The sequence below is a fragment of the Arthrobacter cavernae genome, from assembly GCF_017368795.1.
Taxonomy (GTDB): domain Bacteria; phylum Actinomycetota; class Actinomycetes; order Actinomycetales; family Micrococcaceae; genus Arthrobacter; species Arthrobacter cavernae.
In genome coordinates, this window is record NZ_JAFNLL010000034.1 from 1 (window position 1) to 51,687 (window position 51,687).

A 51,687-nucleotide genomic window follows, 5' to 3' on the forward strand; every position below is an offset into this window, starting at 1 on the left:
GCGCCGGTCCCGCGGATCCCGGAGGGGATTGCGGTACCCGGCGTTCTTCCTGCCGTTTTCAGATTCTGGCATGTTTGCTATTGTGCCTTAGCTTTCGAGGGCGCTGGCCTGGCCGGCCAGCGCAGCGACAACATCCTGGAGCTGCGCCACACCGGCCGCACGGTCGGTGAGGTGCAGGCGGAGAACCGGGCGGCCGTGGCCTTCCAGGACCTGGGCGTCACCGGAGGCCTGGGCCGCGATGAGCTCACCGAAGGTGAAGGGGCGCTCGGGGATGGCGAGGTCCGTGGCCGAGGAGGCCGTGACCTGGAGGAAGGCGCCGATGGCGGGGCCGCCCTTGTGGAACTGGCCGGTGGAGTGCAGGAACCGCGGGCCCCAGCCGAACGTTACCGGGCGGCCGCTGACAGCAGCCAGCTGGTCCCGGACTCCTTCGAGCGAGGCATGCGTGATGCGGTCCAGGTACGCCTGGACACTCAGGTAACCCGTGGCACCCAGTTCGCCCAGCAGAGCCTGCACTGCTTCGCCAACCGTGGCGGCTTCACCCAGCCAGGCGCCGCCGCGGACCTCGACCGCACCGTCAACGAAGGCGGCCGGAGTCGGCTCCGGGCGGGCGTCCAGCAGGCCGCGGGCAGCAACCTTGGCTGCCTCGACGTCGGGCTGGTCGAAGGGGTTGATGCCGAGCAGGCGCCCGGCCACCGCCGTCGCGAATTCCCACACCAGCATCTGGGTGGCCAGGCCACCGGCGATCGCGACTTCGTTTTCACCGAGTTCGACGTCGGAGTCCTCGCCCACCAGCCGCACCACCAGGACGTCGTCGGCGCCGCCGCTGACCTCCGGGGCGTTGGGGCCGGCGACGACGGGCAGCACGCCCGTGCCCAGCTTGCCGGTTGATTCCGCGATGAGCTGCTCGGCCCAGTCGGCGAAGCCGACGATCCCGGAGCCGTCCTCGGCGATGACGATCTTGTCGCGCAGGGGAGTGGTTCCGCCCAGGGCAATGCCCAGGGCAAGTCCGATGTTGTCCGCGGCGTCCTCGTTGAGGATTTCGGTAGCTTCCTCGGCCTCATCCAGGAACGCCTGGATGTCCACGCCGGCCAGGCCGCAGGGCACCAGGCCGAATGCGGTCAGCGCGGAGTAGCGTCCGCCGACGTTGGGGTCGGCGTTGAACACGGCGCGGTAGCCGGCCTCGCGGGAGGCCTTGTCCAGCGGGGAGCCGGGGTCCGTGACGATGATGATGCGGCTCTTCGCGTCGATGCCGGCCTCAGTGAAGGCCTGCTCGAAGATACGGCGCTGGGAGTCCGTCTCAAGGGTGGAACCGGACTTGGACGAGACCACGATGGCGGTCTCGTCCAAACGGTCCGCTACGGCAGCACCTACCTGTTCGGGATCGGTGCTGTCCAGCACAGTCAGCTCGACGCCAGCGGTGCCGGCAATGACCTCGGGAGCCAGGGAAGAACCACCCATGCCGCAAAGGACAATACGGGTGATGCCCTCGGCGCGCAGGGCGTCGCCGAGTTCCAGAATGTCGGCAACCAGCGGCTGGGAGACGGCCGCGGCCTCAACCCATCCGAGGCGGACAGCGGATTCGGACTCCGCATCCGGACCCCACAGGGTGTGGTCCTTGGCGAAGATCCTCGTGGCGATCCGGTCTTCAACGAGACCGTCGATGTGCTTCTCGATGGCCTGCCGTGCGGCACCGGTGGCGTCGTAGCTGAGTGTGCTCATGGTGGGTTAGGAAGCCTTCCGTGCAGCGGCGAGGGCGCCTTCGACGTCGCCCAGGAGTTCCTTCCAGCTGGCCACGAACTTCTCGAGGCCTTCGGACTCGAGGAGGGCCACGACGTCGTTGTAGGAAACGCCGAGGCCCTCGAGGGCGTTGAGGGTCTGGTTGGCTTCTGCGTAGGTGCCGGAGATGGTGTCGCCGGTGACCACGCCGTGGTCGAAGGTGGCCTCAAGGGTCTTCTCCGGCATGGTGTTGACGACGCCGGCAGCTGCGAGCTCGGTGACGTACAGGGTGTCCGGGTAGGCCGGGTCCTTGACTCCGGTGCTGGCCCAGAGCGGACGCTGCGGACGGGCGCCGGCTTCGGCCAGCACTGCCCAGCGTTCGGTGGAGAACAGCTCTTCGTAGACCTGGAAGGCGAGGCGGGCGTTGGCAACGCCGGCCTTGCCCTTGAGGGCCTTGGCTTCCTCGGTGCCCAGGGCATCGAGGCGCTTGTCGATCTCGGTGTCCACGCGGGAAACGAAGAACGATGCCACGGAGTGGATCGTGGAGAGGTCGTGGCCGTTCTCCTTGGCCTGCTCGAGGCCGTTCTGGAAGGCGTTGATGACGGCGCGGTAACGCTCCAGCGAGAAGATCAGGGTCACGTTGACGCTGATGCCCTCGGCGAGGGTCGCCGTGATGGCCGCGAGGCCCTCAAGGGTTGCCGGGATCTTGATGTGGACGTTGTCCCTGTTGACCCTGGAGTGGAGGTGCTTGGCCTCGGCGATCGTGCCGGCGGTGTCCCAGGCCAGGCGGGGATCCACCTCGATCGAGACGCGGCCGTCCACGCCGTTGCTGGCGGCGGCAACCGGGGCAAACAGATCGCAGGCATCGGCGACGTCGGTGGTGGTGATCTCGAAGATCGTCTCGTCGAGGCTGGCGCCCTGGGCTGCGAGTTCGGCGATCTTGGCGTCGTAGTAGTGGCCGGACGTGATGGCCGCGTGGAAGATGGACGGGTTGGTGGTCACGCCAACCACGTTCTTTTCTTCGATCAGCTTCTGCAGGCTGCCGCTGGACAGGCGTTCCCGGGAGAGGTCGTCAAGCCAGATGGAAACGCCGGCGTCGGACAGCAACTGGGTGGGTGTCGTGGTCATTTCGTTTTGCTCCTAGAAAGTCGGGTTCAGTCAGAGTCGCGTCAGACAGCGAGTTCTGTGAGGGAGTCCTTGGCAGCGGCGGTGACTGCTTCCGCGGTGATGCCGAACTCCTTGAAGAGGCGCTTGTAGTCCGCGGAGGCGCCGAAGTGCTCGAGGCTGATGCTGCGGCCGGCGTCGCCGACGAATTCGCGCCAGCCCAGGGCCAGGCCGGCCTCGACGGAGACGCGGGCCTTGACGGCGGCGGGAAGCACGGACTCGCGGTAGGCGGGGTCCTGCTTGGTGAACCACTCGACGCAGGGCATGGAGACGACGCGGGTGGCGATGCCTTCGGCCTGGAGGGTTTCGCGGGCCGCCACGGCCAGCTGGACCTCGGAGCCGGTGCCGATCAGGATGACCTGTGCCGGGACGGTCTTGCCGTCGCGGGAGGCTTCGGCCAGGACGTAGCCGCCCTGTGCGACGCCGGCGGTGGAGCCGAAGGTGTCGCCCTCGGCCGCGCCGTCGCCGCGGGCCCAGGTGGGGATGTTCTGGCGGGTCAGCACGATGCCGGCCGGGTTCTCGTGGTTCTCGAGCATGGTCTTCCAGGCTGCGGCGACCTCGTTGGCGTCGCCGGGGCGGACCACGTCCAGGCCCGGGATGGCGCGCAGGCTGGCGAGCTGCTCCACGGGCTGGTGGGTGGGGCCGTCCTCGCCGAGGCCGATCGAGTCGTGCGTCCACACGTACAGCGAGGGAACGCCCATGAGGGCGCCGAGGCGGATGGCGGGGCGCTGATAATCGCTGAAGATCAGGAAGGTGCCGGAGAACGCCCGGGTGCGGCCGTGCAGGGCGATGCCGTTCACGATCGATGCGGCGGCGTGTTCGCGGATGCCGAAGTGCAGGACCCGGCCGTAGGGGTTGCCCTTCCACGCACCGGTGGAGCGCGATGCCGGAATGAAGGACGGCGAGCCCTCGATGGTGGTGTTGTTGGACTCGGCAAGGTCGGCGGAGCCGCCCCAGAGTTCGGGCATGACCGGGCCGATGGCGTTCAGGACCTTGCCCGAGGCGGCGCGGGTGGAGACGTCCTTGCCGGCTTCGAAGACCGGCAGGGCGGCGTCAAGCTCGACGGGGAGCTTCCTGGCCTCGATGCGCTCCAGGAGGGCGGCGTTTTCCGGGTTGGCGGACTGCCAGGCCTCGAAGCCGGCCTGCCATTGGGTGCGGGCGGCCGCGCCGCGTTCCACGGTGCCGCGGGCGTGGGCCAGGACCTCGTCGTCGACCTGGAAGGTCCTGGCGGGGTCGAAGCCCAGGACTTCCTTCAGTGCCGCGACTTCCTCGGTGCCCAGGGCCGAACCGTGGATCTTGCCGGTGTTCTGCTTCCTGGGGGCCGGGTAGCCGATGATGGTGCGCAGCGAGATGATGGACGGCTTGGTCGTCTCGGCCTTCGCCGCACGCAGCGCGCTGTAGAGTTCCTGGACGTCTTCGACGTACTCGCCGGTCGGGTTGTTGTCGCTGGGGCGGGTCCAGTCAACGCGCTGGGTGTGCCAGCCGTAGGACTCGTAGCGCTTCAGGACGTCCTCGGTGAACGCGATGTCGGTGTCGTCCTCGATCGAGATGTGGTTCTCGTCGTAGATCACCACGAGGTTGCCTAGTTCCTGGTGGCCGGCCAGCGAGGAGGCCTCGGAGGTCACGCCTTCCTGGAGGTCCCCGTCGGAGGCGATGACCCAGACGGTGTGGTCGAACGGGCTGGTGCCCTCCGCCGCCCCGGGGTCGAACAGGCCGCGCATCCGGCGCTGGGAGTAGGCGAAGCCGACCGCGGAGGCCAGGCCCTGGCCCAGCGGGCCGGTGGTGATCTCCACGCCCGCGGTGTGCTTGTACTCAGGGTGGCCCGGGGTCAGGGAACCCCAGGTGCGCAGCGCCTGAAGGTCCCCCAGCTCCAGGCCGTAACCGGAGAGGAAGAGCTGGATGTACAGGGTCAGGGAGGTGTGGCCCGGGGACAGCACGAACCGGTCACGCCCGATCCAGTCCGGATTCTTCGGGTCGTGGCGCATCAGCTTCTGGAACAGCAGGTACGCGGCGGGCGCCAGGGACATGGCCGTGCCCGGGTGGCCGTTGCCGACCTTCTCCACGGCATCCGCGGCCAGGACACGCACCGTGTCGACAGCGCGCTGGTCCAAGCTGGTCCATGACAGTTCTTGCTCTTCCAAATGTGGCACGAAAACCGAGCCCCTCTCTGTGCTGACGGCAGGCGTTGCGGACGTGCCGGAGCAGGAGCACAGATGGCGCCCGCTGCGGGTTGTCTACCAGCCGTTCACCATTGAAACGTTGATCTATCACCCAGTCACCCGACCCTGAGAATACGTTTTCCCGGAAAGTCGTCGAGTGCTGATCTGCAGACAGCTTAGCCTCATTCGGGGGCCCGGGCCGTGGGATTTCCCAAAATTGGGCGGAAATTCCGTTTTATGAATCACTGTGTGGTTTAGATGGCGTGAAGGTTCGGAAACATTGGTGAATTTTCGGTGCCACGGCCAACTTCGGGTCACGGTATGATATCTGGAGGCCACCAGCGGCACGTGCACCCCCGATTTGGATAGCCGCCGCTGCGAGAACACCAGAGCATAGAACAGAGTGACTGCCACCGTGAGCACAACAGATACGCACCTCAACGCTGCCCCCGCCCGGGGAAGCAACGGAATCTCCCGTAAGTTCAAGGCGTATCTTGCCCTCACCAAGCCGCGCGTCATCGAGCTTCTTCTGGTCAGCACCCTGCCGACCATGATCTTCGCCCAGCGCGGCTTCCCCTCGCTGGGGCTTATCCTTGCCACCCTGGTCGGTGGAGCCTTCGCCGCCGGCAGCGCGGGGGTCTTCAACTGCTATATCGACCGCGACATCGACAAGCTCATGCACCGCACCGAGAAGCGGCCTCTCGTTACCGGCGAAGTGACGCCCCGGGAAGCTCTCATCTTCGGCTGGATCTTGGGCGCGGCGTCCATCGCCATCCTGTGGTTCGGCGCCAACCCGCTGGCAGCCTGGCTGGGACTCGGTGCCATCTTGTTCTACGTGGTCATCTACACGATGATCCTCAAGCGCCGCACGGCACAGAACATTGTGTGGGGCGGAGCCGCCGGCTGCTTCCCGGTGCTCATCGCCTGGGCTGCTGTCACCAACACCGTTGAGTGGCCCGCCGTCGTGCTCTTCATGGTGATCTTCCTCTGGACGCCGCCGCACTACTGGCCGCTGTCCATGCGTTACGGCGAGGACTACCGCAATGCCAACGTCCCCATGCTCGGCGCCATTGCGGGTGCCAAGGTGGTTTCCGTGCAGGTGGTCCTCTACGCCTGGGCCATGGTCGCCTGTTCCCTGCTCATGGTTCCCGTCGGCCGGGCCGGCTGGGTCTACACCATCGCTGCCATCGCGGCAGGCGTCTGGTTCCTCTACGAATCCCACGCCCTCTACAACCGCGCCCAGGGCGGCGACGTTTCGAACAAGGGCGCCATGAAGGTGTTCCACGGTTCCATCAGCTACCTGACGCTGCTCTTCATCGCCCTCGCCGTGGATCCGTTCGTCGGTTCCCCGCTGGTCGGCTAAGGCCCGCACCGCCTCTTCCGGGCACGACCCAACGCTCTCTACCTTTGGCGCGATTTTCCCAACGCTCTCTCACTTTTGACCTTAAATGCCGGAACCCTCCTGCACATCATGTGCAAGAGGGTTCCGGCGTTTAGCCTCAGAGGTAACTAGACGATATGTGTGAGGGGGCTGCGGCCCGGGGTGGGTTCTGGTCCTTCTGATCGTCCATTGTCGCCGGGACGGCTCCGGACCGCGGGCTGTGGGGTGTGACTGGGTCCGGGGCCGCGCGGTCCGGGGCCTGGTCTCGGCGGTGATGGCCTTTATCAGAAGGGCCAGGAAAGGGGTGGGCTGGAACCTTCTCTTCAAGTTCCCGTGGGTTGTCCCCAGACTTAATCCGTTGGGGCAGAGCCACATTTGAAGGTTGGAGGTTCCAGCTATGTTTGAGCGTACTCACGTGGGCCTGGATGTCCACGCCCTGTCGGTTGTTGCCTGCGCGATCGACGGGCAAACCGGCGAGATGCTCCGGGCCCGGCTGACGCCGGACCATGGAGAGATCCTGGCCTGGATCCGCGGCTTGCCTGGCCCGTGCCGGGTGGTTTACGAGGCCGGCCCGACCGGCTTTGTCCTGGCACGGTTCCTGCGCGCGGCCGGTGTTGATTGTGTGGTCGCGTCCCCGTCCAAGCTTCAACGCCCGCCCGGGGACCGGGTGAAAACGGACCGTAACGATGCCCTGCATCTGGCCCGGCTCTTGAAGCTGGAGCAGATCACGGAGGTCATCGTCCCGGGCCCCGGGCAGGAAGCGGCCAGGGACCTGGTCCGGGCCCGGGAAGATACCCGCGGGGACCTGATGCGGGCCCGGCACCGGGTCTCGAAACTGCTGCTGCGCCAGGGCATCCATTACACCGGCGGAGACACCTGGACCCAGGCCCACATGGGCTGGCTCTACCGGCAACGCTTCGACTCCGCACCCTTGCAGCTGGCCTACGATCTTGCCCTTGAGGCTGTCACGGAGACCCTGGCCCGGCGGGACCGCCTGGATGCGGCCATCACGAAAATCGCCTATGACAGCGAATACACCCCGGTGGTGCGGGCGCTGGAATGCCTGCGCGGGGTCTCGACGCTGACGGCGTTCGGTCTGGCCGTGGAGATCGGGGACTGGAACCGGTTCACCGGATCCACCATCGGCGCCTACCTGGGCCTGGTGCCTTCGGAGAACTCCTCCGGCCAGCACCGCTCCCAGGGCAGCATCACCAAGACCGGCAACACCCACGCCCGCCGGCTGCTGATCGAGGCCGCCTGGCATCATCGCCGGCCCTACAGCCACCCCTCAGCGCTTATGCGTTCGCGGTGGGAAGCAGCCACCCCTGTGGCACGGGCCCGCGGGCAGGCCGGCAACCGGCGCCTCCATGAGCGCTGGCTCGTTTACCTTGAGCACCGGAAACGGCCCGTGGTCGCGAACGTCGCGGTCGCCCGGGAACTGGCCGGCTGGTGCTGGTCCCTGGCCAGCGAAGCACAAACCGCCGCCACACAGCAGCGGCCCTGAAAAGCCCGGGGCGTCTGCGTCGGTGTCTCGCAGCGCGTGGAGTGAACTCGCGTTAACCCTATGGGCAGCTACGAAACGGCCACGCCCGAAACTAGAGAAGCGATACCCTCCAGCCGAACACCTTCGCCCTGCGGTAACCAACCCGCGCATATTAGTCTGACCACGCCGTCGACAACGACACGCTGAACACCAAACAGACGCCCCGGCCACCATCAAAGAAGCGGCCCCAGGCTCACACACCCGGGACCGCTTCGTCCTGCCCTCTTGACAGAAACGACTACATATTAGGGTTGCCCGAAAATGGCTCAAAGGTGAGCGAGCGTTTGCCGAAATGGGCTCAAAGGTGAGAGAGGATCCTGCCGGAGGGCCCGGAAATGACGGGGCCCTCCGCACACGTGGGCGGACGCCGCAGAGCGGGCTGTGCCTACTTGACCGGGCTGAAGCGGGCCACGTCCGCGGCGTTCGTCGCGGCGCTCATGAGCAGCGCGGCACCGAGCATGTGGGCGCCCACCAGGAGCGCCGGGATGCCGTTGTAGTACTGGGTGAAACCGATGACGGCCTGCAGCAGAGTGACGGCAAGGAGCATGAACACGGCGCTCCGGAAGATGCCAGGGATGCCCTTGCGGAGTACCAGATAGAGCGCGAAGAGCGTTCCGGCGGTGATGAGGTAGGCCGGGACGGCGTGGATGTGGGAGAACAGGTCCCAGTCGAGATCGTTGCGGGGCGCATCGGCGTCGCCGGCGTGCGGGCCTGCTCCGGTCACCACCACGCCGAGCATCACGGCGAGGGCAGAGAACACGGCGACGGCGGTCATCACCGGCGCAGTTGCGCCCGGCAGCGCGGGCAGGGAGCGGTTCATGAAGCGTCCCGTGCGGCCGTAGGCCCGGTTCACCAGCAAGGTGGCGAGGACCACGAGTGCCATGGACACCAGGAAGTGCAGGCCAACCACCCACGGGTTAAGGTTCGAGAGCACCGTGATGCCGCCGATCACGGCCTGTGCCGGGATGCTCGCAAGCAGTCCCAGGGCCAGCAGGAAGAGATCGCGACGTTCCTTGCGGAGGTTCCACAGGTAGACGAGCATGGCGACGGCGACTGCCGCCAGGGCGAAGGTCAGGAGCCGGTTGCCGAACTCGATGAAGCCGTGGATGCCCATTTCGGGCGTGTTCACCAGGGAATCGTTGGTGCACCGCGGCCAGGTGGGGCAGCCCAGGCCCGAAGCCGTCAGCCGGACGGCACCGCCGGTAACCACCAGCACGGTCTGCCCGATCAGTGAAAGCACTGCCAGGCGCCGGATGGTGCTGTTGAGTTGCGTGGGCAGCTTGGCAGCGAGGCGCTGGATGGTATTCGGGAGGCGGGAGGCCGTACTCAAAGTTTCTCTCAATTCCAATTGACGGTTCGGGTCCACAAGAGGGCGCTCAGTTCCACTTGAACCAGCGGATGGCTGCGGCACCGGCCAGGACCGTCCACAGCGCCAGGACAATGACGGCGGGCAGCGGCACCACGCCATGCAGGAAGGCATCCCGCAGCGCCTGGCCGAGTGCCCCCGAGGGCAGGAAGTGCACGATGCTCTGGGCCAGTGCAGGAAGGCGCTCGGTGGGCACCACAATGCCGCCCAGCGCACCCAGCAGGATCCACAGCAGATTCGTGATGGCCAGCGTGGCCTCGGGCCGCACGGTACCGGCCACCAGCAGGCCCAAGGCAGTGAACGCTGCGGCGCCCAGGACCAGCAGGGCGAGGCCGGGCAGCCAGCCTTCGGGCCGCGGCTGCCAGCCGAGCATGGCTGCGACGCCGCCGACCACCAGTACTTGCAGCGCCAGGACCACCAGTACTGCCAGGACCTTGCCTGCGATGAGTCCGGTCCGCCCGAGCGGTGTGGTGGAAAGGAAGCGCAGCACGCCGTAGCGGCGGTCAAAGCCGGTGGCGATGCCCTGTCCGGTGAAGGCCGTGGACATGGCGCACAACGCCAGGATGCCGGGCACGGCGATGTCGATGCGGCTCCCACCCAGGCCGTCCAGCAGCGGGGTGACGGCAAGGCCCACCAGGGCGAGGAGGGGGAGGATGACCGCCAGGATCAACTGTTCGCCGTTGCGGATCATCGCCAGGGTTTCGTAGCGGCCCTGGAGCAGAACCCGGCGCAGGAGGGGTGCCGGACCGGCGTGCCCTTCCATGCCTGCCTGCTGGCCGGCCAGTGCGTTGCTCATCGGATGTCCCTTCCGGAGATGTCCAGGAATACGTCTTCGAGGCTGCGGGCCTCGAGCCGCAGGGAGGCCGGCATGATGTCCCGCGCTGCCCACCAGGCGGTCAGCGCGGCAAGGTCTGCCGGGGTGAGGGCGCCCGTGACGGCGTAGCTGCCGGCGCGGCTTTCGCTGACAGCGAGGCCGGCGCCGAGGACGGTGGAGAAATCAAGCCCGGCGGGGGCGTCGAAGAAGAGCGTCCGCTCGGTGACTTCCTCGCCGGCGGAGTGGTCGCTGCTCAGCAGTTCGGCGACGGTCCCCTCGGCGACGTTGTGCCCGCCGTCGATGATGTAGACATAATCGGCAAGCCTCTGGGCATCGTCCATGAGGTGCGTTGTCAGCACAATGCCCATGCCGGAATCCCGGAGCTCGGCAATCAGTTCGAACACGATCTGGCGCGACTGGGGATCAAGGCCGGCGCTGGGCTCGTCCAGGAACAGGATCTCGGGGTTGCCCACCAGCGCGGCGGCCAGGGCCAGGCGCTGCTTCTGCCCGCCGGACAGGCGCCGGATGTTGGTCCGCCTGAACTGGGCGATGCCCAGCCGCTCCACCAGGAGGTCGACGGACATCGGGTTCCGGTACATTCCGGCGATGTGGCGCAGCAGGGGGATAGGACGGGCAGACGGCGGCAGCCCGCCGTCCTGGAGCATGACGCCGACGCGCGCCCGCAGGGACGCCCCGGCCGTGTCGGGGTCTTCGCCGAGGAGGGAGATGCTTCCGCCCGTGCGCCGCTGCAGGCCCTGCGCGCATTCGAGCGTGGTGGTCTTGCCGGCGCCGTTGGCGCCCAGGAGCGCGGTAATCTGGCCGCGTTCGGCCACGAGGGAGAGCCCTCCGACCACCCGGAGCATCTTGCCGTCAAGGGAGGCCAGCGGGCCAACATCCTTAATGAGTCCGTCAATGATGAGAACAGGGGAATCGGGGGATCGCACCAGAGTATTCTACGTGAAGCACTACGTCCGCCGCCGTGGGCGCCTCAGGCCAGCCTTGCCTTACTGGCTGCGGGGATGAAATTACGACATGATTGTGTTGTGTATTCCATGAGCCCTGTTTCCGTGCCGTCCAAGCGGCATGGCGCACTGACGGCCGAGCCCCTTGCGGGCACGCCGGCGCTGCCTGACGCGGAAGACCGCACGCGCGACCGCGTTCTTGGTGCGGTGCTGGAGCATGGACCGGTCAGTGCCGCCGAGCTGGGGGAGCTCCTCGGCTTCACCCCGGCCGCCGTCCGCCGTCACCTGGACCACCTGGAACGCGGCGGCGTCATCGAGGTCAAGCGCGTGGCCAAGGCCGGCGCGGGTGCCGGGCGTCCCGCCCGCCGCTATGTCCTGAGTTCGCAGGGCCAGTCGAAGCTGGGCGACGACTACCTTAACATTGCCAGCTCTGCCCTCCGGCGGCTGCAGGAGTTGGCGGGCGAAGAAGCTGTCCGCGACTACGCCGTTGAGCGCTTTGCCGACATGGAACGCCGCTATGCGCCGGAAGTCAACGACGCCGGAGCGGACATCACCGACCGCGCTCTGGCGCTCTCGAAGGCGCTCAGCCGCGACGGCTACGTCGCCTCCGCCCACACCATCGAGGCCAAGGCTCCGCTTCCCGCAGCACTCGCCAGCGTCCAGCTGTGCCAGGGGCACTGCCCCATCCAGCACCTGGCCGCGGAATTCCCCGTTTTCTGCGACGCCGAGACCGAAGTGTTTTCGCGCCTGGTCGGCGTCGACGTCCGCAGGTTGTCGACGCTCGCCGGCGGCGGCCACGTCTGCACCACCCACATACCTACCGGGCGCCCGGTTGTCAGGGAGCCTCACGGCTCCTCAGAGCAGCCAAACAGCCCGTACGAGGAATCAAACAACCAGCAAGAAAGGCCGTGATGACGGACCAACTAGCAGAGAAAGCGGTAGCTGACGGCACTGTGATCTCGGAGATTCTGGAAAAGAATCCCGAACTGCACGGTATCGGAAACTACGAGTACGGCTGGGCCGACAAGAATGACGTCGGCGCCAACGCACGTCGTGGCATCAACGACGAAGTAGTCCGCGATATTTCGGCCAAGAAGAATGAGCCGGAATGGATGCTGGACCTGCGCCTGAAGGGCCTGAAGTACTTCGACCGCAAGCCCATGCCCACCTGGGGTGCAGACCTCTCCGGCATCGACTTCGACAACATCAAGTACTTCGTGCGCTCCACGGAAAAGCAGGCCGCCACGTGGGAAGACCTGCCCGAGGACATCCGGAACACCTACGAGAAGCTGGGCATCCCGGAAGCCGAGCGCAGCCGCCTCGTTTCCGGTGTGGCCGCACAGTATGAGTCCGAGGTGGTGTACCACCAGATCCGCGAGGACTTGGAAGCCCAGGGCGTCATCTTCCTGGACACCGACACCGCGCTGCGCGAGCACCCGGAGATCTTCCAGGAGTACTTCGGCACCATCATCCCCGTGGGCGACAACAAGTTCGCGTCGCTGAACACGGCTGTCTGGTCCGGCGGTTCCTTCGTCTACGTCCCCAAGGGCGTCCACGTCGACATCCCGCTGCAGGCCTACTTCCGCATCAACACGGAAAACATGGGCCAGTTCGAGCGCACGCTGATCATCGCGGACGAGGACTCCTACGTCCACTACATCGAAGGCTGCACCGCGCCGATCTACACCTCGGACTCGCTGCACTCCGCCGTCGTGGAGATCATCGTGAAGAAGGGCGCCCGCGTCCGGTACACGACCATCCAGAACTGGTCCACCAACGTGTACAACCTGGTCACCAAGCGCGCCATCTGCGAAGAGGGCGCCACCATGGAATGGATCGATGGCAACATCGGCTCCAAGGTGACCATGAAGTACCCGGCCGTCTACCTCGTTGGCGAGCACGCCAAGGGCGAGACCCTGTCCATCGCCTTCGCGGGCGAAGGCCAGCATCAGGACACCGGCTCCAAGATGGTGCACATCGCGCCGAACACCAAGAGCTCCATCATCTCCAAGTCCGTGGCACGCGGCGGCGGCCGTGCGGCCTACCGCGGCCTGGTCCAGGTCCGCGAAGGCGCCAAGCACTCCGCAAACACCGTGCGCTGTGACGCCCTGCTGGTGGACACCATTTCCCGTTCGGACACGTACCCATACATCGACATCCGCGAGGATGACGTCGTGATGGGCCACGAGGCCACCGTTTCCCGCGTCAGCGAAGAGCAGCTCTTCTATCTGATGTCCCGCGGCATGCGTGAGGACGAGGCCATGGCCATGATCGTGCGCGGCTTCATTGAGCCGATCGCCCGCGAACTGCCCATGGAATACGCCCTTGAGCTGAACCGCCTGATTGAACTGCAGATGGAAGGATCGGTCGGTTAATGACTGACATCACTACTGAAAAGGCGCGCATCGGCGCGCCCTCGGCCCAGCCGTTCATCGACGGCTTCACCGAGGAAGGCGAGAGCCTCTCGCCGATCAACGCCGGTACCGCGGGCTCGACGGCGGCAGCGCCGTCCGCTGGTCCGCTCGCCGGTGACTCCGCCAAGAGCCACTCGCACGGCGGTGGCGTCGGCATCCCGGACAGCTCGCGCGCCGGCCGCCTGACCTCGTACCAGTTGGCGGACTTCAAGCCCCTGACGGGCCTGGAGGAAGACTGGCGCTTCACCCCGCTCAAGCGTCTGCGCGGCCTGCACAGCGAAGTCCTCAGCGGTGCGGCCCCTGCCGTCGCCGTCACGGCCCCGGCAGGCGTCGTCGTCGAGACCGTCGGCCGCGATGACAAGCGCATCGGCCAGGCCGGCATCCCGGAAGACCGCGTGTCCGCCAATGCCTGGGAAAACTTCGCCGAAGCAACGGTTGTCACCGTGCCCGCAGAGTTCGAGGCCGAGGGTGAAATCTCCGTGGTCGTCACCGGGGCCGGGGAAGAGGCTTCCGCGCAGCACATCGTGATCGTTGCCGAGCGCTTCTCCAAGTCCGTCGTCGTCCTGGAGCACCAGGGCACCGCGATCGTGTCGGAGAACGTCGAGATCATCGTCGAAGACGGCGCGCAGCTCACTGTCATCTCACTCCAGGAATGGAACGACAACGCCGTGCACGCATCCTCGCAGCAGGCCAAGCTTGGCCGCGACGCGAAGTTCAAGCACATCGTGGTCAGCCTGGGCGGCGACCTCGTCCGCGTGACACCGTCCGCCCGCTTCACGGCCCCCGGCGGCGAGGCCGAAATGTTCGGCCTGTACTTCGCAGACGCCGGCCAGCACCTTGAGCAGCGTTTGTTCGTTGACCACGCCGTGGCCAACTGCAAGTCCAACGTCCTGTACAAGGGCGCACTGCAGGGCCGCAACGCCCACGCAGTCTGGGTTGGCGATGTCCTGATCCGCAAGGAAGCCGAAGGCACGGACAGCTACGAGGCCAACCGCAACCTGTTGCTGACCGACGGTGCACGCGCTGACTCTGTTCCCAACCTCGAGATCGAAACCGGCCTGATCGAAGGTGCCGGCCACGCCAGCGCCACCGGCCGCCTCGACGACGAACACCTGTTCTACCTCATGGCACGCGGTATCCCGGAAGATGTTGCCCGCCGTCTGGTGGTGCGCGGCTTCCTCAACGAGATCATCCAGCAGATCAAGGTCCCGGCTCTCGAAGAGCGCCTGACCGCGGCTGTTGAGCGTGAACTCGCTGTGAGCGACAACTAACAACGGCCGGGCAGGAAGATATCCACATGAGCGAACAGCCAAAAGGCGAACTGGTGTGCAACGCCAACGACATTCAGGTCAAGCAGGCGCTGCGCGTCCTGATCGATGACTACCCCGTAGCCATCGTGAGGGACTCGATGGGAGAGATCCACGCCATCGGGGACACCTGCTCGCATGCGGACATCTCCCTGTCCGAGGGCGAGATTGAAGGCTGCGCCATCGAGTGCTGGGGCCACGGCTCCCAGTTCGATCTGCGCAGCGGCCAGCCGCTCCAGCTTCCTGCCTACGACCCCGTTCCCGTGTTCGCCGTAACCCTCGATGGTGACGACGTCTACGTGGACGTGAGCAACGTTGTGAACGGCGCCTCGGTAGAGAACTACTGAGATCCATTGCTTGAGAAGTACTGAGACTTACGAACGAAAGAAAGAAGAGCATGTCTACTCTTGAGATCAAGGACCTGCACGTCAGCATTGAGACGGAGCAGGGCACCAAGGAGATCCTGAAGGGCGTCAGCCTGACCATCAAGACCGGTGAGACCCACGCGATCATGGGCCCCAACGGTTCGGGCAAGTCCACCCTGGCCTCCACCATTGCCGGCCACCCGCGCTACACCGTCACCAGCGGCAGCATCACGCTGGACGGCGAAGACGTGCTGGCCATGAGCGTTGACGAGCGCGCCCGCGCCGGCGTCTTCCTGGCCATGCAATACCCCGTGGAGGTTCCGGGCGTCACCATGACGAACTTCCTGCGCACCGCCAAGACCGCCATCGACGGCGAAGCACCGGCATTGCGCACCTGGACCAAGGACGTCAAGGCTGCCATGGCTCAGCTGCGCATCGACGCCGACTTCGCCCAGCGCAACGTCAACGAAGGCTTCTCCGGCGGTGAGAAGAAGCGCGTGGAAATCCTGCAGCTGGAACTCTTCAAGCCGAAGTTCGCCGTTCTGGACGAGACCGACTCCGGCCTGGACGTCGACGCCCTCAAGGTTGTCTCCGAGGGCGTCAACCGCGCCCACGAAGGCGGCAACATGGGCACCCTGCTCATCACGCACTACACCCGCATCCTGCGCTACATCAAGCCGGACTTCGTCCACGTCTTCGTTGACGGCCAGGTTGTCGAGGAGGGCGGCCCGGAACTGGCCGACCGTCTCGAAGAAGAGGGCTACGACCGCTACGCCACCGGCGCAGCCACCATCGCCGCGGCTGCACAGGCCTAGTTAGGACCCGCCATGACCGATACCAACACGGCGCGCACCAGCCTTGAGGACGTCGAGGAGGCTCTCAAGGACGTCATTGACCCCGAGCTCGGCGTCAATGTGGTTGACCTTGGCCTGCTGTACGGACTGAAGTACTCGGACGACGACGGTGCCCTCCTGATCGACATGACGCTGACGACGGCGGCCTGCCCGCTGACGGACGTGCTTGAGGAGCAGGTGGGCAAGTCCCTCGACGGAGTCGTGGACGACTGGCGCCTCAACTGGGTATGGATGCCGCCATGGGGTCCCGAGCGGATCACCGACGACGGCAAGGACCAGATGCGGGCCCTCGGCTTCAACATCTAGGTCCCCACCGCCTCCCTAGCCTCGCTTCGCTTCGGCCAGGGAACCCTCGGCGGCGGAGGCCCCTGACGTGGAACGACGGCGGGTGCCCGGCTCACATGAGCCAGGCACCCGCCGTCGGCGTATCCGGGTCGTATCCGGCTAGGGTGCCGTCACCCCGAAGGTGTCGCACTTGTTGATATCGCCGATGCTGTAGCCGGTGTAGAACCACTTCTGCCGCTGGGCGCTGGAACCGTGCGTCCAGGATTCCGGGGACACCCGGCCCGTGGCGGCCGCCTGGATGCGGTCATCGCCCACGGCCTCGGCGGCGGACAGGGCGTCCTGCAGGTCCTTCTCGGTCAGCGGGTCCAGGAACGGCTGGCCGCTCTGCGGATCCTTCTGGGTGCTGGCGTAGCGGACCCAGAGCCCCGCATAGCAGTCAGCCTGAAGCTCAACACGCACGGCGCCCGACTGCGGCCCCTGGGGATCCTGCTGGGCGAGGTCGAGGTTGCCCAGGATGGCCTGGACGTGGTGTCCGAACTCATGGGCCACCACGTATTCCTGCGCGAGCGGCCCGCCGGAGGAGCCGAAACGGGTGACGAGTTCCTCGAAGAACCCGGGGTCGAAGTAGGCCGTGGTGTCCGCCGGGCAGTAGAACGGTCCCACCGCGGTGGAGGCTGGCCCGCATCCCGTGTTCGTGGCCTGGCTGAACAGCACTGTCTTGGGGCGTGGGTAGTCCACGTTGTAGCCGGCCAGGTACGCCGGCCAGAAATTGTTGAGGCTGTTGACTGTGCCGGTGATGCGGCAGTCCAGGCGCTGGTCGGCGTCGGCGCCCGTCTTGCATTCCTGGGTGCCGCCGCTGGAAACGCTGCTCCCGACGGCGGGCGGCTGGCTTCTGCCACCGGTCATGTCCCCCAGGATGTTCGGATTGATCCCGAAGAGCGCGAGCAGCAGCACCACGATGCCGCCGCCAATGCCTCCGCCGATCTTGGTTCCGCGCCGCATGCCACCGCCCCGGCGGTCCTCCACCTGGGATGGGTCCAGCTGGACCCCGTCATTGAAACTCATATCGCCACAATAGACGCCACGGAGCAGTCAGGACGGGAATGCGGCCGGTAAAATCAATCCAATGCCATTCCTGGACAAACTTCAGCTCTGGGCCGATGAGCGCCCCCACCACACCGCCGTCGTAGTGGGCAGCAGCCGGCTCAACTGGGGCGGTCTCCGCGACGCCGCAACGCAGCGGCTGAGCGCCACCACCGCCACCACCATCCTTGCCGAGCCCAATTCCCTGTCCTTCGTGGAGTCCTACACCGCGGCGGTTGCCGGCGAACGGCGCTGTGCCGTGCTGGACCCGCTGTGGCCGCAGGCCATGATCGACGACGTCCGGGACCGCATCGGCGGGCCTGCCGGCGAGGCGGGCGGGGAGTTGACGGACGGCGATCCGGCGTCGACGTTCCTGATCGGCCTCACCTCGGGAACCACCTCCGTTCCGAAGGCCTTCACCCGTTCCCGCCGCTCCTGGCAGGCGTCCTTCGAAGCTTCCATCGAGTTCTTCGGCCTGACGCCGCAGGACCGGACCCTCGCCCCGGGGCCGCTCTCGGCAAGCCTCAACCTGTACGCCCTGTCCGAGTGCCTCTACGCCGGGGCCGCGTTCCACACGCTGGAAACGTTCGACGTCGGCGAGGCCCATGCGGCCATCAGCCACGACGGCATCACCCGGCTCGTGCTGGCACCCACCATGCTGCGCCTGCTCAGCGAACGCGGCCTGGCTGGCGGCGTGGACGCCTCGGGCATCCACAGCATCATCTGCGCCGGCTCCAAGCTGGATGCCCGCACCCTCGAGGCAGCACGACGCTGGGCGCCGCACGCCGCTATTTTCGAGTACTATGGCGCCTCGGAACTCAGCTTCGTCTCGGGCACCCGGCTTGCCGCAGGGGAACCGCTCGACGCCGGCGGCACCGGCATCGGGAAGCCGTTCCCCGGCGTCGAGCTGAAGATCCTGGACGACTCCGGCGCGGAACTGGCCGACGGCGAACACGGCAACATCAGCGTCCGCAGCGGAATGATCAGCAACGGCTACCTGTGGGGCGACGACGGCCAGGCGCTGCGCTGCTTCGACGGCTGGTACACTGTGGGGGACCAGGGATACCTGGACAGCGGCGTCCTCCACATCCTGGGCCGCCGCTCGGACATGATCATCACCTCCGGCAAGAACGTCTACCCGCACGAGGTGGAGCTCGCGCTGGCCTCGGTCCCGGGGGTCGCGGCGGCCGTCGCCGCCGGTGCGGTGGACGACATCCGCGGACAGAAGGTGGTGGCAGGGGTGCTGCCCGCCTACGGGGCGGTCAGCGCTACGCAGCTCCGGACCGGGCTGGATGGGCTGCTGGCCCGCGACAAGCGGCCCCTGCAGTACTTTGTCCTGGCCGAACTGCCCATGACGGACCATGGCAAGGTCAGCCGGAAGGTCTTCCTCGACTGGATCAAGAACCATGACCCCCGGGTCAAGCCACTTGTCTAGCGCGAGCCCGGCGGCCAGCGCACGCCCGGGTTCTGACGCCGCATCGCGCCAGCCGGTCATCATCGCGGCGCTGCGCACCCCCATCTGCCGCGCCAACGGGCAGCTCAAGTCGCTGCGCGCCCACGATCTGCTGGCTCCCGTGCTGGCCGCGCTCCTGGACTCCGCCGGTATCGACGCGGCCGGGGTCAGCGACGTCGTCATCGGCAATGCCGTGGGCGGCGGCGGCAACGTGGCCAGGTTCGCGGCGCTCCAGGCCGGAATGCCCGCCAGCGTCCCGGGTCTCACCGTGGACCGGCAGTGCGGATCGGGCCTGGACGCGATTTCCCTGGCCGCGCGCCTAGTGGCTGCCGGCGGGGATCCGGTGTTCCTGGCCGGCGGGGTGGAAAGCATCAGCACCGCCCCGGCCCGGGCCAACCGCAGCGACGACGGCGGGTTGGAGTTTTACACGCGAGCCCGTTTCGTGCCGCCTTCCTTCGGGGACCCGGACATGGGAGTTGCCGCGGAAAATGTGGCCAGCGAATTTGGGGTGACCCGCCAGCGGCAGGACGAGTACGCCCTGCGCAGCCACGGCCGCGCCGTGGCTGCTGCTGCGGCCGGAGTGTTCGCCGGCGAAACCGTGCCGCTGGAGACGTCCGGCAAAACAGTCGCCTCCGACGACGGCCCCCGGGCCTCGCTGACACCGGCGCTCATGGCTCGCTTCCCGGCCGCCTTCGTGGCCGGCGGGACCGTCACCGCGGGGAACTCCTGCTTTGACGCCGACGCAGCCTCCGCCGTCGTCATCACGTCCCTCAAACGCGCCCGGGAGCTGGGTGCGGCAGACGGGCTGCTGGTTTTGGGCTGCGACACGGCAGGGGTGGACCCCACGCTGCTGGGTATCGGTGCCGCCGTGGCGGCGAATCGGCTCCTGGCGGCGCACGGCGTGGATGCGGCACAGCTCGACCTGGTGGAGTTCAATGAGGCCTTCGCCTCGCAGACGATCGCCTGCATGGATGCGCTGGGTATTGATCCCGCGCGGGCGAACGCCGACGGCGGAGCCCTCGCCTTTGGGCACGGTTACGGCGCGTCCGGGGCCGTGTTGGTGACCCGGTTGCTCGCGCAGGCCCGCGCGGCGCACAGTGCCACGGGGGCGGAGGGCCTCGCCCTGGCGATGATCAGCATCGCCGGCGGCATGGGCACCGCGGCCCTGCTGCGGTATTCGCGCCTCTGAGGCTGCCCTCAACAGATGCGTTGGGCGGGACCTACTTCAGCTGGCTCAGTCGCCGGCTTCGCCGAGGCCGCGGGCGGCCAGAGCGTCACCGGTCTGCCGGGCGTAGGCCACCGTGGTGATGAAGACCGGCAGGACCAATGCGCGTGGATTGCGTTCCAGGCCCCGGGCCCGCGCCGAATCCCTGACATCGGAGAAGGCACCGGCGATGAACGGGATGCTGCGCAGCATCACCGCGATGGTGAGGGCAAAGCGTTCGGGGTCGGCGCCGAAGCGTTTGAAGGGTCTGGCCAGGGACACCACACCATCCAGCAAGTCCTGCACCGGGGTGGTGGCCGTCAGCACGGAGGCCGCAACGACGCACACGAGAACGTTGAGCACGATCCGTGCCGCCGTGGGGCCGCCCAGCTGCCACCACTGGAACAGGCCGATGACAATAAGGATCGGCGCCACCATCCAGACCGCCCGCCACAAACGGCCTGCCCCGGCTCCGGTGAGCAGGAACAGACCGCACATCACGGCCAGCACCGCCGCGGACACGAGCCAGTCGACGATCAGGAACGAGGCCGTCCCGCAGCCGGCCACCAGGAGGAACTTCAGCCAGAGGGGCGTCCGGTGGATGACCGAGTTTCCGCGGACATAGTTGGCGATCAGGAAACCGTGGCCCCTCATGGCCTGTGCACGCCTTCAGAATCTGCTTCGAGCTCGGCGGCGCACAGCTCGCGGTACCGGTCCACGGCCTCGGCCGCTCCGCCGTCGAACACTATCCTGCCGTCATCAACCACCAGGACTCGGTCCATGTCCAGCGCGAGCTCGAGGTCGTGTGTGGACATGATGATCTGCTGCTCCAAACCGGCCAGGGTACGGCGCAGGAGTTCGCGGTTGCGCAGGTCCAGCAGGGTGGACGGCTCGTCGAGCACCAGAACCTTGGGATCCACCGCGAGGACGGCGCACAGCGCCAGGAGCTGGCGTTCGCCGCCGGAGAGCTCGTAGATGCTCTGGTCCGCCAAGCGCAGCAGCCCGAAACGATCCAGCACGGCCTCGGCACGGGCGGCACGTTCCCGGGAATTCCTGACCGAACGGCGCAGGGAAAGCTCCACGTCTTCACGGCCCGTAGGCATCACCAGTTGGGACAGGGGATCGGTGAACACGAATCCCACCTGGCTGCGGACGTGCCGCACCTCGGAGACGGTGCTGGATCCGTTGACCGTCACCGTCCCCTCGCTCGGCTCTGCCAGTCCGTTCAGGAGCCGCAGCAGGGTCGACTTGCCGGAGCCGTTGGCCCCGATGACGCCGATCCTGCGCTCTGTGAGCTCAAACGAGACGTCCTGCAGCAGGGTCTTGGCCGTGTGGCTGCCGTCGACCGCCACACGTACCGCGACCCCGCTGAAAATGATGGTGTTCATGTACCGATTGTTCCTGCTCCGGGCTGCCGCGCCCTAACGTACCTGCCGGACGCGGCGGACCAGCACGTCCGGGAACGCCTTGTGGAGCGACACGGCAATGACGGCAGCCAGGAGGCATTTCAGGATGTCGCCCGGGTAGTAGGGGAGGTCCGCCAGGAAGGCCTTGGTGAAGTCCAGCTTGCCGTTGACCATCATGCCCAGCACGCCCAGGCCGTGGACCAGGACAACGGTGCCCACCAGGGCGGCAAGGAACAGGAAGACCGTGCGGTACTTGACGGTCCTACGGATCACGACGCCGGCCAGCCAGCCCGCCGCGGCGGCGGCCAGCGGGAACCCGATGATGTAGCCGGCCGAGGGGGTGGCGAGGATGCCCAGGCCGCTGCGGCCGCCGCTGAAGATGGGCAACCCGGCCAGGCCCAGCAGAAGATAGAGCCCGACGGCGGCGAAACCGCGCCCGCCGCCCAGCACCAGGCCGGTCAGCACGACGGCGAGCAGCTGCAGGGTGATCGGGACGCCCAGGGCGCCGACGGGGATTCCGGGGATGAGCGCGGAACCGGCCACGAGGGCGGCGAAGACGGCGATTAATCCAAGGTCGGTGGCGCCCCAGCGGGTGCGGGAGGCCGTGCGCGGTGCGACTGCAGTGTCGGGCTGGCTCATGACGGGTCCTATCGGGAAGTGCTGTGATGTGGGTGTGGAATTGCGGGACTGCTCCCCTGATTCCGAGAATACGGAGGAACATGAGGGGACATTTTGGAGGGTCCCGACAATTTAGTCGCCGAGTATTTGCCGTCTGGGCACAAATGAGGCCCACGAGGCGGCCGTCCGGGGCTCCCGGCACGACGATGCTGGTCAGGTGCCGGGCAGCCGGTAGACTTGACTAGGCCGTTCTCATGGCCGAATCCGCCGCACATACCGGGCCAACCGGTTCAGTAGGCGTTCCCCGTTGAAAGGCATCACCCGAATTGATTACCGTCCAGGACCTTGAACTCCGCGCCGGCGCACGCCTGCTCATGGACCAGGTTAACTTCAGGGTGGACAAAGGGGACAAGATCGGGCTGGTCGGCCGAAACGGTGCCGGCAAGACCACTCTCACCCGGGTCCTCGCAGGCGAAGGCCTCCCGGCCGGCGGCAAGGTGACCCGCAGCGGCGAGATCGGCTACCTGCCCCAGGACCCCCGTACCCCGGACATGGAGCAGCTCGCGCGGGACCGCATCCTCTCCGCCCGCGGCCTGGACGTCGTCGTCGGCAAGCTCAAGAAGGCCCACGAGGAAATGGCCAGTGGCGACGCGGCCGTCCAGCGCAAGGCCATGAACCGCTACGACCGGCTCGAGTCCGAATTCCTGGCTGGCGGCGGCTACGCTGCCGAGGCTGAGGCCGCCGCGATCTCCTCCAACCTCGCATTGCCCGACCGGCTGCTCAACCAGCCGCTGAAGACCCTTTCCGGTGGCCAGCGCCGCCGTGTGGAGCTGGCGCGCATCTTGTACTCGGACGCCGAAACCCTGCTCCTCGACGAACCCACCAACCACCTCGACGCCGACTCCATCACCTGGCTGCGGGACTTCCTGAAGAACCACCAGGGTGGGCTGATCGTGATCAGCCACGACACGGAGCTGCTCGAGGCCACGGTTAACAAGGTGTACCTGCTGGACGCCAACCGCGCCCAGATCGACTACTACAACATGGACTGGAAGCGCTACGTGCTCCAGCGTGAAACGGACGAGCGCGCCCGCAAGCGCGAACGCGCCAACGCCGAGAAGAAGGCCCAGGTCCTGATCGACCAGGCCAACAAGATGCGTGCCAAGGCCACCAAGGCCGTCGCCGCCCAGAACATGGCCAAGCGCGCCGAGCGGCTCCTGAGCGGACTGGAGGCCGTGCGTGAAAACGACCGCGTGGCAGCCCTGCGTTTCCCGGATCCCTCACCCTGCGGCAAGACCCCGCTGACCGCCGAAGGCCTGAGCAAGTCCTACGGCTCGCTCGAGATCTTCACGGACGTGGACCTGGCCATCGACCGCGGCTCCAAGGTGGTCATCCTGGGTCTCAACGGTGCCGGCAAGACCACCCTGCTGCGCATGCTGGCCGGTGTCGACAAGCCGGACACCGGCGAGATCATCCCGGGCCACGGACTCAAGGTGGGCTACTACGCCCAGGAACACGAGACGCTCGATGTCGACCGCACGGTCCTGGAGAACATGCGTTCCTCCGCCCCGGACATGAAGGACGCCGAAGTCCGCGGCATCCTGGGTTCGTTCCTGTTCTCCGGCGACGACGTCGACAAGCCCGCCGGTGTGCTCTCCGGTGGTGAAAAGACCCGCCTGGCCCTCGCCACGATCGTGGCCTCCAGCGCCAATGTGCTGCTGCTCGACGAACCCACCAACAACCTCGACCCGGCCAGCCGCGCCGAGATCCTGGGCGCCCTGAAGAACTACAGCGGCGCCGTCGTCATGGTCAGCCACGACGAAGGAGCCGTCTCGGCACTGAACCCGGAGCGCGTGGTGCTGCTGCCGGACGGCGTCGAGGACCACTGGAACGAAGACTACCTGGACCTTATTACGCTGGCGTAGCCCGCCCGGGTGACTGCGTCCGCGCGCGCCGGACCCGCGTCCCGGGCTACCGGTGGCTGGGTCCGCGCCATCCGCCGCGTAATTTGCCGCGTGCTCGCTCGTGCCTCGCTTAGACGCACGCTACGCAAATCACCCGGCTGCTGGCGCTTGCGGTTTGGTGCCGGGTCAGCGGACCTGCAGGGGTTCCGCTCCGGTGATCCTGAGCAGGTCTTCGTAGCTGATGGAGAACATTGAATTGTGGTCTCCGGCGCCTGCCCAGAGGACGTCGTACTGTTCCAGCGAGGTGTCCAGGATGGTACGGATCGGGGTCGGGTGGCCTACGGGCGCTACGCCACCTACGGCCTGGCCTGTGTGTTCCAGGACGAATCTGGGGGAGGCACGCCGGATCTTGCTGGTGCCCAGGAGCCCGGCTACGAGTGCGGTGTCCACTTTTGCGGCGCCGCTGGCGAGGATCAGCAGCGGGCCGCCGTCGAGCTCGAATACCAGGCTGTTGGTGATGGCCGCGACATCGCAGCCCAGCACGGAAGCCGCGGCTGCCGCCGTCGGGACGGCAGCCTCGAAAATCCGGACGGTGTCCGCGGCGCCGGCCTGGGAGAGCGCGGCCTTCACGTTGAGTACAGGGGCGGGGATCATTCAGTATCCTTGGGCATCCAGGATCGCGTCTTCCTCTTCTTCGGACGTGGGCCGCTTGCCCTTACGTGCCGGCGGCGTCCGGCGGCGCGGTGGCCCACCCGCAGCAAGGATTTCCTCGTCGTCATCTTCGGCGTCGATGGCCGCGTTGCGGGCCTGCTGGCGTGCCGCGTAGCCGAAGCCGATGAACATCAGGACGCCGAAGGCGAACCACTGCAGCGAGTAGGACAGGTGCGTGCCCTCTTCCGTGGCCGGCTTGGGGAACGCCACCGGCATCGGCTGCACGGCCGGACTTTCGCTGGCGAGCTGGCCATAGGCGCCCGTCTGCAGGGGATAGTCCAGTTCGGATGCGAAGCCGGGCAGGTCGATCGACGCAAGCTGGCCGTCGACGGCGCCGCGGTCCAGCTTCGGTTCGGACGGTTTGAGGCGGGCGACCACGGTGACCTCGCCCACGGGCGGTGCCGGCACGACGTCGGGATGTCCCGGTGTGTTGTTGCCGATCGGCAGCCAGCCGCGGTCGATCACCACCGCCTCGCCGGTGGCAAGGCGGAAGGGAACCACGACGTCGTAGCCCGGCTGGCCGTTGAGCGGCCGGTTCCGTACAACGCGCTGTCCGTCGACGTCATAGTGCCCGCGGAGCTCCACCTGGGTCCATTCGCGTTCCGGATCAAGGGTGGCGAACTGCTCCTTGATGTCGGCGAAGGGCACGGGAGTGGCCGAATAGTTGCTGACCACGCGGTTGATTTCGGCGAGCGTCTCGGCCCGGCGGTCCATCTGCCAACGGCCCAGGAAGACACAGGCCGTGGCGAAGATGAGCGCCAGCACGAAGTAACCCAGCCATTTGCTGGAGAAGAGAAAACGGTACATTCAGCCGGCCCCGCCCGTGCCGGTGATCGCGTCTGTCCCGGCCACGGCGTCGAAGGGGATCGTTTCCTTCCAGAGGTCCCGCGTCTGCAGGTAGTCCTCCAGCCATTCCCGGTGCTCCTGGCACGCGAGCCAAACCTTGCGGCGTTCGGGGGTGTGGATGCGGGGGTTGTTCCACAGCAGCTGCCAGTCCGCGCCGGAGCGGCAGCCCTTGCGGGAGCACAGGGCTTCGGCAGGGGTGCCGGGCGCGCGCCCGGTCTCCCGGCTGCCCGGTCCCAGGCCGCCAAGGTTGAAGATGTTCATGAAGCTGCCCGTTCCTCGCCGCTGTCAGTGTCCTGGTGTGTGCCGGACTGGTTTGTGCCCCGCCCGTCCGTGTCCGCGCTGCCGGAGGGATCGTCGTCGACGAGTTCGCCCTCCAACACGGTCACCGGAGGGGTCTCAGGTGGTGCCGCCGTCGTCGAGCCTTCAATTTCGACCGCCGGAACGTAGTCCAGCAGGGCATCGCTGTGGACCTCCGCCTTGTCGCTTCCGTTCGCGATGACCACCGCGATCCAGGGCAGGAACACGGCGCCCGCCACGGCGATGATCTTGAACCAGCCATCCACCACGAAGATCAGGATGATGCACACCATGCGGATGCCCATGGCCACGGCGTACTTGATCATGCGGTCCCGCATGTCGTCCGAGTGGGCGGCCGCGGCGTCGGTGATGCTGTGGACTTCGGGGTCACTCGAGACCGCGTCCGGATCCCCGGGCACTTGCTGCAGGGGACTGTTCTCTCGTGTCACGGCTGAATCATCACGCTCCAAAAAGGCTCCCCTCAATTCTCTCACCAAGGGCCGGGCCACCCAAACCACGCGGGACGCGGCTACCGGCACGTTGCCATTGCTGGCGGCTAAGATCAAAGGCAGGAAAATCCCTCTTTCACCGCGGCACAAGCATGCCGCAGAATCCGGAGCCACAGCATGTCTGAAGCAGTATCCACCGGCCGCAGCGTCCTCATCACCGGCGGCAACCGCGGTATCGGCCTGGCCATCGCGGAGTCCTTCCTCGCCAACGGTGACAAGGTGGCGGTGACGTACCGCAGCGAATCCGAACTCCCGGAGGGCATCCTGGGCGTCCAGGCCGACGTCACGGACGAAGCTTCGCTGGACGCCGCCTTCAAGATCGTCGAAGAGGCACACGGCCCGGTGCAGGTCCTCGTGGCCAACGCCGGCATCACCAAGGACACCCTGCTGCTGCGCATGAGCGAGGACGATTTCGCCTCGGTCATCGACACCAACCTGACCGGCGCCTTCCGCGTCATCAAGCGCGCCTCCAAGGGAATGATCCGCCTGCGCAAGGGCCGCGTGGTCCTGATCTCCTCGGTCTCCGGCCTCTACGGCGCCCCCGGACAGATTAACTACTCGGCCTCCAAGGCAGGCATGGTGGGCATTGCCCGCTCCCTGACCCGCGAACTGGGCAGCCGCGGCATCACAGCCAATGTGGTGGCGCCGGGCTTCATCAACACGGACATGACGGCGGCCCTTCCCGAGGAAACCCAGAAGGCCTACCTGGCCAGCGTGCCGGCGGCCCGCTTCGCCGAGGCCTCCGAGGTCGCCAACGTGGTCCGCTGGATCGCCAGCGACGAGGCCGCCTACATCTCCGGCGCGGTCATCCCGGTCGACGGCGGCCTGGGAATGGGCCACTAGGGCCTTTCCCGGCACCGGCGGCCAACCAGGCCGCCAGGCGTTTTTTGTGGGTCACGGACAAAGGGAAACCCCATGCCCGCTGGCATGATGGTTCCTGAACCCACAGTATTTTGGATGTTTTGAACAAAAGGAGCTCGAATGGGACTGCTGGACAACAAGACCGCGATCGTCACCGGTTCTTCACGCGGAATCGGCGCTGAGGTAGCCAAGATCCTCGCAGGCGAGGGTGCTGCCGTCGTCGTCAACTACCGCCAGAAGGCGCCCCGCGCCAACAAGGTGGTGGCGGACATCCAGGCCGCCGGCGGCCGCGCCGCAGCAGTGGGCGCGGACCTCACCACTGCGGAGGGCGTGCACGCCCTAGCCAGCACCGCCATGGAGGAATTCGGTTCCCTCGACGTCCTGGTGCTCAACGCATCAGGCGGCATGGAATCGGGCATGGAGGCGGACTACGCGCTCAAGCTGAACCGCGACGCCCAGATCAACATGCTCAACGCTGCCGTCCCGCTCATGCGGGAAGGCTCCCGGGTGGTCTTCGTCACCAGCCACCAGGCACACTTCGTGGACACCGTGCCCACCATGCCCGAATACGAGCCCGTTGCCCGCAGCAAGCGCGCCGGCGAGGTGGCGCTGCGTGAGCTGCTCCCCAACCTGGCCGAGAAGGGCATCTCGCTCGTGGTGGTGTCCGGCGACATGATCGAAGGCACCGTCACGGCCACGCTCCTGGACCGCTCCAACCCGGGCGCTATCGAGGCCCGCCGCGCCGAGGCCGGCAAGCTCTACTCGGTGGAAGAGTTCGCCGCGGAGGTCGCCAAGATGGTGACCGCCGACGTCGAGTCCGGCCACACCGAGTACGTCGGCGGCGCAGACTACTTCGGCAAGACCGCCGAGTAACAGTCTGCAAACAGCAGCGGCCAGGGAGAAGATCTCCCTGGCCGCTTGTGTTTGAGGACTAGACGTTGGCGATATGCCGGACGGCGTCCAGGTACGGCATGTTGATGGCGGCATCAGCCACGGCACGGACAGCCGGTTTGGCGTTGAATGCGATCCCGATCCCTGCCGCTCCCAGCATGTCGAGGTCGTTGGCGCCGTCGCCGACGGCGATGCTGTGCTCCAGGCTGATGCCCTCGGTGGCAGCCCACTCGCGGAGGTACTTTTCCTTGGCGGCACGGTCGATCACGGCGCCGAGGACCTTGCCGGTCAGGACGCCGTCGACGATTTCCAGCTCGTTGGCGATCCAGTAGTCCAGGCCGAGCTCACCGGCGATCGGGCCAAGGATCTGGTTGAAGCCACCCGAGACGACGGCCACCACGTGGCCCGCGGCCTTGAATGCGGCGACCAACTCGGCCGCGCCCAGGCTGAGGCGGACTTCCTCGCGCACGGAGTCGACGACGGCGGCGGGCAGCCCGGCCAACACGGCCACGCGGGCGTGCAGGCTCTGGGCGAAGTCCAGTTCGCCGCGCATGGCGGCCTCGGTGACGGCGGCGACTTCTTCGCGCTTGCCGGCGTGGGCGGCAAGGAGTTCGATGACTTCCTGCTGGATGAGGGTGGAATCGACATCCATGATGAGGAGCTTGCGGGGGGCCTCGCGCAGGCCGGTAGGAACGATCGCGGTGTCCACGCCCTCGCCCGCGGCGTCCGCCACCCGGCGTCGGATCCCGGCGAGGTCCGCAGCGGTGCCGCCCTCCACGGCCAGGCCGATCGTGCAGACCCCGAAGCGCTCATCGCCGGAGCGGGCCTCGGACGTGAAGGACGCTCCCACATCGGAGAGCACCTTGCGCAGGTGTTCCAGCTCCACAGGGGACAAATTCACGCCATAGCTGACCGCAGCCAAGTTCGAAGTCATGCCCCCAATCCTATCGAGCGCGGCACGCCGCCCCGAATTCGTTTCGCGGCCTGCCGGCACCGCCCGATCCGGTTATCAGTCACGCTGCTTTTTGTCCTAGTGTCTACTCCTATGAGTGATGTTCTTGAATTGGCTTCCGTCAGCGTTGTCCGAGGTACCAAGACCCTGCTGGACAAGGTGGACTGGCAGGTCAATGAAGGCGAACGCTGGGTCATCCTCGGCCCCAACGGAGCCGGCAAGACCACTCTGCTCCAGATTGCCGCGGCCCGCCTGCACCCGAGTTCCGGCACGGCCGGCATCCTCGACGAGACGCTGGGCCGCGTGGACGTTTTTGAGTTGCGCCCCCGCATCGGCCTGTCCTCTGCCGCGCTGGCCACCCAGATTCCCGAGCACGAAAAGGTGCTCAACGTGGTGGTGACCGCCGCGTACGGCGTCACCGGCCGCTGGCGCGAAGGCTACGAACGCGACGACGAACGCCGCGCCTTCGGCCTGCTCAACGAGTGGGGGATGGGCCCGCTCCTGAACCGCTCCTTCGCTTCCCTGTCCGAAGGCGAACGCAAGCGAGTCCAGATTGCCCGCGCCCTCATGACGGACCCTGAACTCCTCCTGCTCGACGAGCCGGCAGCCGGCCTGGACCTGGGCGGCCGCGAGGAACTCGTGCACCGGCTCAGCGAACTGGCCCACGACGAGGACGCTCCCGCCATGGTCCTGGTCACCCACCACCTGGAGGAAGTCCCGCCGGGCTTCACCCACGCGATGCTCCTGCGCGACGGCGGCGTGGTGGCCGCCGGCCCCATCGGCGACGTCCTCACAACCGACCACCTCAGCACCACCTTCGGGCTGCCCCTGGACGTAACGGAGAACTCCGGCCGGTACACGGCCACCGCCCGCCGCTGAGCGGCGCCGGCCTCCTGTGGAGATCCTCAACGGCGTCATTATTTTCTTTGCCGGCCTGTGGGCCGGGACCATCAACAGCGTGGTCGGCTCCGGCACCCTGGTGACCTTCCCCGTGCTGATCGCCCTGGGCTATGCGCCCGTCACCGCCTCGATCAGCAACGCCATGGGCCTGGTGGCCGGGAACGCCTCCGGGGCCTGGGGCTACCGGCATGAACTCAAGGGCCGCGGCCGCCAGCTGCTGCGCCTGCTGCCTGCCTCGGTCCTGGGCGGCATCACCGGGGCGTGGCTTCTGCTGCACCTGCCGGAGAAGGTATTCCACTATGCCGCGCCTGTCCTGATCGTGCTCGCACTGCTCATGGTGGTTTTCCAGCCAAAACTGCAGCAGTGGGTCCGTGACCGCGCCGAAAACCCGGAGCACGCCCTGCAGGACAAACGCCACGGTGCCATCCTGGTGCTCCTCGTCTTCCTGGCCGGAATCTACGGTGGCTACTTCGTCGCCGCCCAGGGCATCCTGCTGGTCGGCATCCTGGGCGTCTTCATGACCGGGACCATCCAGAACGCCAATGCCGTGAAGAACATCCTGGTGCTGGCCGTCAACATCGTGGCTGCAAGTTCTTACCTGATTTTTGCGTTCGGCCGGATTGAATGGCCCGTGGTGGGACTCATCGCCGTCAGCTCCCTCATCGGCGGCGTGATCGGTTCCAAAGTGGGCCGGCGCCTCAAGCCCGTGGCGCTCAGAACGGTGATCTTCGCCCTGGGCCTGGTGGCCCTCGGCTTCATGATCGCCAATCTGCTGAAATAATCACCGGGTGACGTTCCACTACCTCGAAACCGCCGATGACCCGCGCGTGGCCGACTACACCCGGCTGACCGACGTGCACCTGCGCAAGCTCCGTGAGCCCGAAGAAGGCATGTACATCGCCGAGTCCTCCCGTGTGCTCCGCCGGGCCCTCGCCGCCGGACACCGGCCCCGGTCCTTCTTCCTCGCCGAGAAGTGGCTGGAAGACCTCGACGACGTCTTCCGGGATTTCCCGGACGTCCCGGTCTACATCGGCAAAGCCCAGCTGCTCGAGGAGATCACCGGCTTCCACCTGCACCGCGGCGCCATGGCGGCCATGCACCGCCCGGCCCCCGTGCCGCTCGAAGAATTGCTGGCCGGTGCGCAGCGGGTCGCCGTGCTGGAGGACATCGTCGACCACACCAACGTCGGCGCCATCTTCCGTTCCGCCGCAGCCCTCGGCGTGGATGCCGTGCTGGTCTCGCCGCGGTGCGGGGACCCCTTGTACCGGCGCAGCGTGCGCGTCAGCATGGGCACGGTCTTCCAGGTCCCGTGGGCGCGGCTGGAAAGCTGGCCCGGTGACCTGGAGCAGCTCAAGAAGCAGGGCTTCACGCTAGCCGCCATGGAACTCACGGACGATGCCGTGGACCTCGACGAGCTCGCCGCCCGGAAGATCCCCAGGCTCGCCCTGGTGCTCGGCACCGAAGGCGCCGGCATGAGCGCGGAGACTCTCGCCGCCGTCGACCTCGCCGTCAAGATCCCCATGCGCGCCGGCGTCGATTCCCTCAACGTGGCCGCTGCCTCGGCCGTGGCGTTCTGGGAACTGCGGCCGCGGGACTAACCTCGCCGCGCCGGCCGGCGGGAAGTTCATGGGGCAGGGGCGTTTCCGGTATGATTGATTGTTGGCCCGGCACCTGGCATTCGTTCTGAATGGCAGAGACGGGACCACTCCCATTCATACCTGGCAGCTGGCAAAATCCAGTTGCGTGAACAAAGGTCCCATTATGAAGTCTGATATCCACCCGAAGTACGAAGCTGTTGTTTTCAACGACCTGGCTTCCGGCGTTAAGTTCCTGACCAAGTCCACCGTGTCTTCCTCGAAGACCATCGAGTGGGAAGACGGCAACACCTACCCGGTTATCGACGTCGAAATCTCTTCGGAGTCCCACCCGTTCTACACGGGCAAGCAGCGCATCATGGACTCCGCAGGCCGTGTCGAGCGCTTCAACGCTCGCTTCGCGGGCTTCGGCAAGAAGTAACACACTTCACCCACAGCGTTTCGCGAATGCCCGCATTGCTGGATTCTCCGGCAATGCGGGCATTCGTGTTTTCCGGCAAGATGGAACGCATGACGTCCGACTCCAGCGCACCTCTCCGGCCCGACGACGGTACCCGCCTCCACGGCGAATACAAGGTCCCCGGCGGGAAGCTGGTGGTGGTGGACCTCGACGTCGTTGACGGGCACCTGGCCGGAGTCTCGGTCAGCGGGGACTTCTTCCTCGAACCGGACGAGGCCCTGCTGGACATCAACCGCGCGCTCACCGGCCTTCCGGAGTCCGCCGCCGCGGCCGACATCTCCGCCGCCGTCACCGCGGCCCTTCCCGCCGACGCCGTGCTGTTCGGCTTCTCTGCCGACGCCGTCGCCGTGGCTGTCCGACGGGCCCTGTCCCGGGCGAGCGGCTGGGCGGACCACCAGTGGGAAATCATCCCGCCGTCGGTGCTGCCCACGCATGTCAATGTGGCCCTCGACGAGGTCCTCACGGAGGAAGTCGGCTCGGGCCGGCGCAACCCCACCCTCCGCTTCTGGGATTGGGAGGAGCCATCCGTGGTGATCGGCAGTTTCCAATCCGTCCGCAACGAGGTGGACCCCGACGGCGTGTCCCGGCACGGCATCACCGTGGTCCGGCGCATCAGCGGGGGCGGCGCCATGTTCATGGAGGCCGGGAACTGCATCACGTACTCGCTCTACCTGCCGCAGACGCTTGTGGACGGCATCAGCTTCGCCGATTCTTACGCCTTCCTGGACGCCTGGGTCATGGCGGCACTGGAGAAGCTGGGCATCAAGGCCTTCTACGTCCCGCTCAACGATATCGTCACAGACCAGGGCAAGATCGGCGGGGCAGCGCAGAAGAGGCTCGCTAACGGCGGCATGCTCCACCACGTGACCATGAGCTACGACATCGACGCCGACAAGATGGTTGACGTCCTGCGCATCGGCAAGGAAAAGCTCTCGGATAAGGGCACCCGCAGCGCCAAAAAGCGCGTGGACCCGCTGCGCCGCCATACCGGCCTGGCGCGGACCGAGATCATCGCGGCCATGCAGGAGGTCTTTGTGGAGCGCTACGGGGCCGTGGAGTCCAGCGTGTCGGAAGCCGAACTGGCCATCGCCAAGGAGCGCGTGGCCGCCAAGTTCGGCACCGAGGAGTGGCTGAACCGGGTTCCCTGAACTGCCAGTTAACGGACGGGCCTTCAGTGAACGGCCACCCCGGCAGCCTGCGCCGTGAGGGCACGGAGCAGGTGGCTGCGCTGTTCGATGATGATGCGCCGCAGGGCCCGCGGCGCCTCGGTCCGGGCTGCCAGCCACTCGTCGCTTTGCCGCAGCACGGGGTGCTCCAGCGGCGCCATGCCCTCGGCCAGGTCCTGGCCCTCCGGGAACAGTCCCCGCACGATCCTGCCGGCGATTTCGATGCTGCGCTCCGCCCAGATCCGCTCCAGGCAGTCGAAGTACGGCCTCGTGTAGGGCTCCAGCAGTTCGGCTGGGCCTGTGGCGAACCCTGCGATGGTGGCGCTCAGGATCTCGTTGGAGAGCGACGTGCCGTTGACCGCGGCTTCCCATGCTGCGGCCTTGACGGCGGCGTCCGGGCGGGCTGCCGAGGCCGTGGCATGCCCTTCGCGGCCCGCGGCCGTGTTGTCGTCTGCCAGTTCGGCGTCGAGCGCGTCCTGGGTGGCAGCGCCGTTGGCCGCCAGCGCCTGCCAGAGGCTCCAGCGCAGTTCCGCGTCAACGGCCAGGCCAGGGATGACGGTGCTGCCGTCCAGTATTCCGCGCACGAGTGCCAGCTCGGCGGCGTCGTGCCGGGAAACATCCGCAACGGTCCGCGCCCAGGCGAGCTGCTGGTCGGATCCCGCTTCGGCCGTCCGCAGCTGCCGCGCCGCGACGGCAAGGAAACCGCTGCGGACCGTGCCGCGGGCGTGGGCCGGGACATAGCGCTCGACGGCGGTGGCGGCGTTTCCGAGTACGTTCACCAGCACGCCGATCCCGGTCTCCGCCGGGGCGAACTGCTCGACTGCGAACACGTACAGTTCGGCAGGTGTGACGCCGTCGCGCGCCGAATCCCAGAGGGCCGTCCAGCACAGGGCGCGTGCCATCGGGTCGGTGATACGGTCCAGCGAGGCCCGCACGGTGGCCTCGGACGTGGCGTCGAGCCTGACCTTGGCGTAGCTGAGGTCCTCGTCGTTGACGAGCAGGAGGGCCGGCCGTGGCTGCCCAGCCAGGGCGGCCACCAGCGTCGCCGCGCCCGAGACATCGGCGTCGACGCTCCCGGTCCGGAGCAGTGCTCCTGCGGAGTCAAAGTCGTACAGCCCGATCCGCAGCCGGTGCGGCCGGTGCTCCTGCCTGCCCGTGAGGGGATCCACGGAGTCCTGCTCGAGGATCACGGCGCCCATCACGCCGTCGTCGTCGGTGACGGTGGCCGTGAGGGTGGAAATCCCGGAGGTCTGCAGCCATTGCCCGGCCCATTCGCCCAGATCCCGGCCCGAGGCGGCGCTGAGTGCGGACAGGAGGTCCTGCAGCGAGGTGTTGCCGAATTCGTGGTCGCGGAAGTACTGCCGGGACCCTTCGATGAACGGCTCGAAGCCCACATAGGCCACCAACTGCTTGAGCACCGAGGCGCCCTTGGCGTAGGTGATGCCGTCAAAGTTCTGCTTGGCGGCTTCGAGATCCGGGATGTCGGCCACGATCGGGTGGGTGGTGGGCAGTTGGTCCTGGAGATACGCCCACGCCTTGCGCTTGTTGGCGAAGTTCACCCAGGCGCTGTTCCAGTCGGTGGCCTTGTCCACGCCCAGGGTGCCCATGTAGTCGGCGAAGGACTCCTTGAGCCACAGATCATCCCACCAGCCCATGGTGACGAGGTCGCCGAACCACATGTGCGCCATCTCGTGCATCAGCGTGTTGGCGCGGGCCTGGTACTGCGCATCCGTGGCACGGGAGGCGAAGACGTACTTTTCGGTGAAGGTCACCAGGCCCGGGTTTTCCATGGCGCCGAGGTTGTACTCGGGCACGAAGGCCTGGTCATATTTGCCCCAGGGGTAGGGGTAGTCGAAGAGCTCGTTGAAGAAGTACAGGCCGTTCCTGGTCAGCCGGAAGAGCTCCTCGGCGTCGAAGGAGTCCCGCATCGAGGCCCGGCAGTAGAGTGCCAGCGGCACGTCCAGGGTCCTGCCGTCGTCGAGCGTCTTGCTCCAGCGCGATTCGGCTTTGAAGTAGGGTCCGGCGAGCACGGTGGTGATGTAGGTGGACATCCTCTTGGTGGTGGCAAAGTCCCAGCGGCTGGCCGCCGGGTCCTCGGCCAGGACCGTGCGTGCCGCCTCGGCGCCGTTGGATGCCACGTGCCAGCCTGTGGGGGCGGTGACGTGGAACGTGAACTCCGCTTTGAGGTCCGGCTGCTCGAAGTTGGCGAAGACGCGGCGGGCGTCGGCGGGCTCGTACTGCGTGTAGAGGTAGCACTGGCCGTCGGCCGGGTCCACGAAGCGGTGCAGGCCCTCGCCGGAGCGGCTGTAGAGCGCGGTGCCCGTGACCGTCACCTCGTTCTCGGCCTGCAGCCTCCCCAGGAGGATCCGCCCGCGGTCCACCGCCCGTGCAAGGTCCAGCTCCATGCCGTTGAGGACCACGCTGTGCACACCGCCTCCGATGAAGTCCAGGAAGGTGGACGAGCCGGGTTCCGCGGCGAAGGCGATGGTGCTGGTGCTGTTGTAGCCTGCGACGGCGGGATCTGCCGCCTGCCGCACGTCCAGGGAGACGTCGTAGCGGTGTGTGCTGATCAGGGCTGAACGGGCAGCGGCTTCATCGCGCGAGAGGTTGTGATTCGACACACAGCTATCTAATCATGATCCAGACGGCGCCCAGTCCCAGGACTGCGATGAGCAGCCAGGACCCCAAGGCGAGCAGCAAGGCCCGGCCTCCGGTGTGCAGCAGTGTGCGGACGCGCACGGCCGAACCGAGTCCGAACAATGCTGCTGCCAGGAGCAGGTCCTGCACCCCGCCGGCGGCCTCGAGAGCCGCCGGGGACGCCCAACCCAGCGAGCGGACGCCCACCATGGCCATGAAGCCGAGCACGAACAGCGGCACCACCGGCGGGAAGGTGCGGCGGGTGTCCGGCCCGCCGGCCGCGAGGCTGTCGGCCTGCTCGCTGCGGTGCGCGAGCCGTTGCTGGACCCCCGCCGCCGCGGTGATGGGGGCCAGCAGGATCACCCTCGTCAGCTTGACGACTACGGCGATGCCGAGCGCCGCGGTGCCGGCAGTCTGCGCTGTGGCCACCACCTGGCCGACGTCGTGCACCGAGGCTCCGGTCCACGCGCCGAAGCGCTCCGGGGTGAGTCCGAGGGGGTGCATGAGGAGCGGGAGCACCCCGATGGCAAGCGTCCCGCACAGGGTGACGAGGGCCACGGGCAGCACGGTGTCCTGGTGCCTGATGCGGCGCACGGCAGCCATGGCGCCGATGGCCGAGGCGCCGCAGATCGAGAATCCGGTGGCGATCAGCAGCGCTGTTTCGCTGGGCAGGCGCAGCAGCCGGGCCATGCCGTACGTGCCGGTGAAGCTGGCCAGCACCACGCCGGTGATCAGCAGCAGCGAGATCCAGCCCAGGCCGAGCACATCCACCATGCTGACCTTCAGTCCGAGCAGCACGATGCCGGCCCGCATGAGGTGCTTGCCGGCGAAGTCCAGGCCGGGGCGGGCGCGCCCTGCAGTCCACACGGCTGTGCCCGGTATATTTGCTGAGAGCAAGCCCAAAGCAACAGCTGCCGTCATGGCCGGCAGCACGGGCAGCAGGGCATGGATAGTGAAGGCCAGTCCTGTTGCCGCGACGGCCAAGACCAGCCCGGGCCCCAACCGGGCCAGCGGTCTGAAGTACCTGTTGAACGGCATGCTCCAACCCTGCCCGATGACGGCCGGAAAATGCGAACCGGTGAGCACCCGGACCCCGCAACACAATGAGTGCGTAATGCGTTCGAATCAAAAAGGTGATTGTCTAATTCCCATGTCTGAGCTATTCCAGGGTTACTCCGAGGCCGCGGCCCGCAGCGGTGCCTACGACGAGATGTTTGCTCCCGGCCAACTGGCCCGAAAATCGTACGGCCAGGTGGCCGGTGCCCTCAGTGAGCTGTCCCTGGCGGATGTCACCGCCCGGGCCGACTCCATGGCGCGGACGTTCCTGGACCGTGGCGTGACCTTCGACTACGCAGGGGAGGAGCGGCCGTTTCCCCTGGACATCGTGCCGCGGGTGATCCCGGCCGATGAATGGGACGTCCTGGAACGTGGCGTCGCCCAGCGTGTCCATGCGCTCGAGGCGTTCCTGAACGACGTCTACGGCCGCATGTCGGTGGTCTCCGACGGCGTGATTCCCCGGCAGTTGGTCACCACCAGCGCCCACTTCCACCGGGCCGTGCACGGCTTCGAACCGGCCGGCGGCGTCCGCGTGCATGTGTCCGGCATCGACGTCGTCCGTGACTCCGCTGGCACGTTCCGGGTCCTTGAGGACAACGTCCGGGTCCCCTCGGGGGTCAGCTACGTGCTGGAGAACCGCCAGGCCATGGCCAAGGGCCTGCCGGAGGCCTTTGGCCAGCAGCACATCCGCCCTGTGGAGGAATACCCGCGCCGGCTCCTGTCCGCGTTGCGCAAAACCGCGCCGTCCGGCGTCGACGATCCCACGGTCGTCGTCCTGACCCCTGGCGTCTTCAACAGCGCCTACTTCGAGCACACCCTGCTGGCAGGGCTCATGGGCGTGGAACTCGTGGAGGGCCGCGACCTCATCTGCCGCGGAAACCGTGTGTACATGCGCACCACGGCCGGCGAGCAGCGCGTGGACGTCATCTACAAGCGCATCGACGACGACTTCCTGGATCCGCTGCAGTTCCGCTCCGATTCGATGCTCGGCTGCCCGGGCCTGGTCAACGCCGCCCGGGCCGGTGGCGTCACCATCGCCAATGCCGTGGGCAACGGCGTTGCCGACGACAAGCTCGTGTACAGTTACGTGCCGGACCTCATCCGGTACTACCTGCACGAGGAGCCCGTGATCGCCAACGTCGATACGTTCCGGCTTGAGGAAAAGGAAGCCCGGGAACACGTGCTGGACCGTCTGGAAGAACTCGTGGTCAAACCCGTGGACGGCTCCGGCGGCAAGGGACTGGTGATCGGACCGGACGCCTCCAAGGAAGAACTCGATGCCCTGCGCAAGCGTGTGATCGCCGATCCGCGCGGCTGGATCGCGCAGCCGGTGCTGCAGCTGTCCACGGTGCCCACCCTGTCTGGAGACCGTTTCGGCCCGCGCCACGTGGACCTGCGGCCGTTCGCGGTCAACGACGGCGACGACGTCTGGGTCCTGCCCGGCGGACTCACCCGCGTGGCCCTCAAGGAGGGCTCGCTGATCGTGAATTCCAGCCAGGGCGGCGGCTCCAAGGACACCTGGGTCCTTGCGGACACCCCGCAGCTTCCCGCCGAGGCGCTGCCACGCCAGACGGTCACCGTCCGCGAACAGGTCTCAGTCTGGCCCGTGGAAAGCAACTGGCGTGACCGCCAGACGGACCAGCAGCAGTGACCGCGGTATGGCCGCAACGCAAACCATTGAACGTCGACCCGCAGGACGCGAAGGAGGCACAGTCCCATGCTGAGCCGTATTGCTGAATCACTTTTCTGGATTGGGCGCTACGTGGAACGGGCCGATGGCACCGCCCGGATCCTCGACGTCCACCTGGAACGGCTTAACCACCTGCCCCTGGAAGAACAGCGCAGCGTGGCGCGCGCGCTCCTTGCCGTGATGGGGGCCAGGCCGCAGAGCGAGGACTTCGGGCTGCCGGAACTTCTCCACTCACTCGCCTACGACAAACAGAGCGCATCGTCCATCGCAGGCGCACTCAGTGCTGCGCGGGAAAACGCCCGCCGGGCCCGCGAGACGGTGTCCTCGTCGATGTGGGAGGGCCTGAACACCACGTACTACGGGCTGAACCAGCACCGCAAGGATGTTGTGGGCACCTACCGTTTCTGCAACTGGGTCCTGGAACGGACCGCCATGGTGCGCGGCCTGGCCGACTCCACCGTGAGCCACGACGAAAGCTGGCTCTTCCTGGTCCTGGGCCGTTCCCTGGAACGGGCCGACATGACGGCCCGGATGCTGTCCACCCGGGACGTCCAGTCCGCCGGCATGTCCTGGGTGAACATGCTGCGCTGCGCGGGCGCCTACGAGTCCTTCCTGCGGACGCGCCGGGCCGCCTTCGGTGACCAGCACGCTGCCGAATTCCTGCTGCTGGACAGGTTGTTCCCGCGCTCCATCGTGTTCGCCCTCCGCGACGCCGATGAATGCCTCGCCAAGCTGGACCCCTCGGCCCAGCGCGTCGGCTTCATCAACGATGCCCGGCGCATTGTGGGCCAGGCTCGCACCTTCCTCGAGTTCCACCGCACGGACGACCTCATGTCAGAGCTCCCTGAACACATGGAACGTGTGCAGAAAGCCGTGACGCAGGCGTCCGACGCGATTTCCCGTAAGTACTTCAATCAGGCGGATGAGCATGCCTGGGTGGGAGAAGTTTCATGACCCGTCTGAGCATCGTGCACAAGACTGCCTACAAATACAACCGCCGCGTGACCCTGTCGTACAACGAGGCACGCATGACTCCTTTGACGGATCCGCAGCAGGTGGTGCTGGAATCCTCCCTCAAGGTGTCGCCGTCGCACGCCTCCGTCAGCACCTACCGGGACTATTGGGGCACCCGCGTGACGGCTTTTGACATGCAGGTGCCGCACGAACGCCTCGAGGTCGTGGCAACCGCCACGGTGGAGGTCCACCGCACCGAGCGGGTGGCCACTGAGGACGACATCGTCGGCTGGGACGTCATCGGCTCCGAGGTGACCCGCGACGAATTCAGCGACTGGCTGCCGCAGTCCCGGCTTAGCGGACCCGGCGAGGAAGTCTTGGCAATCGTTCCGGGCGTGGTGGCCGGCAAGAATCCGCACGAGGCCGCGATGGCCATCTTCGAATGGATGCGCGGCGAAATGACCTACATGAAGGGCACCACGGGCGTCACCACCAACGCCGAGGAAGCCTGGAACCAGCGCCAAGGCGTGTGCCAGGACCTGGCTCATCTGGCCATCGGAGCCCTGCGCAGCTGCGGGATTCCCGCACGCTACGTCTCGGGCTACATCCACCCGCGATCCTCCGCGGCCATCGGCGAAGCCGTCGCAGGGCAGTCGCATGCCTGGCTGGAATGGTGGGACGGGGAATGGCGCAGCTGGGACCCCACCAACCACAAGCCGGCCGGCGACTTCCACGTGACCGTGGCCCGCGGGCGCGACTACCGGGACGTGCCCCCGCTGAAGGGTGTGCTGTCCGGCGGCGGAGGCTCAGCCCTCGCGGTCACCGTGGAGATCACCCGCCTGGCGTAGTCCTGCCTACCACGGCGAGGGCTTGTAGTCCTTGAGGAAGACGCCGTACTGGTCCTCGCCGTTTTCGCCCATGACGATGGGGTCGTACACGCGTGCCGCCCCGTCCACGAGGTCCAGCGGCGCATGGAAGCCTTCTTCCATGAGCCGGACCTTGGTGTAGTGCGGGCGCTCGTCAGTGATCCAGCCGGTGTCGACGGCGGTCATGAGTATGCCGTCGGCGTCCAGCATTTCTTGGGCGCTCGTGCGGGTCATCATGTTCAAGGCGGCCTTGGCCATGTTGGTGTGCGGGTGGCCCGGGCCCTTGTAGGCCCGGGAAAACTGCCCCTCCATGGCGGAAACGTTCACGATGTACTTGCGGCGTGCCGTCGAACGCTTCATGGCGCCGCGGAGCCGGCTGACCAGCAGGAACGGGGCCGTGACGTTGCACAGCTGGACCTCAAGCATTTCGAGCGGATCCACCTCGTCCACTACCTGCGTCCAGCTGTTGATGGCGGCCAAGTCCGGAACCAGGCCGCCGGCGTCGATCGCGGTGCCGGCGGCGATGCGCTCCAGTGATGCCGAACCGGTCGACAACGCCAGCGAGGTGATGGCGTCACCGGCCAGGACCGGATGTTCGGTCACGCTGCTGGCCAGGGCCAAGGGGTGCTTGTCGTGGGCGTGGCCGAACGTCACCAGTTCCGGTCCGCCGTTGGCAGGCAGGAGCTCGGCGGGGAGGGGTTCGTCCTCGGCGTCGACCAGCGGCTTGTAAGCGTTGCCGGAACGCCGGACGGTCTGGGCCGCGTTGTTGATGATGATGTCCAGCGGGCCGGCCTCGTTCAGGGAGTCCGTCAGCGCCATGACCTGGGACGGGTCGCGGAGGTCGATGCCAACGATCCGCAGCCGGTGCAGCCATTCCGCGCTGTCTTCCATGGCAGCGAAGCGGCGTGCCGCATCCTTGGGGAACCTGGTGGTGATGGTGGTGTGGGCGCCGTCCCTGAGGAGGCGGAGGGCAATGTACATGCCGATCTTGGCCCGGCCGCCCGTCAGCAGTGCCCGGCGTCCGCTCAGATCCGTGCGGGCATCGCGCTTGCTGTGGCTGAAGGCGGCACATTCCGGGCAGAGCTGGTGGTAGAAGGCGTCAACCTGCGTGTAGTGCTGCTTGCAGATGTAGCAGGGGCGTGAGCGGATCAGGTGGCCCGCGACTTCGCCCGTTGCCGAGGTGGCCAGCTTGTTGCCGCGGGTTTCGTCGTCGATCCGGTCCGGGGCGGCGGTAGCTGTCAGAGCGATGACAGCGCGGTCGGCCTCGGCGATCAGATCGCGCTTGGTGACGCGCCGGTGCCGTTTGACGGCCTTGAACATCTTGCCGGTGGCACGGCGGACCGCAACGTAGTCCGGGTGCTCCTCGTCGTAGACGTGGATCGTGGTCAGAACCTTGAGGCAGGCCTGGATCTCTTCAGGCGTCAGATCGGTGGAGCTCATTGACCCGATTTTACAGCCTTGGAGGCCCATGGCCTGCCTCGAGGTTCCGCGACAGTATTCGGTGGTGCTGGTTCCTGGACCTGGTGCCTAGACCTGGGCGGATACGCGCGGGCCGGCGGCCGGTGTCACACCGGCCGCCGGGGCCACGCTGACAGCCGCTGCCTGGATGCCGGCAATCTTTTCCGCGGAGTCGCGGATGTCCGGGTGGTTTTCCGTGGCGGCCCGGACGGCCTCCGGGAGACTGTGCCGGTAGCCGGCGGACAGGGCGAGTTCGGCGGCGTCCGGCTCGGGGACATGCTGCCCCTTGGCCAGGACGGTGATGCCGGACTCCGTGACCTTGAAGCCGCGCGCGCGGTCCAGTTCCAGATCGAGCCCGATGGCCGCGCCAGCCGGGATCTTCACGTTCTTGTCGATGATGGCGCGCTTAATCACGGCACCTTCGCCCACCCGGACCTTGTCCATGATCACGGAATCCTGGACGCGGCTGCCGGTGCCGATGTACACATCGTTGGACAGTACGGAGCCCTCTACGATGCCGCCTGAGACCACCACGCCGCTGGCGACGATCGAGTCCAGGGCCGTTCCCACGGCGTTGCCTTCGCCGCGGACGAACTTGGCCGGGGCCGAAATGCTCTGCCGCGTGTAGATGGGCCATTCCGTGTTGTAGAGGTTGAAGACAGGCACGGGCGAAATGAGGTCCATGTGCGCGTCATAGAAGGAGTCGATGGTGCCGACGTCGCGCCAGTACGTCCGGTCGCGGTCCGTGGCACCCGGAATGTCGTTGAGGGTGAAATCGTAGACCCCGGCTTCGCCCTTGGCCACGAAGTAGGGGATGATGTCGCCGCCCATGTCGTGCCTGGTGTCGAGGCGTTCGGCGTCGACGCGGAGCGCGTCCACCAGGGCATCGGCATTGAAGACGTAGTTGCCCATGGAAGCAAGGAACTGGGCGGGATCCGCTTCCAGGCCTGCCGTGCTGGCAGGCTTCTCGACGAAGGCGGCAATCTTCCGGGGATCGTTCGGATCGACTTCGATCACGCCGAACTGGTTTGCCATGGACAGGGGCTGGCGCACCGCGGCAACCGTTGCCTTGGCGCCGCTTGCCACGTGCTGCTCCACCATCTGCTCGAAGTCCATGCGGTAGACATGGTCCGCGCCAACCACCACAACGATGTCGGGGTCGGCGTCGTGGATCAGGTTAAGTGACTGGTAGATGGCATTGGCACTGCCGAGGAACCAGCTCTTGCCCACCCGCTGCTGTGCGGGGACAGAAGCCACGTACCTGCCCAGCTGTGTGGACATGCGCCAGGTCTCCGAGATGTGCCGGTCAAGGCTGTGCGACTTGTACTGCGTCAGCACCACGATCTGCAGATAGCGGCTGTTGACCAGATTCGATAATGCAAAGTCAATGAGTCGATAGCCCCCGGCAAACGGGACGGCCGGCTTTGCCCGGTCCGCAGTGAGGGGCATGAGGCGGTTGCCTTCGCCGCCTGCCAGTACGATTGCCAATACTTTCTTTAACGCCATGGTGGTCGCTCCCCGTACGTCTTTGTGCCCCCAAAAGTCCGATTTTCCGAACTCTTTCACACTAGAACACATACGCGGGAACGACTACGTTGGGTACCGTGCGAATAGACATTGTGACTAAAGAATTCCCTCCCGAAATTTATGGCGGTGCCGGCGTCCACGTAGCCGAGCTCAGTCGCGTGCTCGCCCAGCACGTCGATCTACACGTCCGGGCCTTCGGCGCGCCCCGCGATCCCGGCTTCCACGGGGCCAGCGTGACGTCATATGCGACGCCGGATGACCTGGGCAACGCCAATGCCGCCGTCCAGACGCTGGGCGTCGACCTTCGGATTGTTCCCGACATTGCGGGGGCCGACGTCGTTCACTCGCACACCTGGTACGCGAACATGGCAGGGCACCTGGCCTCGCTACTGCATGGGATCCCGCATGTGCTCAGCGCCCACAGCCTGGAGCCCCTGCGTCCGTGGAAGGCCGAGCAGCTCGGTGGCGGCTACGCCCTGTCCTCGTGGGTGGAGAAGACCGCATATGAGGCCGCGGCGGCCATCATTGCTGTCTCGGACGGCATGCGCAAGGACATCCTGCGGAGCTACCCCAACGTGGATCCTGCCAAGGTGCGCGTGGTCCACAACGGCATCGACGTCGGCCTGTGGCAGCGCGATGAGGGAGACGATGCAATCCGGGCCCTGGGCATCGACCCGGCCAGGCCCAGCGTGGTCTTCGTCGGCCGGAACACCCGGCAGAAGGGCGTTCCCTACCTCCTCAAAGCAGCCGCGAGCCTCCCGGCCCACGTCCAGCTGGTCCTGTGCCTCGGCGCGGCCGACACCCCCGAACTCGCCGCGGAAACGGCACGGCTCATCGGGGAACTGCAAAGCCAGCGCGACGGCGTGGTGCTCATCGAGCGCATGCTGCCCCGCCATGAGCTCATCCAGGTGCTCAGCCACGCCACGGCCTTCGCCTGCCCCTCCATCTACGAGCCCCTGGGAATCGTGAACCTCGAGGCCATGGCCTGCGGCGCGGCGGTGGTTGCCAGCGCAACGGGCGGCATCCCCGAGGTCGTCCGGCACGGCGAGACCGGCCTGCTGGTGGAGCTGGAGCAGGTCACGGACGGTACCGGCACCCCGCTGAACCCGGACAAGTTCGTGGCCGACTTCGCGGCAGCCCTCAACGAGGTCGTCGCCGATCCTGCGCGGGCCCGCCTGATGGGGGCCGCCGGTCGCCAGCGCGCCGAGGAGCACTTCTCCTGGGAATCCATCACGGAAACCACCCTTGAGGTCTACCGCTCGGTGCTCGCCTCCGCTCCGGCAGTTCCCTAAGCAGGTAAGCTGCCAGAACTGCAATCGCAGGACAGTAACGCAGGACAGCAACGCAGGGCAGCAAACGACGACGGCGCCGTCCCCTCAGCGGGGAGCGGCGCCGTCGTCGTCCATCAAGGTTTCCGCAAGTGTTCACCAACGGGACATCGCTGCGTGTTAGCGGCTTCTGGGGCCCTTCAGGGCGAGCAGCGTCTTCTCATCGGCAGGGGCGCTTCCGTTGGCGCGGAGGGTCTGGAAGTAGCCGCGGGCCTCATCCTGGCGCGTGGCTTCAGCGCCGGAGGCGATTGCTGCCCGCAGGTGCTCGGGGCCGTAGCCGAAGGCGTCCACCAGGTCCAGTGCATGCGGCCGGATCTTGGCGAGTAGCCGGTTGATGTAGGTGCCCGCGGTGCGGCCGCGCTGCATGGAGAGGCGCCCGTTCATGAGGTACCAGGACAGGTGCTTCTCGATCAGGGAGAGCCCGAAGAGATCGCGCAGCCAGGTGAGGACCTGCTTGGTGCCGGAGTCGGTGACCTTGCCCAGGGCCTCGGTGAAGGCCTCCCACTGCAGGAGTTCGGCGTGGGCCTGGGCGGCGTCGATCAGTTCGTCCTGGTGCTGGTTGAACAGTGCTGCGGCCTGGTGCTGCGGGAGCTTGTTGGCGCCCTTGAGCGCCGAGCCCACCTCGGCCACCATGGACTGCACGCGGTCGGTCAGGAGCGTGCGCTGCCCTTCCTCGTCGCGCAGCGCCAGGGCCGCCTTCTGGACTGATCCGGTGTCGGCAACGAATTGGGCAACTTGCCGCAGGCCGGTGCGGTTCAGGGCAACGTCGGCCGCCTGCTCCACCACGTAGCGGGCCAGGACGCCGAAGTCCGCGTTGCGGAATTCCTTGGCGTAGTCGGCCAGCAGGCGCTTGGCCACGAGCTGGAGCAGGACCGTGTTGTCGCCTTCGAAAGTGGCGTAGACGTCCAGGTCGGCGCGTAGGGAGGCGAAGCGGTTCTCGATCAGGAACCCGGCACCGCCGCAGGCCTCACGGCATTCCTGCAGCGTGTCGAGCGCGTGCCAGGTGCTCAGCGGCTTCAGCGCAGCGGCGAGTGTTTCCAGGTCCTGGCGGTCGGCGTCGGTGTCGTGCGCGCCGGAGAAGACGTCGTCGAACTTCTGCAGCAGCTGGTCATGGGCGAAGCCCGCAGCATAGGTGGTGGCCAGCCGGGTGAAGAGGCGGCGCTGGTGGCGCTGGTAGTCCAGCAGGACTTCCTCGTCCGTGGAGGAGGAGGCGTTGAACTGGCGGCGCTCGGTGGCGTACTGGATGGCCGTCTTGAGGGCCAGCTTGCTGGCGGCGACGGCTGCGCCGTCCAGCGAGACGCGTCCCTGGACCAGTGTGCCGAGCATCGTGAAGAAGCGGCGGCCCGGGCTTTCGATGCTGGACGAGTACGTGCCGTCAGGGGCAACGTTGCCGTAGCGGTTGAGCAGGTGCGTGCGTGGGACCCGGACGCCGGTGAAGTGCAGCCGGCCGTTGTCGATCCCGTTCAGGCCGCCCTTGATGCCGTCGTCCTCTCCGCCGATGCCCGGAAGGAAGGCTTTCGTGTCGGGGTCGCGCAGTTCGACGTAGAACGCGTGCACGCCGTGGTTGACGTTCTTGGTGATCAGCTGGGCGAACACCACCGCGGCCAGGCCGTCCTTGGCGGCATTGCCGATGTAGTCCTTCCAAGCCGCACGGAAGGGGGTGTTGATGACGAATTCCTGCCTGGCTTCGTCATAGCTGGCAGTGGTTGCGATGCTTGCCACGTCCGAGCCGTGGCCGGTCTCGGTCATGGCGAAGCAGCCGGGGATGTCCAGGTTCATGATGCCCGGGAGCCACTTGTCGTGGTGTTCCTGTGTGCCCAGGTGCATGACGGCGGAACCGAAGAGGCCCCACTGCACGCCTGCCTTGATCTGCAGAGAAGGATCGGCCGTGACCAGTTCCTCGAAGCCGGCGATGTTGCCGCCGTGGTCGTCGGAGCCACCCAGCCGCGTGGGGAAGGCCCGGTGGACGGCGTTGTTGTCGACAAGGTACTTGAGCTGGCTGAACACGCGCTCACGGTGTTCCGTGTGCGTGAGCCCTTCGATCTTGTGGACCTCGGGTCGGCCTGCCAGTTCCCGGGCCGTGCGGCGGATGACCGCCCACTGGCCCAGCAGGAGTTCGCCCAGGGCCGCGACGTCGACGGCGGGCTGGACGGTTTCGAGGTCTTCCGGAGAAGCCGCCGGGGCGGCGGCAGTGGTGCGGTCAGCTACTTCAGTCATGGTGATTCCTTCTTTGGTTCCGAACAACTGATGGGTCATTGCTGGTTCTGGGTGTTGGCCTTGAGTTCCGGTGCGATTCCCACGCACAGCCAGTCGGTGATCCGGCCGGCCATGGCGGCCTGGTCCGGTTTGGCGGGCGAGGCAGGGGAGCCGAGCCACATTTCGCCGGCGTTGCGCACCAAGCCGATGGCCGCCGCCGGCCAGTAGTCGATCAGTGCTTCCTTCTCGGCGCCGATGTGCTCGCGCATGGGGCGCGCGATCATCGCCGTGATCTGTTCGAAGAAGTTGCCGAGCGCGCCCGAGGCAGCAATCGCATCCTGCGCCGAGGCCTCCCCGGGAGTCAGCCGCGTCACGAACGCATAAACGTTGGGGCTGGATTCGGCCATCTGCAGGTATGCCGACACCATGGCGAACAGTCCTTCACGCGGGGACTCGGCGGACTGTGCCGCTTCCCGCATGCGCCGCTGCATTTGCTCCAGGACCACTTCGCCCATGGCCTGCTGGAGCCCGGCCTTGTCGCCGAAGTAGCGGTAGTACACGGACTTCGAGGTGCCGGCGGCGGTGGCGATGTCCTCCATGGAAGCGTCGCTGCCCAGTGCGTGGACGGCCCTGCGGGCGGCCTTGATGAGTTCCCGGCGCCGTTCTTCGCGGTGGTTCTGCCAGCGCGCCGCACGGCCGTCGACGGCGGGAGCACCGGCGTCGACGAGGGCACCGGCGGGAGCTGAAGATTCTGCCTGGGACATGTTCACGATACCCAGCGTATCAGGTACGCTGGGTATCAGTAACCCGTTGTGATCAAAGGAGATAGTCATGGCTGCAGCACAAGAGTCCGCAACCGGGCCCCAGGAAACCACCAGCGCAGTTCCCGGCGTGCGCAAGGCCGTGGTGGTCGGCGGCAACCGCATCCCGTTCGCCCGCACCGGCGGCGCCTACACCAAGTCCTCCAACCAGGACATGCTGACGGCCGCGCTTGACGGGCTGATTGCCCGCTTCGGGCTCCAGGAAGAGCGCATCGGGGAGATCGCCGCAGGCGCCGTGCTGAAGCACTCGCGCGACTTCAACCTCACGCGTGAAGCTGTGCTCGGCTCCGCCCTCTCCGCAGAGACCCCCGCCTACGACCTCCAGCAGGCCTGCGCCACAGGACTTGAGACCGTCCTGGGGCTGGCCAACAAGATCAAGCTCGGCCAGATCGACTCGGCGATTGCCGGCGGTGTCGACTCGGCATCCGACGCCCCCATCGCCGTCAGCGAGGGCCTCCGGGAAATCCTGCTGGACCTCAACCGCGCCAAGACCACCACGCAGAAGCTGCGCATTCTCGCCCGGATCCGCCCCAAGGACCTCGCCCCGGACGCCCCCAACACGGGGGAGCCCCGGACCGGCCTGTCCATGGGGGAGCATCAGGCACTCACCACGGCCCAGTGGAAAATTAGCCGTGAAGCCCAGGACGAACTCGCCTACAACAGCCACCACAACTTGGCGGCCGCTTATGAGAGCGGCTTCTTCGACGACCTCATCACCCCCTACCGGGGACTGGGCCGCGACTCGAATCTCCGCGCCGACACCACCCTCGAGAAACTGGCCACCCTGAAGCCGGTCTTCGGCAGGAACCTCGGCTCCGAGGCAACCATGACGGCCGGAAACTCCACGCCCCTCACCGATGGCGCCTCCACGGTGCTGCTGGCCAGCGAAGAGTGGGCCGATGCCCGGGGTCTGCCCAAGCTGGCCACCGTGCTGGACGGCGAGGCGGCCGCCGTCGATTTCGTCCACGGCAAGGACGGCCTGCTCATGGCCCCGGCCTTCGCCGTGCCCCGGCTCCTGGCCCGCAACGGGCTGGGCTTCGAGGACATCGACTTTTTCGAAATCCACGAGGCCTTCGCCGGCACCGTGCTCAGCACCCTGGCTGCGTGGGAAGACGAGGACTTCGGCCGGACACGCCTTGGCCTGGATGGCGCCCTCGGCAAGATCGATCGCGCCAAACTCAACGTCAATGGGTCCTCGCTGGCTGCGGGGCACCCGTTCGCGGCCACCGGCGGCCGGATCGTTGCCTCGCTCGCCAAGATGCTGCACGAAAAGGGGCAGGTGGGCGGCCGCCCGGCACGCGGCCTCATCTCCATCTGCGCCGCGGGCGGCCAGGGCGTTGTCGCCATCATGGAAGCCCACTAGGAGGAACCGTGACCGACAAATACACACAATTCGTCAGCCAGGGCCTCGGCAGGGACATCGCCAAGAAGCTTGGCCTGCCCCAGCCCGTCGCGCTCCGCCGCCACAAACCGGGCGATCCGCTGCTTACCGGCCCCGTCCTGGTGCAGGGCGAGGGCATCGGCGCGGACGAGCTCGCCGCCGCGCTTCTGGCCTGGGGCCTGGACGTGCGCCGCAACGCACTCCCCAAGGAAAAGCTGGGCGCAATCGTCCTGGTGCTCGACGCCGTCGAGCACCCTGACGACCTCGGCAAGCCCGTTCTCACCGCGGGCGCGTCCCTGCGCGACCTCGCCCCGAACGCCCGCCTCGTCACGGTTTCCCGCACGGCATCCTCGGCCGCTACTCCTGCGGTTGCGGCGGCGCGGCAGGGGGTCGACGGCCTGCTGCGCTCCGTAGCCAAGGAACTGCGGGCCGGTGCCACGGCCAACGGCATCGTCCTTGCCGACGGCGTGGAGCCCACCAGCCCCTCGGCGCTCGGTGCCCTGCGTTTCTTCCTGTCCGGCCGCTCGGCCTTCGTGGACGGCCAGTTCCTGACTGTCACCTCCGCTGGGGGAGCGCTGCCCGACGACGCCGAGAAGCCGCTCGCGGGCAAGGTCGCCGTCGTCACGGGTGCGGCCCGCGGCATCGGTGCAGCCATAGCCCGGACCCTGTACCGCGACGGCGCCAAGCTCGTGGTGGTGGATATCCCCGCCGCCGGCGACCATCTGGCGGAGATCGCGAACGAAGTCCACGGCACGGCCCTGCAGTTGGACATCAGCCGCACCAACGCCGGGCAGCGGATCATCGAGCATGCCATGGAACGCCACGGCCGCCTGGACATCGTGATCCACAACGCCGGCATCACCCGGGACCGCCTGCTGGCCAATATGGACGAAGGCCGCTGGAACTCGGTGATGGCAGTGAACATCGCCTCGCAGCTGCGGATCAACGAGGCATTGCTGGCGTCCGGCCGTTTCAACGAAAAGCCCCGGATTGTTTCGCTCGCGTCCACCAGCGGCATCGCGGGCAACCGGGGGCAGAGCAACTATGCTGCGTCCAAGGGAGGCGTGATCGGGATGGTCCGTGCCACGGCGCCGCTGCTTGCCGCCGGGGGCGGTTCGATCAACGCCGTCGCGCCCGGTTTTATCGAAACCGAAATGACGGCACGCATCCCCTTCGCCACCCGCGAGATCGCCCGCCGGCTCAACTCCCTCCAGCAGGGCGGCCAGCCCGGCGACGTTGCGGAAGCCATTGCCTTCCTGGCCAGCGATGCTGCCGGGGGTATCTCCGGCCAGGTGCTGAGGGTGTGCGGGCAGAACCTGGTGGGGGCATGAACAAGGCGCAGCCCGTCATCTTCGGCGAACTGCCGTCGCTGTCCAAGCTGTACGTCAACGCCGCAGCCATGGCAGCCCGGCGCCGCATGCTGGGATCCGCCGCCGGGACCTCCCTCCCGGCGGAGAGCCACGAAGTCCGGGGAGTGCTGGCCGACGTCGGGAAGCTGACCAGCTACCAGCACCTGGTGGGGGAGAAGGCCAGCGATCTGCTGCCGGCCGGCTTCATCCATGCACTGGCGTTCCCCGTAGCGATGAGCGTCATGAACCGGGACGATTTTCCGCTGCCGCTGCTGGGCATGATCCACCTCCGCAACCACGTGGTGCAGCATTCGCTGGTGCCCTTCACTGAATCGCTGGACATCCGTTCCTGGGCGGAGGAACTGCGCGGCCACCGTGCCGGGACCCAGCTGGATATCGTTGCCGAAGTTCGCAGCCACGGGAACGGCGCCCTGCTCTGGCGCGGTGTTTCCACCTACCTGTCCAAAGGCGTCTTCCTGCCAGGCATTGACAAGCCGACGGCGCCGTCCGTGCCTTCGGATTTCACGGCACCGGATCCCACCGCGATCTGGCAGCTGGGGCTGGATGCCGGACGCAGCTATGCTGCCGTCTCCGGCGACTTCAACCCCATCCACCTGAGCGTCCTGTCCGCCAAGGCGCTGGGACTGCGGCGTTCCATCGCCCATGGCATGTACCTGGCGTCCCGGGCGCTCGCCGACGTCGGCGCCGTGAAAACGGAATCCTTCACCTGGGAGGTCGCCTTCGAGGCGCCCGTGTTCCTTCCCGCCCGGGTGGCGCTGGGCATCGGCACCACGCAGTCCGGCGACGGTGCCTGGGAGCGATCCGACTACGTCGCGTGGAATCCCCACAGTGGCCGCCGGCATTTCAGCGGGAGCGTGGCCGCGCTGTAGGGGCCACGCCATCCAGACGTGGGATCTCGACTCTTTCGCGGGCGCAAAGGGTCGAGATCCCATCTCTCGATTCCCGCCAAAACAAGCAGGGCCCGGAATCCATGGATTCCGGGCCCTGCATTTGTGCGCGGAGGGGGACTTGAACCCCCACCCCCTTTCGAGGACTAGCACCTCAAGCTAGCGCGTCTGCCATTCCGCCACCCGCGCAGGTGGTATTCGGAGCGTTCGCTCTGCGCCTTCCGGCGCTTCTCTTTCCTCCGAAGCAGCGAGAAAAACTCTAACACGGATTCCGGCCATGAAAAAATCGGTGCTGGTCAGGGCCCTGTTGCCCGTATTTCCGCGCCGGGA

46 protein-coding genes and 1 tRNA gene are annotated in these 51,687 nt (G+C 67.0%); 25 read left to right on the top strand and 22 right to left on the bottom strand.

The features are described from left to right. Positions 1-87 precede the first annotated feature (87 nt). The 3 genes from J1902_RS13785 to tkt are packed head-to-tail and all read right to left on the bottom strand — an operon-like array spanning position 88 to position 5,021. On the bottom strand, positions 88-1,719 hold the full coding sequence (locus J1902_RS13785; RefSeq protein WP_207616890.1) for a phosphoglucose isomerase-related protein: 1,632 nt from the start codon (positions 1,717-1,719) through the stop codon (positions 88-90). Between the two features lie 6 nt (positions 1,720-1,725). Then, complete coding sequence (gene tal, locus J1902_RS13790; RefSeq protein WP_207616891.1) at positions 1,726-2,844, bottom strand: transaldolase; 1,119 nt, start codon at positions 2,842-2,844, stop codon at positions 1,726-1,728. A 41-nt stretch (positions 2,845-2,885) separates the two neighbouring features. Further along, positions 2,886-5,021 (bottom strand): transketolase, encoded by a 2,136-nt coding sequence (tkt, locus tag J1902_RS13795; protein ID WP_207616933.1) that lies wholly within the window; start codon positions 5,019-5,021, stop codon positions 2,886-2,888. 421 nt (positions 5,022-5,442) lie between these two features. Here tkt and J1902_RS13800 point away from each other — a divergent pair, with 421 nt between their 5' ends. Together J1902_RS13800 and J1902_RS13805 are read left to right on the top strand one after the other, a co-directional pair. Further along, the gene (locus J1902_RS13800; RefSeq protein ID WP_207616892.1) at positions 5,443-6,402 is read left to right on the top strand and encodes a heme o synthase; all 960 of its coding nucleotides are present in this window, start codon (positions 5,443-5,445) and stop codon (positions 6,400-6,402) included. Positions 6,403-6,817: 415 nt separating this feature from the next. Next, positions 6,818-7,924, top strand: a complete 1,107-nt coding sequence (locus J1902_RS13805) for an IS110 family RNA-guided transposase (protein ID WP_207616893.1) — start codon at positions 6,818-6,820, stop codon at positions 7,922-7,924. A 424-nt stretch (positions 7,925-8,348) separates the two neighbouring features. On the opposite strand, the gene J1902_RS13810 is transcribed toward J1902_RS13805, so the two are convergent. The 3 genes from J1902_RS13810 to J1902_RS13820 are packed head-to-tail and all read right to left on the bottom strand — an operon-like array spanning position 8,349 to position 11,087. Next, positions 8,349-9,293, bottom strand: coding sequence for a COX15/CtaA family protein (locus J1902_RS13810; protein ID WP_207616894.1), 945 nt, complete (start codon positions 9,291-9,293; stop codon positions 8,349-8,351). 46 nt (positions 9,294-9,339) lie between these two features. Beyond that, entirely contained in the window at positions 9,340-10,125 is a 786-nt protein-coding gene (locus J1902_RS13815) for an ABC transporter permease (protein ID WP_242702011.1), read from the bottom strand. Beyond that, the gene (locus J1902_RS13820) at positions 10,122-11,087 is read right to left on the bottom strand and encodes an ABC transporter ATP-binding protein (protein WP_207616895.1); all 966 of its coding nucleotides are present in this window, start codon (positions 11,085-11,087) and stop codon (positions 10,122-10,124) included. Before J1902_RS13820 ends, J1902_RS13815 begins: the two co-directional genes overlap by 4 nt. 108 nt (positions 11,088-11,195) lie before the next feature. Here J1902_RS13820 and J1902_RS13825 point away from each other — a divergent pair, with 108 nt between their 5' ends. Genes J1902_RS13825 through J1902_RS13850 form a run of 6 tightly spaced genes read left to right on the top strand, consistent with a single transcriptional unit; the run spans position 11,196 to position 16,351 of the window. Beyond that, positions 11,196-12,017, top strand: coding sequence for a helix-turn-helix transcriptional regulator (locus J1902_RS13825; RefSeq protein ID WP_207616896.1), 822 nt, complete (start codon positions 11,196-11,198; stop codon positions 12,015-12,017). Further along, positions 12,017-13,480 carry a Fe-S cluster assembly protein SufB gene (sufB, locus tag J1902_RS13830; protein ID WP_207616897.1) on the top strand — a complete coding sequence of 488 codons (1,464 nt, stop codon included), beginning with the start codon at positions 12,017-12,019 and terminating at the stop codon, positions 13,478-13,480. Before J1902_RS13825 ends, sufB begins: the two co-directional genes overlap by 1 nt. Beyond that, on the top strand, positions 13,480-14,790 hold the full coding sequence (sufD, locus tag J1902_RS13835; protein WP_207616898.1) for a Fe-S cluster assembly protein SufD: 1,311 nt from the start codon (positions 13,480-13,482) through the stop codon (positions 14,788-14,790). The genes sufB and sufD overlap by 1 nt, the downstream gene beginning before the upstream one ends. Positions 14,791-14,816: 26 nt before the next feature. Further along, on the top strand, positions 14,817-15,173 hold the full coding sequence (locus J1902_RS13840; protein WP_207616899.1) for a non-heme iron oxygenase ferredoxin subunit: 357 nt from the start codon (positions 14,817-14,819) through the stop codon (positions 15,171-15,173). Positions 15,174-15,223: 50 nt separating this feature from the next. Beyond that, positions 15,224-16,006, top strand: coding sequence for a Fe-S cluster assembly ATPase SufC (gene sufC, locus J1902_RS13845; RefSeq protein WP_207616900.1), 783 nt, complete (start codon positions 15,224-15,226; stop codon positions 16,004-16,006). 12 nt (positions 16,007-16,018) lie between these two features. Next, positions 16,019-16,351: a metal-sulfur cluster assembly factor gene (locus J1902_RS13850; protein WP_207616901.1), complete on the top strand. Its 333-nt coding sequence runs from the start codon at positions 16,019-16,021 to the stop codon at positions 16,349-16,351. A 138-nt stretch (positions 16,352-16,489) separates the two neighbouring features. Here the strand turns inward: J1902_RS13850 and ypfJ are convergent, their stop codons facing one another. Beyond that, positions 16,490-17,395: a KPN_02809 family neutral zinc metallopeptidase gene (gene ypfJ, locus J1902_RS13855; RefSeq protein WP_207616902.1), complete on the bottom strand. Its 906-nt coding sequence runs from the start codon at positions 17,393-17,395 to the stop codon at positions 16,490-16,492. A gap of 61 nt (positions 17,396-17,456) precedes the next feature. Here ypfJ and J1902_RS13860 point away from each other — a divergent pair, with 61 nt between their 5' ends. Together J1902_RS13860 and J1902_RS13865 are read left to right on the top strand one after the other, a co-directional pair. Continuing rightward, positions 17,457-18,848 carry a class I adenylate-forming enzyme family protein gene (locus J1902_RS13860; protein ID WP_207616903.1) on the top strand — a complete coding sequence of 464 codons (1,392 nt, stop codon included), beginning with the start codon at positions 17,457-17,459 and terminating at the stop codon, positions 18,846-18,848. Continuing rightward, positions 18,820-20,055: a thiolase family protein gene (locus J1902_RS13865; RefSeq protein ID WP_242702012.1), complete on the top strand. Its 1,236-nt coding sequence runs from the start codon at positions 18,820-18,822 to the stop codon at positions 20,053-20,055. The genes J1902_RS13860 and J1902_RS13865 overlap by 29 nt, the downstream gene beginning before the upstream one ends. A gap of 45 nt (positions 20,056-20,100) precedes the next feature. Here the strand turns inward: J1902_RS13865 and J1902_RS13870 are convergent, their stop codons facing one another. The 3 genes from J1902_RS13870 to J1902_RS13880 are packed head-to-tail and all read right to left on the bottom strand — an operon-like array spanning position 20,101 to position 22,115. Then, positions 20,101-20,724 (bottom strand): energy-coupling factor transporter transmembrane component T family protein, encoded by a 624-nt coding sequence (locus J1902_RS13870; RefSeq protein WP_207616905.1) that lies wholly within the window; start codon positions 20,722-20,724, stop codon positions 20,101-20,103. Further along, positions 20,721-21,458 carry an energy-coupling factor ABC transporter ATP-binding protein gene (locus J1902_RS13875; protein ID WP_207616906.1) on the bottom strand — a complete coding sequence of 246 codons (738 nt, stop codon included), beginning with the start codon at positions 21,456-21,458 and terminating at the stop codon, positions 20,721-20,723. Before J1902_RS13875 ends, J1902_RS13870 begins: the two co-directional genes overlap by 4 nt. Positions 21,459-21,491: 33 nt before the next feature. Further along, entirely contained in the window at positions 21,492-22,115 is a 624-nt protein-coding gene (locus tag J1902_RS13880) for a biotin transporter BioY (protein WP_207616907.1), read from the bottom strand. A 305-nt stretch (positions 22,116-22,420) separates the two neighbouring features. Here J1902_RS13880 and J1902_RS13885 point away from each other — a divergent pair, with 305 nt between their 5' ends. Further along, positions 22,421-24,019: an ABC-F family ATP-binding cassette domain-containing protein gene (locus tag J1902_RS13885; protein ID WP_207616908.1), complete on the top strand. Its 1,599-nt coding sequence runs from the start codon at positions 22,421-22,423 to the stop codon at positions 24,017-24,019. Positions 24,020-24,184: 165 nt separating this feature from the next. Here the strand turns inward: J1902_RS13885 and J1902_RS13890 are convergent, their stop codons facing one another. From J1902_RS13890 to J1902_RS13905, 4 genes are read right to left on the bottom strand one after another with little or no spacing between them, the layout of a single operon-like run. Further along, positions 24,185-24,652, bottom strand: a complete 468-nt coding sequence (locus J1902_RS13890; protein ID WP_207616909.1) for a YbaK/EbsC family protein — start codon at positions 24,650-24,652, stop codon at positions 24,185-24,187. Further along, positions 24,653-25,516, bottom strand: coding sequence for an SURF1 family cytochrome oxidase biogenesis protein (locus J1902_RS13895; RefSeq protein ID WP_207616910.1), 864 nt, complete (start codon positions 25,514-25,516; stop codon positions 24,653-24,655). After that, on the bottom strand, positions 25,517-25,816 hold the full coding sequence (locus tag J1902_RS13900) for a hypothetical protein (protein ID WP_207616911.1): 300 nt from the start codon (positions 25,814-25,816) through the stop codon (positions 25,517-25,519). It lies immediately after the preceding gene. Next, the gene (locus tag J1902_RS13905; protein WP_242702013.1) at positions 25,813-26,322 is read right to left on the bottom strand and encodes a DUF3099 domain-containing protein; all 510 of its coding nucleotides are present in this window, start codon (positions 26,320-26,322) and stop codon (positions 25,813-25,815) included. The genes J1902_RS13900 and J1902_RS13905 overlap by 4 nt, the downstream gene beginning before the upstream one ends. A gap of 156 nt (positions 26,323-26,478) precedes the next feature. Here J1902_RS13905 and fabG point away from each other — a divergent pair, with 156 nt between their 5' ends. Then, positions 26,479-27,204 (top strand): 3-oxoacyl-ACP reductase FabG, encoded by a 726-nt coding sequence (gene fabG, locus J1902_RS13910; RefSeq protein WP_207616912.1) that lies wholly within the window; start codon positions 26,479-26,481, stop codon positions 27,202-27,204. A 138-nt stretch (positions 27,205-27,342) separates the two neighbouring features. Beyond that, complete coding sequence (locus tag J1902_RS13915; RefSeq protein WP_207616913.1) at positions 27,343-28,095, top strand: SDR family oxidoreductase; 753 nt, start codon at positions 27,343-27,345, stop codon at positions 28,093-28,095. A gap of 58 nt (positions 28,096-28,153) precedes the next feature. On the opposite strand, the gene serB is transcribed toward J1902_RS13915, so the two are convergent. Next, positions 28,154-29,047: a phosphoserine phosphatase SerB gene (serB, locus tag J1902_RS13920; RefSeq protein ID WP_207616914.1), complete on the bottom strand. Its 894-nt coding sequence runs from the start codon at positions 29,045-29,047 to the stop codon at positions 28,154-28,156. A gap of 111 nt (positions 29,048-29,158) precedes the next feature. On the opposite strand from serB, the gene J1902_RS13925 reads away from it, so the two are divergent. From J1902_RS13925 to lplAB, 5 genes are all read left to right on the top strand, one after another. Then, entirely contained in the window at positions 29,159-29,944 is a 786-nt protein-coding gene (locus J1902_RS13925) for an ABC transporter ATP-binding protein (protein ID WP_207616915.1), read from the top strand. Between the two features lie 16 nt (positions 29,945-29,960). Next, positions 29,961-30,746, top strand: a complete 786-nt coding sequence (locus tag J1902_RS13930; protein ID WP_207616916.1) for a sulfite exporter TauE/SafE family protein — start codon at positions 29,961-29,963, stop codon at positions 30,744-30,746. A 7-nt stretch (positions 30,747-30,753) separates the two neighbouring features. Continuing rightward, positions 30,754-31,563, top strand: coding sequence for a TrmH family RNA methyltransferase (locus J1902_RS13935; protein WP_207616917.1), 810 nt, complete (start codon positions 30,754-30,756; stop codon positions 31,561-31,563). 163 nt (positions 31,564-31,726) lie between these two features. Beyond that, a complete protein-coding gene (locus tag J1902_RS13940) occupies positions 31,727-31,981 on the top strand; it encodes a type B 50S ribosomal protein L31 (protein WP_207616918.1) in 255 nt (84 codons plus the stop codon). 89 nt (positions 31,982-32,070) lie between these two features. Further along, positions 32,071-33,168, top strand: coding sequence for a lipoate-protein ligase LplAB (gene lplAB, locus J1902_RS13945; protein WP_207616919.1), 1,098 nt, complete (start codon positions 32,071-32,073; stop codon positions 33,166-33,168). A gap of 23 nt (positions 33,169-33,191) precedes the next feature. Here the strand turns inward: lplAB and pepN are convergent, their stop codons facing one another. Beyond that, the gene (gene pepN, locus J1902_RS13950) at positions 33,192-35,807 is read right to left on the bottom strand and encodes an aminopeptidase N (RefSeq protein ID WP_207616920.1); all 2,616 of its coding nucleotides are present in this window, start codon (positions 35,805-35,807) and stop codon (positions 33,192-33,194) included. A 4-nt stretch (positions 35,808-35,811) separates the two neighbouring features. Beyond that, positions 35,812-36,861: a YeiH family protein gene (locus tag J1902_RS13955; RefSeq protein ID WP_207616921.1), complete on the bottom strand. Its 1,050-nt coding sequence runs from the start codon at positions 36,859-36,861 to the stop codon at positions 35,812-35,814. Between the two features lie 112 nt (positions 36,862-36,973). Between J1902_RS13955 and J1902_RS13960 the strand changes: the two genes are divergently transcribed. The 3 genes from J1902_RS13960 (at position 36,974) to J1902_RS13970 (ending at position 40,371) form a co-directional block, all read left to right on the top strand. Next, positions 36,974-38,530, top strand: a complete 1,557-nt coding sequence (locus J1902_RS13960; protein WP_207616922.1) for a circularly permuted type 2 ATP-grasp protein — start codon at positions 36,974-36,976, stop codon at positions 38,528-38,530. Positions 38,531-38,596: 66 nt separating this feature from the next. Next, positions 38,597-39,523 (top strand): alpha-E domain-containing protein, encoded by a 927-nt coding sequence (locus J1902_RS13965; RefSeq protein WP_207616923.1) that lies wholly within the window; start codon positions 38,597-38,599, stop codon positions 39,521-39,523. Next, complete coding sequence (locus J1902_RS13970) at positions 39,520-40,371, top strand: transglutaminase family protein (RefSeq protein ID WP_207616924.1); 852 nt, start codon at positions 39,520-39,522, stop codon at positions 40,369-40,371. Before J1902_RS13965 ends, J1902_RS13970 begins: the two co-directional genes overlap by 4 nt. A gap of 6 nt (positions 40,372-40,377) precedes the next feature. Here J1902_RS13970 and J1902_RS13975 read toward each other — a convergent pair whose 3' ends face one another. Both J1902_RS13975 and glgC read right to left on the bottom strand, forming a co-directional pair. Beyond that, the gene (locus J1902_RS13975) at positions 40,378-41,829 is read right to left on the bottom strand and encodes an SDR family NAD(P)-dependent oxidoreductase (RefSeq protein ID WP_207616925.1); all 1,452 of its coding nucleotides are present in this window, start codon (positions 41,827-41,829) and stop codon (positions 40,378-40,380) included. A gap of 87 nt (positions 41,830-41,916) precedes the next feature. Next, positions 41,917-43,353, bottom strand: a complete 1,437-nt coding sequence (gene glgC / locus J1902_RS13980; protein WP_207616926.1) for a glucose-1-phosphate adenylyltransferase — start codon at positions 43,351-43,353, stop codon at positions 41,917-41,919. Positions 43,354-43,451: 98 nt separating this feature from the next. On the opposite strand from glgC, the gene glgA reads away from it, so the two are divergent. Beyond that, positions 43,452-44,666, top strand: coding sequence for a glycogen synthase (gene glgA, locus J1902_RS13985; RefSeq protein WP_207616927.1), 1,215 nt, complete (start codon positions 43,452-43,454; stop codon positions 44,664-44,666). A gap of 156 nt (positions 44,667-44,822) precedes the next feature. Here glgA and J1902_RS13990 read toward each other — a convergent pair whose 3' ends face one another. Continuing rightward, entirely contained in the window at positions 44,823-46,919 is a 2,097-nt protein-coding gene (locus J1902_RS13990) for an acyl-CoA dehydrogenase family protein (protein ID WP_207616928.1), read from the bottom strand. Positions 46,920-46,954: 35 nt separating this feature from the next. Further along, the gene (locus J1902_RS13995; RefSeq protein WP_372434534.1) at positions 46,955-47,662 is read right to left on the bottom strand and encodes a TetR/AcrR family transcriptional regulator; all 708 of its coding nucleotides are present in this window, start codon (positions 47,660-47,662) and stop codon (positions 46,955-46,957) included. Positions 47,663-47,729: 67 nt separating this feature from the next. Between J1902_RS13995 and J1902_RS14000 the strand changes: the two genes are divergently transcribed. Genes J1902_RS14000 through J1902_RS14010 form a run of 3 tightly spaced genes read left to right on the top strand, consistent with a single transcriptional unit; the run spans position 47,730 to position 51,339 of the window. Beyond that, on the top strand, positions 47,730-49,082 hold the full coding sequence (locus J1902_RS14000) for an acetyl-CoA C-acetyltransferase (protein ID WP_207616930.1): 1,353 nt from the start codon (positions 47,730-47,732) through the stop codon (positions 49,080-49,082). A gap of 8 nt (positions 49,083-49,090) precedes the next feature. Further along, entirely contained in the window at positions 49,091-50,431 is a 1,341-nt protein-coding gene (locus tag J1902_RS14005) for a 3-oxoacyl-ACP reductase (RefSeq protein ID WP_207616931.1), read from the top strand. Beyond that, a complete protein-coding gene (locus J1902_RS14010; RefSeq protein WP_207616932.1) occupies positions 50,428-51,339 on the top strand; it encodes a MaoC/PaaZ C-terminal domain-containing protein in 912 nt (303 codons plus the stop codon). Before J1902_RS14005 ends, J1902_RS14010 begins: the two co-directional genes overlap by 4 nt. A 124-nt stretch (positions 51,340-51,463) precedes the next feature. Here J1902_RS14010 and J1902_RS14015 read toward each other — a convergent pair. Then, positions 51,464-51,546, bottom strand: a tRNA-Leu gene (locus J1902_RS14015). Positions 51,547-51,687: the final 141 nt, after the last annotated feature.

Coding starts and splice junctions, on each gene's coding strand:
- J1902_RS13880 (WP_207616907.1), bottom strand. CDS start 22,115: ATGAGCCAGCCCGACACTGCAGTCGCACCGCGCACGGCCTCCCGCACC.
- sufC (WP_207616900.1), top strand. CDS start 15,224: ATGTCTACTCTTGAGATCAAGGACCTGCACGTCAGCATTGAGACGGAG.
- J1902_RS13940 (WP_207616918.1), top strand. CDS start 31,727: ATGAAGTCTGATATCCACCCGAAGTACGAAGCTGTTGTTTTCAACGAC.
- J1902_RS13815 (WP_242702011.1), bottom strand. CDS start 10,125: ATGAGCAACGCACTGGCCGGCCAGCAGGCAGGCATGGAAGGGCACGCC.
- J1902_RS13960 (WP_207616922.1), top strand. CDS start 36,974: ATGTCTGAGCTATTCCAGGGTTACTCCGAGGCCGCGGCCCGCAGCGGT.
- fabG (WP_207616912.1), top strand. CDS start 26,479: ATGTCTGAAGCAGTATCCACCGGCCGCAGCGTCCTCATCACCGGCGGC.
- J1902_RS13890 (WP_207616909.1), bottom strand. CDS start 24,652: ATGATCCCCGCCCCTGTACTCAACGTGAAGGCCGCGCTCTCCCAGGCC.
- J1902_RS13895 (WP_207616910.1), bottom strand. CDS start 25,516: ATGTACCGTTTTCTCTTCTCCAGCAAATGGCTGGGTTACTTCGTGCTG.
- glgC (WP_207616926.1), bottom strand. CDS start 43,353: ATGGCGTTAAAGAAAGTATTGGCAATCGTACTGGCAGGCGGCGAAGGC.
- J1902_RS14000 (WP_207616930.1), top strand. CDS start 47,730: ATGGCTGCAGCACAAGAGTCCGCAACCGGGCCCCAGGAAACCACCAGC.
- J1902_RS13840 (WP_207616899.1), top strand. CDS start 14,817: ATGAGCGAACAGCCAAAAGGCGAACTGGTGTGCAACGCCAACGACATT.
- tal (WP_207616891.1), bottom strand. CDS start 2,844: ATGACCACGACACCCACCCAGTTGCTGTCCGACGCCGGCGTTTCCATC.
- J1902_RS13850 (WP_207616901.1), top strand. CDS start 16,019: ATGACCGATACCAACACGGCGCGCACCAGCCTTGAGGACGTCGAGGAG.
- J1902_RS13970 (WP_207616924.1), top strand. CDS start 39,520: ATGACCCGTCTGAGCATCGTGCACAAGACTGCCTACAAATACAACCGC.
- lplAB (WP_207616919.1), top strand. CDS start 32,071: ATGACGTCCGACTCCAGCGCACCTCTCCGGCCCGACGACGGTACCCGC.
- J1902_RS13925 (WP_207616915.1), top strand. CDS start 29,159: ATGAGTGATGTTCTTGAATTGGCTTCCGTCAGCGTTGTCCGAGGTACC.
- J1902_RS13860 (WP_207616903.1), top strand. CDS start 17,457: ATGCCATTCCTGGACAAACTTCAGCTCTGGGCCGATGAGCGCCCCCAC.
- serB (WP_207616914.1), bottom strand. CDS start 29,047: ATGACTTCGAACTTGGCTGCGGTCAGCTATGGCGTGAATTTGTCCCCT.
- J1902_RS13875 (WP_207616906.1), bottom strand. CDS start 21,458: ATGAACACCATCATTTTCAGCGGGGTCGCGGTACGTGTGGCGGTCGAC.
- ypfJ (WP_207616902.1), bottom strand. CDS start 17,395: ATGAGTTTCAATGACGGGGTCCAGCTGGACCCATCCCAGGTGGAGGAC.
- J1902_RS13805 (WP_207616893.1), top strand. CDS start 6,818: ATGTTTGAGCGTACTCACGTGGGCCTGGATGTCCACGCCCTGTCGGTT.
- J1902_RS13900 (WP_207616911.1), bottom strand. CDS start 25,816: ATGAACATCTTCAACCTTGGCGGCCTGGGACCGGGCAGCCGGGAGACC.
- sufD (WP_207616898.1), top strand. CDS start 13,480: ATGACTGACATCACTACTGAAAAGGCGCGCATCGGCGCGCCCTCGGCC.
- J1902_RS14010 (WP_207616932.1), top strand. CDS start 50,428: ATGAACAAGGCGCAGCCCGTCATCTTCGGCGAACTGCCGTCGCTGTCC.
- J1902_RS13825 (WP_207616896.1), top strand. CDS start 11,196: ATGAGCCCTGTTTCCGTGCCGTCCAAGCGGCATGGCGCACTGACGGCC.
- sufB (WP_207616897.1), top strand. CDS start 12,017: ATGACGGACCAACTAGCAGAGAAAGCGGTAGCTGACGGCACTGTGATC.
- J1902_RS13955 (WP_207616921.1), bottom strand. CDS start 36,861: ATGCCGTTCAACAGGTACTTCAGACCGCTGGCCCGGTTGGGGCCCGGG.
- J1902_RS13870 (WP_207616905.1), bottom strand. CDS start 20,724: ATGAGGGGCCACGGTTTCCTGATCGCCAACTATGTCCGCGGAAACTCG.
- J1902_RS13915 (WP_207616913.1), top strand. CDS start 27,343: ATGGGACTGCTGGACAACAAGACCGCGATCGTCACCGGTTCTTCACGC.
- J1902_RS13865 (WP_242702012.1), top strand. CDS start 18,820: ATGACCCCCGGGTCAAGCCACTTGTCTAGCGCGAGCCCGGCGGCCAGC.
- J1902_RS13975 (WP_207616925.1), bottom strand. CDS start 41,829: ATGAGCTCCACCGATCTGACGCCTGAAGAGATCCAGGCCTGCCTCAAG.
- J1902_RS13785 (WP_207616890.1), bottom strand. CDS start 1,719: ATGAGCACACTCAGCTACGACGCCACCGGTGCCGCACGGCAGGCCATC.
- J1902_RS13995 (WP_372434534.1), bottom strand. CDS start 47,662: ATGTCCCAGGCAGAATCTTCAGCTCCCGCCGGTGCCCTCGTCGACGCC.
- J1902_RS13990 (WP_207616928.1), bottom strand. CDS start 46,919: ATGACTGAAGTAGCTGACCGCACCACTGCCGCCGCCCCGGCGGCTTCT.
- J1902_RS13965 (WP_207616923.1), top strand. CDS start 38,597: ATGCTGAGCCGTATTGCTGAATCACTTTTCTGGATTGGGCGCTACGTG.